At 39.6% G+C, this 50,294-nt stretch carries 52 protein-coding genes; 44 read left to right on the top strand and 8 right to left on the bottom strand.

Annotated elements, in window-relative coordinates; translation table 11 throughout:
- The first annotated feature begins 106 nt into the window (after positions 1 to 106).
- The 4 genes from AC1RNB_RS17995 to AC1RNB_RS17980 all read left to right on the top strand — a co-directional run bounded on the left by AC1RNB_RS17995 (position 107) and on the right by AC1RNB_RS17980 (position 2,644).
- Positions 107 to 526, top strand: coding sequence for a hypothetical protein (locus tag AC1RNB_RS17995; protein ID WP_305267324.1), 420 nt, complete (start codon positions 107 to 109; stop codon positions 524 to 526).
- Between the two features lie 29 nt (positions 527 to 555).
- Positions 556 to 792, top strand: a complete 237-nt coding sequence (locus AC1RNB_RS17990; protein ID WP_493085069.1) for a hypothetical protein — start codon at positions 556 to 558, stop codon at positions 790 to 792.
- 195 nt (positions 793 to 987) lie between these two features.
- Complete coding sequence (locus tag AC1RNB_RS17985; protein ID WP_305267329.1) at positions 988 to 2,445, top strand: hypothetical protein; 1,458 nt, start codon at positions 988 to 990, stop codon at positions 2,443 to 2,445.
- A gap of 1 nt (position 2,446) precedes the next feature.
- Positions 2,447 to 2,644 (top strand): hypothetical protein, encoded by a 198-nt coding sequence (locus tag AC1RNB_RS17980; RefSeq protein ID WP_305267331.1) that lies wholly within the window; start codon positions 2,447 to 2,449, stop codon positions 2,642 to 2,644.
- Here AC1RNB_RS17980 and AC1RNB_RS17975 read toward each other — a convergent pair.
- From AC1RNB_RS17975 to AC1RNB_RS17965, 3 genes are read right to left on the bottom strand one after another with little or no spacing between them, the layout of a single operon-like run.
- Positions 2,641 to 2,964: a ubiquitination-like system serine protease family protein gene (locus AC1RNB_RS17975; RefSeq protein WP_305267332.1), complete on the bottom strand. Its 324-nt coding sequence runs from the start codon at positions 2,962 to 2,964 to the stop codon at positions 2,641 to 2,643. The genes AC1RNB_RS17980 and AC1RNB_RS17975 overlap by 4 nt on opposite strands.
- Positions 2,951 to 4,336, bottom strand: a complete 1,386-nt coding sequence (locus AC1RNB_RS17970; protein WP_305267333.1) for a HesA/MoeB/ThiF family protein — start codon at positions 4,334 to 4,336, stop codon at positions 2,951 to 2,953. Before AC1RNB_RS17970 ends, AC1RNB_RS17975 begins: the two co-directional genes overlap by 14 nt.
- A 3-nt stretch (positions 4,337 to 4,339) precedes the next feature.
- Positions 4,340 to 5,527, bottom strand: coding sequence for a multiubiquitin domain-containing protein (locus AC1RNB_RS17965; protein WP_305267335.1), 1,188 nt, complete (start codon positions 5,525 to 5,527; stop codon positions 4,340 to 4,342).
- A gap of 124 nt (positions 5,528 to 5,651) precedes the next feature.
- Between AC1RNB_RS17965 and AC1RNB_RS17960 the strand changes: the two genes are divergently transcribed.
- Positions 5,652 to 5,993: a helix-turn-helix domain-containing protein gene (locus AC1RNB_RS17960; RefSeq protein ID WP_305267337.1), complete on the top strand. Its 342-nt coding sequence runs from the start codon at positions 5,652 to 5,654 to the stop codon at positions 5,991 to 5,993.
- Positions 5,993 to 6,880: an ImmA/IrrE family metallo-endopeptidase gene (locus AC1RNB_RS17955; protein WP_305267338.1), complete on the top strand. Its 888-nt coding sequence runs from the start codon at positions 5,993 to 5,995 to the stop codon at positions 6,878 to 6,880. Before AC1RNB_RS17960 ends, AC1RNB_RS17955 begins: the two co-directional genes overlap by 1 nt.
- 260 nt (positions 6,881 to 7,140) lie before the next feature.
- On the opposite strand, the gene AC1RNB_RS17950 is transcribed toward AC1RNB_RS17955, so the two are convergent.
- From AC1RNB_RS17950 to AC1RNB_RS17930, 5 genes are all read right to left on the bottom strand, one after another.
- On the bottom strand, positions 7,141 to 7,989 hold the full coding sequence (locus AC1RNB_RS17950) for a DUF8758 domain-containing protein (protein ID WP_493085066.1): 849 nt from the start codon (positions 7,987 to 7,989) through the stop codon (positions 7,141 to 7,143).
- The gene (locus tag AC1RNB_RS17945; protein WP_305267342.1) at positions 7,989 to 8,873 is read right to left on the bottom strand and encodes a DUF488 domain-containing protein; all 885 of its coding nucleotides are present in this window, start codon (positions 8,871 to 8,873) and stop codon (positions 7,989 to 7,991) included. Before AC1RNB_RS17945 ends, AC1RNB_RS17950 begins: the two co-directional genes overlap by 1 nt.
- Positions 8,874 to 9,203: 330 nt before the next feature.
- A complete protein-coding gene (locus tag AC1RNB_RS17940) occupies positions 9,204 to 9,419 on the bottom strand; it encodes a heavy-metal-associated domain-containing protein (protein ID WP_161817660.1) in 216 nt (71 codons plus the stop codon).
- A gap of 98 nt (positions 9,420 to 9,517) precedes the next feature.
- Positions 9,518 to 10,558 (bottom strand): flavin reductase family protein, encoded by a 1,041-nt coding sequence (locus tag AC1RNB_RS17935; protein ID WP_305267347.1) that lies wholly within the window; start codon positions 10,556 to 10,558, stop codon positions 9,518 to 9,520.
- Positions 10,559 to 10,574: 16 nt separating this feature from the next.
- Positions 10,575 to 12,431, bottom strand: coding sequence for a copper-translocating P-type ATPase (locus AC1RNB_RS17930; RefSeq protein ID WP_305267349.1), 1,857 nt, complete (start codon positions 12,429 to 12,431; stop codon positions 10,575 to 10,577).
- Between the two features lie 150 nt (positions 12,432 to 12,581).
- Between AC1RNB_RS17930 and AC1RNB_RS17925 the strand changes: the two genes are divergently transcribed.
- From AC1RNB_RS17925 to AC1RNB_RS17740, 38 genes are all read left to right on the top strand, one after another.
- Positions 12,582 to 12,974 (top strand): HYC_CC_PP family protein, encoded by a 393-nt coding sequence (locus tag AC1RNB_RS17925; RefSeq protein WP_305267351.1) that lies wholly within the window; start codon positions 12,582 to 12,584, stop codon positions 12,972 to 12,974.
- Positions 12,975 to 13,169: 195 nt separating this feature from the next.
- Positions 13,170 to 13,814, top strand: coding sequence for a heavy metal-binding domain-containing protein (locus AC1RNB_RS17920; RefSeq protein ID WP_305267353.1), 645 nt, complete (start codon positions 13,170 to 13,172; stop codon positions 13,812 to 13,814).
- A 34-nt stretch (positions 13,815 to 13,848) separates the two neighbouring features.
- Positions 13,849 to 14,436 (top strand): hypothetical protein, encoded by a 588-nt coding sequence (locus tag AC1RNB_RS17915; protein ID WP_305267355.1) that lies wholly within the window; start codon positions 13,849 to 13,851, stop codon positions 14,434 to 14,436.
- 3 nt (positions 14,437 to 14,439) lie between these two features.
- The gene (locus AC1RNB_RS17910; protein ID WP_305267357.1) at positions 14,440 to 15,063 is read left to right on the top strand and encodes a helix-turn-helix domain-containing protein; all 624 of its coding nucleotides are present in this window, start codon (positions 14,440 to 14,442) and stop codon (positions 15,061 to 15,063) included.
- Positions 15,064 to 15,310: 247 nt separating this feature from the next.
- Positions 15,311 to 15,769, top strand: a complete 459-nt coding sequence (locus tag AC1RNB_RS17905; RefSeq protein WP_305267359.1) for a hypothetical protein — start codon at positions 15,311 to 15,313, stop codon at positions 15,767 to 15,769.
- A 185-nt stretch (positions 15,770 to 15,954) separates the two neighbouring features.
- Positions 15,955 to 16,959, top strand: a complete 1,005-nt coding sequence (locus AC1RNB_RS17900; RefSeq protein ID WP_493085063.1) for a 4Fe-4S dicluster domain-containing protein — start codon at positions 15,955 to 15,957, stop codon at positions 16,957 to 16,959.
- A 10-nt stretch (positions 16,960 to 16,969) separates the two neighbouring features.
- Positions 16,970 to 18,349, top strand: coding sequence for an NrfD/PsrC family molybdoenzyme membrane anchor subunit (gene nrfD / locus AC1RNB_RS17895; RefSeq protein WP_493085061.1), 1,380 nt, complete (start codon positions 16,970 to 16,972; stop codon positions 18,347 to 18,349).
- Positions 18,339 to 18,893, top strand: coding sequence for a hypothetical protein (locus AC1RNB_RS17890; RefSeq protein WP_493085059.1), 555 nt, complete (start codon positions 18,339 to 18,341; stop codon positions 18,891 to 18,893). The genes nrfD and AC1RNB_RS17890 overlap by 11 nt, the downstream gene beginning before the upstream one ends.
- A gap of 18 nt (positions 18,894 to 18,911) precedes the next feature.
- The gene (locus AC1RNB_RS17885; protein WP_493085057.1) at positions 18,912 to 19,334 is read left to right on the top strand and encodes a c-type cytochrome; all 423 of its coding nucleotides are present in this window, start codon (positions 18,912 to 18,914) and stop codon (positions 19,332 to 19,334) included.
- Between the two features lie 4 nt (positions 19,335 to 19,338).
- On the top strand, positions 19,339 to 20,502 hold the full coding sequence (locus AC1RNB_RS17880) for a hypothetical protein (protein ID WP_493085055.1): 1,164 nt from the start codon (positions 19,339 to 19,341) through the stop codon (positions 20,500 to 20,502).
- A gap of 24 nt (positions 20,503 to 20,526) precedes the next feature.
- Entirely contained in the window at positions 20,527 to 20,790 is a 264-nt protein-coding gene (locus AC1RNB_RS17875) for a hypothetical protein (RefSeq protein ID WP_493085053.1), read from the top strand.
- Positions 20,791 to 20,870: 80 nt separating this feature from the next.
- Positions 20,871 to 21,296: a DUF6799 domain-containing protein gene (locus AC1RNB_RS17870; RefSeq protein WP_493085051.1), complete on the top strand. Its 426-nt coding sequence runs from the start codon at positions 20,871 to 20,873 to the stop codon at positions 21,294 to 21,296.
- A gap of 132 nt (positions 21,297 to 21,428) precedes the next feature.
- Positions 21,429 to 21,962 (top strand): hypothetical protein, encoded by a 534-nt coding sequence (locus tag AC1RNB_RS17865; protein WP_493085049.1) that lies wholly within the window; start codon positions 21,429 to 21,431, stop codon positions 21,960 to 21,962.
- 31 nt (positions 21,963 to 21,993) lie between these two features.
- A complete protein-coding gene (locus tag AC1RNB_RS17860; RefSeq protein WP_493085047.1) occupies positions 21,994 to 22,581 on the top strand; it encodes a hypothetical protein in 588 nt (195 codons plus the stop codon).
- Positions 22,582 to 22,681: 100 nt separating this feature from the next.
- Positions 22,682 to 23,329: a DUF4136 domain-containing protein gene (locus AC1RNB_RS17855; protein WP_493085046.1), complete on the top strand. Its 648-nt coding sequence runs from the start codon at positions 22,682 to 22,684 to the stop codon at positions 23,327 to 23,329.
- A 47-nt stretch (positions 23,330 to 23,376) separates the two neighbouring features.
- Positions 23,377 to 23,730, top strand: a complete 354-nt coding sequence (locus AC1RNB_RS17850) for a hypothetical protein (protein ID WP_493085044.1) — start codon at positions 23,377 to 23,379, stop codon at positions 23,728 to 23,730.
- Positions 23,731 to 23,866: 136 nt separating this feature from the next.
- On the top strand, positions 23,867 to 25,390 hold the full coding sequence (locus AC1RNB_RS17845) for a thymidine phosphorylase (protein ID WP_493085042.1): 1,524 nt from the start codon (positions 23,867 to 23,869) through the stop codon (positions 25,388 to 25,390).
- Positions 25,383 to 26,282, top strand: a complete 900-nt coding sequence (locus tag AC1RNB_RS17840) for a ribose-phosphate diphosphokinase (protein WP_493085041.1) — start codon at positions 25,383 to 25,385, stop codon at positions 26,280 to 26,282. The genes AC1RNB_RS17845 and AC1RNB_RS17840 overlap by 8 nt, the downstream gene beginning before the upstream one ends.
- Before the next feature lie 10 nt (positions 26,283 to 26,292).
- Positions 26,293 to 27,981, top strand: coding sequence for an alpha-amylase family glycosyl hydrolase (locus tag AC1RNB_RS17835; protein ID WP_493085040.1), 1,689 nt, complete (start codon positions 26,293 to 26,295; stop codon positions 27,979 to 27,981).
- Positions 27,982 to 28,032: 51 nt separating this feature from the next.
- Complete coding sequence (locus AC1RNB_RS17830) at positions 28,033 to 31,602, top strand: T9SS type B sorting domain-containing protein (protein WP_493085039.1); 3,570 nt, start codon at positions 28,033 to 28,035, stop codon at positions 31,600 to 31,602.
- Positions 31,603 to 31,618: 16 nt separating this feature from the next.
- The gene (locus tag AC1RNB_RS17825; RefSeq protein WP_493085037.1) at positions 31,619 to 32,722 is read left to right on the top strand and encodes a PorP/SprF family type IX secretion system membrane protein; all 1,104 of its coding nucleotides are present in this window, start codon (positions 31,619 to 31,621) and stop codon (positions 32,720 to 32,722) included.
- A gap of 127 nt (positions 32,723 to 32,849) precedes the next feature.
- Complete coding sequence (locus AC1RNB_RS17820) at positions 32,850 to 33,044, top strand: hypothetical protein (RefSeq protein WP_493085035.1); 195 nt, start codon at positions 32,850 to 32,852, stop codon at positions 33,042 to 33,044.
- A gap of 169 nt (positions 33,045 to 33,213) precedes the next feature.
- The gene (locus AC1RNB_RS17815) at positions 33,214 to 33,579 is read left to right on the top strand and encodes a heavy metal-binding domain-containing protein (RefSeq protein WP_493085033.1); all 366 of its coding nucleotides are present in this window, start codon (positions 33,214 to 33,216) and stop codon (positions 33,577 to 33,579) included.
- A 3-nt stretch (positions 33,580 to 33,582) separates the two neighbouring features.
- Positions 33,583 to 34,446, top strand: coding sequence for an AlbA family DNA-binding domain-containing protein (locus AC1RNB_RS17810; protein WP_493085031.1), 864 nt, complete (start codon positions 33,583 to 33,585; stop codon positions 34,444 to 34,446).
- Between the two features lie 156 nt (positions 34,447 to 34,602).
- Positions 34,603 to 35,055: a low affinity iron permease family protein gene (locus AC1RNB_RS17805; protein ID WP_305267397.1), complete on the top strand. Its 453-nt coding sequence runs from the start codon at positions 34,603 to 34,605 to the stop codon at positions 35,053 to 35,055.
- Between the two features lie 169 nt (positions 35,056 to 35,224).
- A complete protein-coding gene (locus AC1RNB_RS17800; RefSeq protein WP_493085029.1) occupies positions 35,225 to 35,563 on the top strand; it encodes an ArsR/SmtB family transcription factor in 339 nt (112 codons plus the stop codon).
- A 156-nt stretch (positions 35,564 to 35,719) separates the two neighbouring features.
- Entirely contained in the window at positions 35,720 to 36,229 is a 510-nt protein-coding gene (locus AC1RNB_RS17795) for a F0F1 ATP synthase subunit B family protein (protein WP_305267401.1), read from the top strand.
- A 224-nt stretch (positions 36,230 to 36,453) separates the two neighbouring features.
- Positions 36,454 to 37,737: an efflux RND transporter permease subunit gene (locus AC1RNB_RS17790; protein WP_295234857.1), complete on the top strand. Its 1,284-nt coding sequence runs from the start codon at positions 36,454 to 36,456 to the stop codon at positions 37,735 to 37,737.
- A 4-nt stretch (positions 37,738 to 37,741) separates the two neighbouring features.
- A complete protein-coding gene (locus AC1RNB_RS17785) occupies positions 37,742 to 39,697 on the top strand; it encodes an efflux RND transporter permease subunit (protein WP_305267405.1) in 1,956 nt (651 codons plus the stop codon).
- 9 nt (positions 39,698 to 39,706) lie between these two features.
- Positions 39,707 to 40,378 (top strand): DUF4136 domain-containing protein, encoded by a 672-nt coding sequence (locus tag AC1RNB_RS17780; RefSeq protein WP_305267408.1) that lies wholly within the window; start codon positions 39,707 to 39,709, stop codon positions 40,376 to 40,378.
- Between the two features lie 49 nt (positions 40,379 to 40,427).
- Entirely contained in the window at positions 40,428 to 40,859 is a 432-nt protein-coding gene (locus AC1RNB_RS17775) for a TRASH domain-containing protein (protein ID WP_305267409.1), read from the top strand.
- 94 nt (positions 40,860 to 40,953) lie between these two features.
- A complete protein-coding gene (locus AC1RNB_RS17770) occupies positions 40,954 to 42,210 on the top strand; it encodes a TolC family protein (RefSeq protein WP_305267412.1) in 1,257 nt (418 codons plus the stop codon).
- 25 nt (positions 42,211 to 42,235) lie between these two features.
- Positions 42,236 to 43,732, top strand: coding sequence for a multicopper oxidase family protein (locus AC1RNB_RS17765; RefSeq protein WP_305267414.1), 1,497 nt, complete (start codon positions 42,236 to 42,238; stop codon positions 43,730 to 43,732).
- A gap of 19 nt (positions 43,733 to 43,751) precedes the next feature.
- Positions 43,752 to 45,101: a heavy metal-binding domain-containing protein gene (locus AC1RNB_RS17760; RefSeq protein ID WP_305267416.1), complete on the top strand. Its 1,350-nt coding sequence runs from the start codon at positions 43,752 to 43,754 to the stop codon at positions 45,099 to 45,101.
- 107 nt (positions 45,102 to 45,208) lie between these two features.
- Positions 45,209 to 46,423 (top strand): efflux RND transporter periplasmic adaptor subunit, encoded by a 1,215-nt coding sequence (locus AC1RNB_RS17755; protein WP_305267418.1) that lies wholly within the window; start codon positions 45,209 to 45,211, stop codon positions 46,421 to 46,423.
- A gap of 67 nt (positions 46,424 to 46,490) precedes the next feature.
- Positions 46,491 to 47,858, top strand: coding sequence for a TolC family protein (locus tag AC1RNB_RS17750; RefSeq protein ID WP_305267420.1), 1,368 nt, complete (start codon positions 46,491 to 46,493; stop codon positions 47,856 to 47,858).
- A 25-nt stretch (positions 47,859 to 47,883) separates the two neighbouring features.
- Entirely contained in the window at positions 47,884 to 48,849 is a 966-nt protein-coding gene (locus AC1RNB_RS17745; RefSeq protein WP_493085024.1) for an HlyD family secretion protein, read from the top strand.
- 131 nt (positions 48,850 to 48,980) lie between these two features.
- On the top strand, positions 48,981 to 50,174 hold the full coding sequence (locus tag AC1RNB_RS17740) for an ABC transporter permease (protein ID WP_305267423.1): 1,194 nt from the start codon (positions 48,981 to 48,983) through the stop codon (positions 50,172 to 50,174).
- Positions 50,175 to 50,294 lie beyond the last annotated feature (120 nt).

Genomic DNA, 50,294 nt, shown 5'->3' with positions numbered 1-50,294 from the left:
TTTGGTCACTTACTTAGACAACTGCACAGCATTTTTTGCTTCATTGATTATCAACTATTTTTAATAGCACAACACGTTAAATTTGAGTAAACCAATATCTGTAGCTATGGAAACAGAAGAAATTGCCCAACATCCCTGCCGTTATTGCGAGAAGGAAATCCCGCACTGGCGAAGAAACAAGGTGTTCTGCGGTGAGACCTGTAAATACAATTTCCACAATGCGAAACGATCCATGGCAGAAGAAAGCTTCGGCGATTATCACCGCATGATTAAAAGAAACTATGAAATTCTCAATAATGCTTTGGGAGAAAACAGGTATGTAGAGATACCGGAACTACACCTTAAAAATTCCGGGTTCGGTTTTGATTTCTGTACGTTTGCCATGGGTTCGTACCGCTATTGTTATGATCTCTCTTACAGGCTTGCTGATCACCAGAAGAAAATATACGCGATCACTGTGGTAAGTAATGAGAGGCAGGAGGAAATGAATCAGGCGATCAAAAATGCTTTCAGGAGTTTTCGTTAGAAAGGAGGAATAAAGTATAAGCGATGGATGTGCAAAAAATAATTCAAGGACTTGAAGCGCCCAACGCTAACGAACATGAATTAACTGTTTTGCGTGGTTCCTGTGATCAATATGCGGATGATCCAGCCATCCATGAAATTTATGATCACTATCAAAAGAAGGTGGAAAGAATTGATGTGACTAAACAACTTCCGATGTTTGAACCTGCTTTGGCAGATGCGTGGAAGATTCTCAGTGATTGGAAGAAAAGGCAGGATGGATTATGATTTTAATGTGTCGAGTTCTATGAGCACATCTTCCAGGTCTTCCATGTTTTCAATGGCATCTCCTGCATACATCACCAGTTCCGGGTCGATTCGCAAAAAATTGAGATTGGAATTACAACTAATCCATATATTGCGGTTCCCCCAGGCGCCGGCTGTTAGATGGACGGTAGCATTTTGTTAATCAAGTAACAGCTTATGAGTTTTCAAATCAAGCCACTTGCTGCTTTATATACTACGCTGGAAAGAGAGGTGCTTACGGAATTTAAGTTTTCGGAAAGCCATGCACAGACAGCGATTAAAAAGCTACAGGATACATTTAAAAATTTCAAGAAGGATTTATGGGTAGGAATTGAAACTTCTTATATAGACAAACTTTACAGGGATACTTATTATCATTACTACAGTTCGAAACTCAAATACTATTCAAGGGAAACTATACGCTTGACTTTTTTCGCAAAAGAGATTTCCATAAATGAGTTTTATTCGAAAGAAGGACAGGCGGAATTGCAAAAACAGTTTCTCGGATTTGTTGTGCTGCGACCCACGACCCAAAATATTTTTGGCAGAAATGTGGTGAGCCCGGACATTTTTACGCGAACCGAAACTTATCATGCATGTACTGCATGTTACGAGATCTGCGTTTACGGAGCAAAAATGATCGTACAAGGCTTTCCGCATTCCTCACAGGACGGAGAGTTTATGGTATGCGCTGAAACAACCGTATGGTCACTGCTGGAATACTTTTCAACCAAGTATGCGGAATACCATCCTGTGTTGCCAAAGACCATTCACCAGATCCTATCTGTCACCAGTATGCAGAGGCAGGTGCCGTCATCAGGCCTGACCGCTCTGCAGATTTCCTATGCTTTGAAGGAGCTGGGCTTCGGAGTAAAAAACTACATCAGCAACACATTTGATTTTAAGACGATCATCAAAATATACATCGAATCGGGTATCCCTGTTGTTATTGCCATCAAAAATGACAAGGGGGTTGCCCATGTTTTTAATCTGTCGGGCCGCACGGCTTATCAGGCGAAAGGATTTGCCTATACCGCGCTGGATACGTTGGCAGATGGTGTAGATCTCCTTAATTACTATGAGCCACCGGCACGGTATCTTGCCATGGATGATAACCAGGCACCCTACGATAGTATTTTGCTTGACGACCCGGCCTGTAACTATACAAATGAGAACTGGAAGGACTGCACTATCGTAGCAGCGATTATTCCGCTGCATCGCCGGATCTATAAAGATGCCCAGAAAGCACAGAGTTCTGCGATCCAGCATTTAAAATGGCTGGCTAAACATACTACACTGCCTCCGGATGTCGTTTTAAGGCTGTTGCTGAGTTCAAGCCGTAGTTTTAAAAGTTCAATCGCTCAAAACCCGGATTTGCCGTCTGACATAAAAACCTTGATTTTGGGGATCGATATGCCCAAATTTGTATGGATAGCTGAAATAGGAACGCCAGACAGCTATAACGTGGGGCAGGCCACCGGTATGATACTCATGGATGCCACCGAACCCAATAAAAGCGAAAATCTGGCATGCTTTCTGGAAAATACCTATATTGGTATCCAAGATGGAAAAATCGGAATATACAGTATAACTTTGCCCCCTTTTCGGATGCACACCAATTTAAACTCGATCTGATATGCAAGAATCAACCAACACAGCAGAAATGGTCAAAAGAATCCTTCAAGGCAAAGAACTTGCAGGCACTTTTACCATTGAGTCTGTTCAGCAAATGCAGCGGGATGTTGAGGATAAGATGGAACAACTGGAAATGTTACAAAAAGAACAAATGGCTAAAGCGATTGACGAGCTCAGTAAACTCGTCATCACCGCTTAGACCCACAGCACGCGACTTTCTTTTATAAAGAAGTGGCTGCAGCATCCTTCTTTTCTATGTATGGAAGGTTGAATGGAAATCTCACCACTTTTATCAGTCGATAAACGCCAATTCGGTTTGTAATCCGGGAGTGCGTTCAGGTAAAGAAGTGTATTACAACCGCAGGGACATTCCATCAGCATTTGCCAACAAATATCTTTGTTGTAAATTTTGTAAATGGTCCCCTTCTGAATTTTATCAGGGATCTCACTGCAATCTTTAATTTTCCATTTCCCGGTCCGCTTGCGGAAAAGTGCGATGATCCATTTAATCCATTTCATGATCGGTCAATTCAGGGTTATTTAATAAAGGTTCCGCATCGCCTGCCCCTTTGTATTTGGAAAAAAACGGGCAGGGGCCAGGAAAGGATTGCGGAAAGGTTGTGGCCTCGTTGAACATTATTGCAACAGCGTCCACTTCGGCATTGTCCATCGTCCGGTAGGGATGAATTCGCGCCAGAAACTCGTTAACCGCCGTCGCCGCTACCTGCATGTTGATACTGATCACAGCTGGGCTCGATTCTCCTACAGCAGCCAGGTATTGGTTTCTTAAAGCCTCTTCTGGATCGAGCCTTCTGATAGATTCACTCCGGAGCGCTTCCATCGTATACTGCCCGCGGCTGAACAAACTAGAACCGCCCGGCTGGATATAGTGTACGATCCCGTTTATTGTTTCGATGCCGCCTTTGCCATCCGCTTTCAAATCAACCCCCATATCAAATAAGGGAACCAGGTAAAACGAGGAGATCATGTTGAGCACATGCCTGGCCTCCACGCTGTCTACGCAGCTGAAGAGAACATCACAGCCTGCGAGTGCTTTTACTATCGGGCGGCTGATCATTGACTGCTCATAACAGGTAGCAGTGGTGCCAAATCCTGTTTCGTCGATTGCCCGTTTCATCACAACCGTCTTGGGTACTTTATGTTCAGCATCCTGTAATGTGGAGTTGATAATTCGATTCAGGTTAAGGAAATCGATATAATCCGGATCAACCATGACTATTTCTCCCACACCCAATCTTTTCAATTGTTCGATGGTTGGACTCCCGGTACCGGAACAGCCCACCACACCCACCTTAAGCTGGCGGAGTACCGCAACGGTTCCTTTACCGAATGCCTGCAGATTACGTGTTTGCAGGTTCGTGCGGTAATCCTTTTCTTGCCGGTAATTCCAGAATGTAAGATCTGGGCCTGTTACCGCAATCAGGTCTATCTGTGATACGTGGTTGTTTTCATCGAAAAAGCGCCCGAACAGCCGGCCATCAGGGAGCATGATGCAGCTTGCGTGCGGAAGACCGTCATTGAGCCAGCTGTGAATGCTTGGAAAGAGCTGTGAATCGGAGTAATCGTCAACCTCGCTGAACTGTTCGTAATAACCCGGATGGCTGTGAAACTTGATGATTGCCCAACCCCTACCCGTTGCTTTTTCGAGTAATGGATTGACTACATCGGTCGGCCAGCTTACCCTGTCCGGCTTTCTTTCGAAACAGGCATCATGCGGCACACACAGGATTTCCTGCACACACAGCACGTGCTGGCTGCCATTAGACAAACGTCCGCACAAGGCGATAGCAACCGCTTCTTTTCCATCGCCGGGAAAGAGGTGGGCACGAAGGATATTGTATTCTTTCTGTGTAATTCTTATCTGGTTCATCGTTTATCTGTTTAGGTCTTCCTTGAGCCAATTGTCTACCAGGCTGATGTGTGTAATGACCGAATCGACGCCGGGTTGCCAGTCGCCTGCCTGGCGATGGCGTGACCAGCGTTGAAATGTTTTCCCGTCGATTGGCTGGCCCGCGGTCGCTGCTATAGGCCTGCCGGATGTTTTAGCGAGCGACGGATGAAAATAAGCCATGTCGATCTCAGCGGCGGGGTAGCTGGGAGGAATCAGGAGCGCCAATGTGGTGGTTGTTTGATTGTATCCCGAGGGTACAGGGTAATCATGTATCAGAAGCCAGATGCTTCCGCAGGAAATCGTTTCCCACGGATGCCCCAGCCCCTCCAGGAACTGCTCGTCTTCGGCGGGCAGGCGGTTTTGCCGCCTACCGCTGAAGCCATCAGTCTGGGTTTTAGGTTGTGTAACAAAACGTACGAGGCATTTTTCTAACAGATCGATGGTTTCCTGCGCACCCACCATCACCGGTTTAGGGTTGTTGCTATAAAATTTGAGCACGTTGAATTTAGAAGGCTCTTTTCCGACTAAACCGAGCAATTCTGCCGCGGTGATTTTCGGTTTGGGCCAGGGTTTGTCAACCTTGTCGATGTGAAGAACGTAAGAGTGTGCGGGCGGAACGGGCTGGCAAGTCTTCCCATACTCTTCGATCACTACGGTATCCAGCCATGGCCGGGTCATAAAATGCAAACCGGGGCACTTCATCTCAATCCGGCGATCGGGTTCGAAGGCCAGAATTTCCTCCTTTGTTCCGTCTACCAGAACGAGATAACACTCTCTGGGTTCGATTTTCTTCTCTTTGAGGATCTCGGCCGGTGTAAGGTGCTTGTACTCGGTCGTTTCAGGTTCCTTATCAACCGAATAGTGGAACACCACTGGGTCTTTTACTTCAAAAACGTCCAATTTCGGGTCCTCGATGTTGATTTTTTCACCCGGGCGGACAAGTTCAAATTCACAGCCTTTGAATCTGCGGAAGACCGAAAAGCAGGTTACAGGCAGTTTGCCCGCTTTTTCCAACAGCTCTTCGATTGTAATTTCCGGGCGCTCAAAAATGAGTTCCTGACCATCTACTAAGATTGGGTACCTTTTTTTGTGATTATTAGGTTGGGAAAGGTTGCCCCCACCTGCGTGCCCGGCTTCCTGAGCCAAGTCATGCTGTTTATTAACTAACATGACGCTAAGATAAGAATGCTTGCTGTAACAAGCAAGTGCTTTTCATAAAAAGTTTTCCACATTGCGCAAGTGCTTGCGGAAACAAGCGGTATTTCTTTACCTTTGAGTAAACAAAACCTTGCATATGTCTGAGCAGAAAACACTAGGTGCTGTATTGAAAGGATTGAGGGAAGCGAAGGGTTTTTCACTGCGATACGTAGAAGAGAAAACAGATATTTCCAATGCCTATTTAAGCCAATTGGAGAACGACAAGGCCAGAAAGCCCTCAGCCAATATCTTGTACAAATTAGCCGACCTGTACCAGGCGGAGTTCCAGGGTCTCATGTTATTAGCCGGGATTGTTCAGGATGCCACTGTAATGAATAAGTCAATGGGAGAATACGTTTTTTTAAAAGACAACTTAACACCTGAAGAAGAAACGGAGTTGATCCAATACCTAAAATTTATTAGAGCACGTAAAAGTTAATGGAGCAATCAGCAAGGAAAGATATCGATAAACAGGTTTTTGATTTACTTAAAGCAAGTAAAAGCCTTGATGTTTTTCCGACTCCAATTGACCGCATTACCGATTACGTTGAATTACGTCAAAGCAACTCGGATCAATCACTCCATTCTATCCCAACAAGTTATTTTACCCAAAAGCTTGATGTACTGCAGCGCGCGCTCAAGAAAGTCTATGGAGCGTTTGATCGAAGTGAAAGAATTATCTATATCAATCCTTTTATTCACAAGAATAAAAAGGCTTTCGTGCAACTGCATGAAACAGGCCATGCCGTGATACCCTGGCAGAAAGCAACTGGATATTTTGTTGACGACACCATTACACTGGACGCTGATACAAAAGTGCAGTTCGAAGAAGAGGCTAACTATTTTGCTTCCGGAGCGCTTTTTCAGCTGGACCGATTTAAAGATGAATTGCTTAAAATGCCGCTTGAGATTGGTAGTCCGCTTGCCCTTGCAGAATTGTTCGGTGGCTCAAAACACGCTGGTATGCGCCGATATGTGGAGGTCTGTCCCAAACGATGTGCATTGCTCGTACTTGAAAGAAAAGAAGAGTCTCCCAAAGGTGAACTGCTGTCTTTCAGGAACTGTTTTCATTCAGATAAATTTCTACGGTCCTTTGGTGATTTGAGCTGGCCTGCGATATTTGATAAGAGCTTTCCTTTCATACAGGATTATTTAAGGAAAAGACGTCTGCACAATGAGGGAAGTATCTGGCTACAAACACAAGCCGGAATGGAATGCTTCGAATATCACTATTTCAACAACTCACATAATGTCTTCGTGTTGCTTTTACCAGAAGGTGAAAGGATTTCGACTCGGACGAAAATATACATGAGTGACGAAATTTAGTCTAGTAAATTATATTATTGCGTAACACGTACAGGGTATCGATATTTACTTTGTCTGATCACCACCGACAGGTAATTTAGTTAATGCCGGATCCTGGTCTGATTGAAACAAAACAGGTTCTTTTATCGTTCTCCTTATCAATGGCTTCATCTATTTTGTTAACATGGATCCCGCCCCGATATGGCAACCTTTCAATTGGGAATTGCACGAAATAATGGGCGTAGTTTACTTTTCCGCGAACACCAAAAAAATGTCAAGGGTTAAAAAAGCGAAGTCTGGACCATCTTCGGTACAAAATGTTTGGCGTGGAATGTGCCGATGATCACAAACGGGTTCAGCGAAACAAAATGATGTGTTTTGGTCGTGCCAAGATAAAAATGAAGGTCCTTCGTTTTGGCAAAATCATCCAGGTATTTGGTGCGGACATCTGCACAAGCAAGGCGTTCTGCTTCCGGTAGTTCTATGCCTTTTAACTGATGTGTTTTTAAACAGTTCCAGAACAACTGGCCGATTTCCCAGTCTTCGATCATCAGCGTGGACTTTTTGCCAACGTCATCTATGTACTCATAAGAGAACTCATACGGCAACTTCCTAACTACTTCCGGTCGCTGGCTGGGCAGGGTTTCAAAGATGTTCAATTGTTTCAGGCTTTCGAGTTTTTCCTTGTCCCATTCCCGCTCGACTGCTTTTATTTTCAGGTCCCTTACCTCCGTGGGTTTAAAGACTGCGAGGGATGTCATTTTATTTTTGTCCTTGGCTTCTGCGATCACTTCGGCAAGGTTCGTGTACACTTTTTTCATCACCAGCTTCCTTCTTTCATCCCAACTGCCTCCGTCTGCTCCAATGGAACCCAGGATCGATATCTCAGTGTCGTGTGCAACGGGTCGAAAACTTTCAGGCCGGAAATCCTCTGTGTTTTTAACCAGGTCCATTTCGATCCACTGGTATTTGCTGTATTGCTGTGCGTAGTCCTTTTTACGGAACTGTACCGGGTAAATACGAATCCAGCTGCCATCCGGCAGGAAACCTGCTGTGCATACCAGTTCCTCGTACTTCGTGGAGATGGTTGGATAGGTTTTGACCGTGATCAGCACCCTGGTTATCGCCATTAAATGTGTTTTAGTTCATACTGCCAGCTGGGGAGCCTGGTGATTGCTTCGCTCAAGTGTTTTCGATGACACTGACAAATATCGGCTTCGAAACAAGTCAGTGCGATCCGTTGTTTTTGCTCCAGAAGGGTTAAGATCTTCTTTTGCGTATCTGTTGTCCGGGGGAGAGTGTTGTCGCGATATGAATCAAAAAGGGTGTCATAGTCCGCCTGCTCATTCAATTCTTTCCTGTCTTCGGATTGGATACCTACCTCTGCAAAATGAACGTATTCTATGCCCAAGTTATTGCAGCAGGATGAAAGAAGGCTCTTCGAAAACCCGTATTTCTGGCTGAGCGGGTTATTGCGTACGTCGACCAGTACCTTTATATCATTTTTTACAAGCTTATTCAGGTAGGCCTCCAGGGAGATGCCTTCGTAACCGATGGTATACAAAATGGTTTTGTTTGATCCTGGCCGCGCTTTCTCTACCTTCTCCATCTGAGCGCGATTGAGTAGCTGCTGCGCTTTTACAGAATTGATGGCATAATACGGATATTGCTTATAGGTATAGGTCATGAGCGCATCTGCGTCATGGTTGCGAAACAACGCATAAATCTGGTTCACCAGCCGGCGGTCAGTATCATTCAGGGTAGAGAGATAAGTTTGCTTGTCCTTTTTGGTAAAGGATTGCTCATCTTCGGTCAAAAAGCCGTATTTGACCATCGCGGTCAGGTCGGCATTGGCGGAAAAGGAAAAGCAGCCAAATTTAAAGGGGATAAAATCATATGCCGGCTTTGTCTGGCGCTGTGCAATGAGGAACAGAACCTTCTGCAGGTTGATTTTCATCAACTTACCACCAAAAACCTCCAAAAGCGCCAGTATTATTTTCCTTCTGTAGAACATAGTTGCAAAGCTAACTTTCCTTTAGCAGACTAAATGTATTCATTGGCGGTCATTCCTGAAAGCGGTGTTAACAATTCAGGTGGCATTTTACAGCTTGTTCCCATTTTCGCCCTGATTTAAGCCCATAAAGGTGGTTCGATCCTTCGATGCGATAGGAAATTTCCGGAAAAATATCAATCAATGATTTTTAGGAATTAAAGCTATTGTCATTGCCCGTATTGATAGTGTTATTGTCGCCTGAATGAATAATGTTCTTGTGTATGTCTTCTCAAGGCGAATTTCCTGTTCGGGTGCCACGTGGAAAAGTTCCTGTTACTTATATTTCATTCATTAATCGGCAAGTGCCGCAGTATAACCGGCATCTTTTACCGCTTTGATTACGGTTTCCGAAGAAATTTTTTCTTCAGTTACTACTGTTAAGATTTTATCAGGTGATTGCACATCGACTTCCCAATTGTCTTCGCCTACGGCCTCATTTAAAAATGGCGTGTTTTTAGCAATACAACCCGCACATTTAATGTTTGTTTTAAACTTGATCGTTTCCATATAAATTTTATTTTAATTGTTTATTTTATACAAAGCTACCAGCAGGTATATTATTTGTTGTTATAGAATAGAGAGCGTTTGTTATATAGTTATATGTTTCATCCAACTTCGATCTCAACCGACTCGTTTAAGGGAATACTTTGACAGAGAAGAATACACCCTTGATTTAATTGATCTTCGGTCAGCGCATAATTATGATGCATGTGAATTTTCCCTGCCAGCAATTTACCTACGCATTTGCCGCATGTACCTGATTTGCAGGAGTAGGCCACCTCAATTTTATCTTCAAGCGCCGAATCAAGAATAGAGGTGTTTGGCGGAACGCTTAAAAGATGAGTTTGTTCTCTGACATGTAATAGAACTTCCAATATTGATTCCGGTGTCTTAATAGTTGGTGCATCAATTACTGGCGGTTGAAAATATTCCCTGTGTAGCTGTATTGGGTCTACCTGTAAAATAGAAAGCACTTCTTCTGAAAGAGTGATTAATCCGGTAGGCCCGCAAACAAAAAACTGACATTCATTCATCTTTTCACCAAGATGCCCTTTCAATATTTTTTTCAACATAAGGCGGTTTAACCTGCCCAATACGTGTGAAGTTGAAGGCGTACTTTGGCCCTGCTCTGAGGTAAGTACATACTGTATCCGCAATCGTTCCATGTATTGCTGTTCCAGTTTTTGCAGCTTTGAATGAAAGATTTTGCTTTCGATATGCTTACTCATGTATAGTAAGAATATTTCAGCGGCACTATTTCGTAAAACGTCATTAACCATTGAATAAATAGGGGTAATACCGCTGCCACCCGCAATAAATACGTAATGGGCTGAATAGTCAGCGTTGATTTGAAACAGTCCTTGGGGCCCCTCTACCTCCCATTCCGTGATCGCATCAGCATATTCATGAATATAGTTGCTCACCAATCCACCCTCGATCCTTTTTACCGTAACCGCTGGAAACGTTTCGCCCGGACTCGAAGAGAGTGAATAGGAACGGCTTTGCGAAATCCCATTAATCTTCACGCTTAGGTTGATGAATTGCCCCGCCTTATAAGTGAATGCTTCGCGGCCAGGATTGAAAACAATTGATTTCGTATCAGAAGTTTCCTGTATCACCTTTTCTGTCTTCCAAATTTGAATCATACAACCAGTATCTTCTTTATTTAAGCGAAGAAAACTTTAACCGTAAACTATTACTTACCACACTTACCGAACTTAACGCCATTGCAGCACCTGCTATCATGGGATCGAGTAAAAATCCATTGATAGGATAAAGAACTACGGCAGCAATAGGAATGCCGATGAGGTTGTAAATAAACGCCCAGAACAGGTTTTGTTTGATGGTTGCAACCGTTTTACGCGATAACGTAATTGCTTTTGGAATAACATGGAGATCAGAGGTAATTAAAGTCATTTTTGCCACATCCATTGCAATGTCAGAGCCTTTTCCCATAGCAATACTTACGTTGGCCTGTGCAAGCGCTTGGCTATCATTTATTCCATCCCCCACCATGGCAACAATCTTTCCCTCGTTTTGCAACAGTTTAATAAATTCAGCTTTTTCAGAGGGCATCACTTCTGCTTTAAAATGGTTGATGCCAACCTCATCAGCGATCGCCTGGGCAGTTTCTTTATTGTCACCCGTTAACATATAAACATTGATCCCCAGTCCTTTTAAAGTATTGATCGCCTCAGCAGAAGTGTTTTTTATTTTGTCGCCGATTGCGATCACTCCGACCAGTTTTTGATTCTTTGCAAAAAAGATAACTGTTTTTGCTTCCTGTTGTAATCGATTTATATGAACAGACAATGGACCTGTGATCGATACATTATTATCTGCAAGTAATTTATGATTGCCTACTAAGAATGGTATACTGCCATACATAAACGCAACACATTTGCCCGTGATGCTTTTAAAAGAAATGATCGGAAGCGATTTAACATTATCGGTATTCAGGTAATTGGTAACAGCCTCCGCCAACGGATGCTCGGATAATACTTCTGCTCCGAGCAGTAGGGCCTTCAATTCAGTTTCGCTTTCTGATGAATCCCAAAAAACATCAGTCACCTTGGGTTTGCCTTCAGTGATCGTTTCTGTTTTGTCAAGTATAATATCGGTAACCTTGTGCGCCAGTTCAAGGCTTTCTGCATCTTTGATCAATATCTGGTTCTCTGCTCCTTTACCCACGCCCACCATAATAGCAGTGGGTGTTGCCAGCCCTAAAGCACAAGGACAGGCGATAACCAAAACAGTTACTGCTGCAAGTAGTGCGTGGGTACATGCATTGTCGCCACTGAATAGAATCCATACAATAAAAGTCAGAATGGAAATACCAATCACTACGGGAACAAAAATGCCCGCTATCTTGTCAACGAGTTTTTGAACCGGTGCTTTACTACCCTTCGCTTCCTGTACCATTTTGATGATCTGTGCCAAAACGGTATCACCGCCGACTTTCTCTGCTTTAAATTGCAGGCTGCCTTTCTGGTTAATCGTACCGGTGAAAAGCCGGTCGCCTTTTTTCTTTTCAACCGGGACCGGCTCTCCACTGATCATGCTTTCATCAATAAAAGAAAAACCGCTGACCACTATCCCGTCAACCGGTATTTTTTCTCCGAGCTTAACAAGGAGGATATCGCCTACAGAAACTTCATTGATCGGAACTACTTTGAATTGATCATTGTCTATAACAATAGTAACCGTCTTAGGCTGTAAACCCATCAACTTTTTTATGGAAGAAGAAGTATTTGATTTTGCTTTTTCTTCAAGCAGTTTTCCAAGGGAGATAAAAGCAATCACAACAGCGGCCGCTTCAAAATATACATGGGCATGTAATCCCCGGTTATGCCAAAAATCAGGGCACAAAGTAGTGAACGCACTAAACAAATAAGCAATACCGGTGCTTAATGCAACCAGCGTATCCATATTCGCTTTCCTATGCCTTGCCTGCTTCCATGCATTGATAAAAAATGGTTTACCAAAATAGAAAACCACTGGGGTAGCAAGCGCCATCATAATCCAGTTGCCCTATGGCAGGTCTACAAAAAACATGCCAATAATGTGTAAATGTCATGGCAGCGTGTGATAAACGTCATGGTAGAGTATGATAAATGTCATTTTTTAATTAATAAGGTTACCCGTAGTTTTACGTTGTAAATTTTTTTAGTGAAAAAAGCATCTGTCATATTTCTCCTGATTATTTACACCAGCACATCGCTGGGGGCTTCCATTAATTTTCACTACTGCGGGGGGCATCTGGCTCACGTTTCGGTTCTAAATTTTGGTGGTAAAACTGGTTGTTCCTGCAACCCCGGGGCCATGCCAAAAGACTGTTGTAAAGATAAACTCCTTATCAGCAAGGCTGATAGTCACAATTCAAGTCAGTCATCATATATTGTCAGCCACATTTCATTTGTAGCCGATTTACCTGCCATTGACAACATTCATAATTTACTTCTAAATAGCGGTGATTTTAATGCTGATAACTCTTACACTAAACATGTCAAACGAAGTTGTTGCGACCCTATTTATCTTCTTATCCGGGTGTTTCGCATTTAATACCCTTCTTTCCTGCATATTGTAAGTGAGTATTTCTTGCTTTACGTCTTTTTATTAAGAGTAGAAATTCACAATTGCACAATTTATTATAACTCTTTTCAAACGGTTTCTTGCCAGCATCCAGGCACTTAGAAGTGCACAGATGTATTAACTAAAAACAATATTCAATTCCATTAACACTTAAATTTTAAAACAATGAAATCGTTTAAAATGCTGATGATGGCGGCCTTAACCATCCTTACAGTTTCAGTTTTTGCTCAGGACACAACAATGAATAAAACAGCAATGCCGGAAACTGAAAAAACAACATATATATGTCCGATGCATCCTGATGTGATTATGGATAAGTCGGGAAAATGTCCAAAATGCGGTAGAAACCTTACCCCGAAGGAGAAAATGAAAATGGAAGTGGTAGGGCTTTATGAATGCCCTGCCCATCCGGGTGTTACTAGTGATAAACCAGGTAAATGTTCTTTATGTGGGGCTAAAATGAATCGTTCGCCCAAAGAGAAAATGAATATGGGGGTAATGAAAACCTACACCTGTCCTATGCATCCTGATGTGGCAAGTGATAAATCAGGCAAATGTCCCAAATGTGGAATGGATCTTAAGGAAGAGGATATGTCTGTGCAAACGTATTCCTGCCCCAATCATCCGGAGGTAACAAGTAATAAGCCGGGTAAGTGTTCAAAATGCGGAACCTCATTGGCACTTTCTCCCAAAGAGAAAATGAAGATGGAAGTAATGAAAATTTATACCTGCCCCATGCATTCAGACGTAACCAGTAATAAGCCTGGTAAATGTCCTAAATGTGGTATGGATATGAAAGAAAAAAATTAATCAACGATAAATAAATTCAATAAAAACAATAAAAATGAAAGCAAAATATTATTTAACAGGATTGATATTCGGTTTGATACTATTGTCTCCGAAATTATTTGCCCAAAAAGACAGCAGTGGTATTTATAAAACAGCCGAAGATTTCCAGCAACGAAAACTATCTTATGCAATTAATTGCAAAACAGAGAAGCATAGGATTAATCCCAATGTACTGTTTAAAGGCTCTGAAGTAAAAATCAAGCACATGGGAACTACTTACATATTTAAAAAAAGCGAAGTTTTTGGATACAGGGCATGCGATGGAAAAGAATACAAATTCGTTAATAATAATGAATACACTATATTAAATCCAGGAGAGCCATTGATTCTGTATTTCTTTCAACATACAGCTCATTCTCCCAAGACTGCAAGAGATTATCCTCCTATGTACTACTTTAGTAAAGATGCAACTTCTCCACTAAAGGAATTGACAAAAACAAATCTCAAGGCAGCATTTCCTGATAATCATAAGTTTCATGATGAGTTGGACTCAAATTTTAAAGATGACAAGGAGCTTTTTGCGTATGACAACTTTCATAAAATGTCTAAGTTGAACTGGCTACTGAAAAATTATAAAAATTAAAAAATGGAAACTACTCATTTGCATATCAAAAATATGTGCTGCGAAAGGTGTGTTGAAGTAATAATGAAGTTGTTAAAAGCAACAAAATATAAAGTTATTTCAATTACATTGGGTGAGTTAGTGCTGAAAGGCAAAATAAGCAGCCAGGACAGGTATAACATTGAACAAAGACTGAAAGATAAAGGTTTTTCACTTACAGACACTTACAACGAAAAATTGATATCAAAGACAAAAGCTCTTCTTCTTCAATACCGGGATAAGCTATCTCTAAATGAGAAGCCTGTTAAGATTTCCGCATTTATCTCTAATGGCATGCAAATGAGTTTTTCCCACGTCAGCCGGATATTCTCACAATTGGAAGAAATTACTGTTGAAAAATACTTATTGCTGCTGCGGATGGAAAAGGCAAAAGAGTTACTTATTCAAACAGAATTATCAGCTTCGGAAATTAGTGACAGATTGGGATACAACAGCCCTCAGTCTTTCATCACACAATTCAAAAAGGAAGTAGGAAAAACGCCGGGCGAATACAGGTTGAACCCGGCACCTGCCAGGATACATTTGGATAAACTGGCATATCAAGATATCAAACAAAAAAAGCGTTTTAGCAAACTATCTGCAAAGTAAAAGCTGTTTAAGTTTGAAATAAAAGAATTGTTGTTCAAAAACGAAATATTTTTAGATAAATGGTTGACTCAAAATATGATATATATCAGTTGTTGATGAAAGGCAAATCATCTCAACTTACATCTTGCAATAGTAGTTTTACATGAGCATAAGATAATAAAATAGTGGTAAAATTAATTTCCATCTAACAATGAAACCCCAAAGGGTCATACAACTCAAGTCGCTGTTCCTGCTGATTACCTTTTCCATGAATACGGTAATTGGCTTTGCCTGCTCTATGGGTGTTGACATGGGTTTTAATTCAAAACATCATTCACATGGCAATCATAAACATCATGAGGAATCAGGCTCAGATGCTGACCATCATGAGCATGATGGTAATAATAGCCACAGCCACCAGCATGAAATAATATCACATCATCATTCTGAAAGTGCTAACGATGTAAATACTCCATCCTTTACATCGCAAGATGACGAAAATTGCTGTAAGGATTATGTAGCTGGGTTTAATTCCCTGGATAAACAACTTGCAAAAGTAAGCAGTACACAGCTAAAAATAACATATCTCTCCCCATTTATATTATCTGCTTTCATTAGTGAAGCAAATAATATAAAAGGCTATGTACTGCACCTTAAAATCCCTCCAAGAGAAATTGATTACTCTCCCCCTGACATTCGTGTCTTTATACAATCTTTCCTTATTTGATACCGCTTTAATTGTGTAAGCTGGTCAGGTGAATTGCTATTGCCTGATGGGTTGCAACAAACCAAATTGGCATTGATATATTCGTACAGCCAGATTTAAAAATCAGGTGAATGAATTAAGGTGTCGCTAAACACTGCAATCTCATTGTAAAGCAATCCCTCTCTCGCCGGTACTTACTACAATTGATGATGCCCCTTATTGTTTTTTTGAACAACTATTTTTCAGAACAAAAAACAACTACTATGGCATGCGGTAACAACTGTACATGTAACAAGGATAACTCCAATAGCCAGGATAATTCCCGGAGAGATTTTCTTGTAAAAGGATTGATGGGTGGCATTGGCGCTGCCTTTCTTTCAGGCTGCTCTACTAATGATAAAGCCAAGCCGGCAAGCGGTGAAAAAATAAACGTATTAACACATGATGGCAAACTGGTAACAGTAGATAAAGCCCATGTGGCCGACTTTAAACCCCATATTTCTGAAGAGGATGTTCGTAAAGGGATACCCGGCAAAAAGTTTGTAATGGTCATTGACCTTGCCAAATGTGATGGCTGCGGCAAGTGTACCAAGGCCTGCAATAAAATGCACTATCTGCCTAAGAATAAAGAATGGATTGAAGTGGTTGAAATGCAGGATTCACCAGAAGTGGCACCATATTATTTCCCTAAGCCATGTTATCATTGCGATAATCCGCCCTGCACAAAAGTTTGTCCGGTAGATGCTACGTTCAAAAGGGAAGATGGTATAGTGGCAATTGATAATGAACGCTGCATTGGTTGCCGCTTTTGTATGGCCGCCTGCCCGTATTCCGTTCGCCTTTTCAACTGGACGGAACCTGCTAAACCTAACATCACTGAAACAACACCTGCTGCAGAAAATGTTTTTCAAAGTAAAAAAGGTTGTGTAGAAAAATGCGATTTCTGCCCACATATGGCAAGAGAAGGAAAGCTCCCGGCTTGTGTTACAGGCTGCCCTATGAATGCTATTTGGTTTGGTGATGCAAACGAGGATGCTGTTACACGGTATGATGGAACAACTACCAAGCTTTCGCAATTGCTGGAAGATGGTGGAGCTTATCGTTTCATGGAAGAATTAGGGACTGAACCGAGGGTTTATTACCTGCCACCAACTAACCGAACCTATAATGCCAAAGAAATTAAAATAGAAAACGAAGATTCAAAAAAATAAAATATGCATTATGGAAAAGTTGAAACCAGAAATAAGAAATCAAATTGAAGACGAACTACTTGGTACCGTAGGCAGACGGTACCGCCAGGAAACATTTTGGGTAATCTTTTTGGGACTAATATGTGTGGGAGGTACTGTAGCCTGGATTATTCAACTGCGGAACGGATTAGGGGTTACCGCCATGAGGGATTATGTTTCCTGGGGCCTGTATATTTCACTGCTATTCTTTTTTGTAGGGGTGAGTTTAATTGGCGCATTGGTTTCTTGTGTGCTGCGTATGTCCGGCGCTAAATGGCGTTATCCGTTAATACGCATTGCAGAAGCGGTTACATTATCCGCCATTTTCTTCGCCGGGTTTATGCCCGTATTGGATATGGGCCGCCCTGAACGTTTATACTTTCTCATAACATATGGTCGTATTCAATCACCCATCTTATGGGATGTTGTAGCCATCGCCACCTACTTTATAGGAAGTGTAATTTATTTCTACCTGCCCCTGATACCTGATTTAGCTATCATGCGGGACAAACTAACGGATGCACCAAAATGGAGAAAAAAAATGTGGCGGTGGATGGCTGTGGGCTGGGAGGATAATTTACTCCAACGGAGACTCTTGAAAAAAGCTATGCTCATTTTATGCATCGTTATTTTGCCGGTAGCCATATCTGTACACACCATCAGTGCATGGCTGATAGCATTTACGTTGCGGCCCGGATGGAATTCTACTATCATGGGGCCATATTTTGTGTTTGGCGCTTTGATGGCAGGTACGGCCATTATGATTCTAATAATAGCCAAGCTCCGTCATGGATACAGGCTGGAACATTACCTCACGCCAAAGCATTTCAATAATCTTGCTAAAATATTATTGGCATTAACTGCCTTTTATCTCTACCTCAATATTAATAAATATGGTGTGCCTGCTTTTAAAATGGCAAAGGAAGAGAAAGCAGTTTTGGAAGATTTATTTTATGGAAAAAATGCTTTTCTATTCTGGTTTACACAAGTTGTTGGCCTGATCATTCCGATTATCATGCTCTCATTTAAAAAAATCAGGCAATCTGTCAAGTGGGTTGTAGTAGCATCGGTAATGGTATTGCTCGGCGCTTTAATCAATCGTTATCTCATTGTTGTTCCCAATATGCTGCACCCATTTGTACCCATTCAGCATGCACAACCTGGCTTTGCATCATACTATCCCACATTAATTGAATGGACCATTACTGCTTCTTCATTAGCGGGATTTGTATTACTGATTATTCTTCTTTTCAAACCTTTTCCTGTGATTACTATGTGGGAAGTAATTGAAGAAGTAGAGAAACGTGGTGAAGAAGAAATTGGGGTTGAAAATATTGTAAACTTTCAAAATATTCCCGGTCATGCAAGTTAATAAACAATATATCATCATCTTATTGTCATTCCTGCTGACAATGACCGTAGCTGCGCAGGATGAAAAAATAAATGGAAACATTGCGCTGCAGATGGGCTTAAACGACAGTATGCATGTTATAACAGCTACGGTTACCAATATTACTACTCAATTGCCTGTTAAGGACGTTGAACTGACTTTTTACATTCAACGGACTTTTGGATTAATGAAAGTAGCTGAAGGGACAACGGATACCACCGGTATTATTTCTGCCGAATTCCCTTTAGATATTCAGGGGAGTGATTCATCAGGAAAAATGACCTTATTGGCCAAAGTGTACGATAGTGATGTAATGAATGATACTGCATTCCAGGTTGTTCTTAAATCCAAGCTTTCTTTCCCGGCCGATAAACCCATACCACCTTCCATTGCGGGGGCTCATGCTCCCTGGTGGCTCGTTATCACTTTTACGGCAGCAGTAGGTGCAGTATGGTTATTATTTGTGTACGTAGTGTATTTAGTGTACAGGATCAAAAAAGCTTCAATGATAAAAATCAATTCTTAATAATTAAAATAAAAAATCATGGAAACATTAATTAAAAACGCTTTTGGAAAAAAACTATTCGCCGTGTCCTTACTGCTGCTGATGGCAATAATGGGAAGCGCATTCCTGTATCAGCAAAAAGAATGGAAAGCTCCTGCAACTGCTGATGCAAAGAAAAATCCTCTTACTGCTGACGCAGCAACTTTAGCGGCTGGCAAAAAGATATATGTTAGTGAATGTCTATCCTGCCATGGAAAAAAAGGTAAGGGTGATGGCGCTTCAGCAAAAGACCTGGATATTCCCGCCGGTGACTTTACTAAAGCAACTACACAAGGCCAAAGCGATGGCGCCCTTTATTGGAAAGTGTCAGAAGGAAGAAAACCAATGCCCTCCTTTAAAAAGAAATTAAATGAAACACAGATATGGCAATCCATCGTGTTTATGAGAACCCTAAAACAATAATTATATGAAAAAGAAAATCATTATTCCGATAGTTGGTCTGCTATTATTATCAATAGCAGCCTTTAGCCAGCAATACAACCAGGAATCTATAGATAGTTTGATACAAAGTAAAGTACAGAGCCAGGTGGCACGCAACAGTAAGTTTTTGATTTCGGGGTACACAAACATCACCGCACAATTCTCAAAAGAACAATCATCTTTTTCTAATGTAAGTCTTGTGCCAATTTTATTGTGGAAGCCACAAAAAAATATACTGGTAGAGGCTGAATTAGAAACAGCACTTAAAGGCAGTGAAACCAGCATTGAACTGGGCTATGCCGACGTTTCATTTTTTGTAAACAAATACCTTACCATTCGTACCGGTAAATTCATTTCACCATTTGGTATTTTCCAGGACAGGTTACATCCGTCATGGATAAATAAGTTGCCAACATTTCCTGTTGGTACGGGTGAAGATGAACTGGGTGTAGGCCCTACATCTGAAGTAGGTGTTGACTTTCGTGGTGGTGTACCGCTTGGTTCCTCAAAAATGAATTACAGCGTGTTTTTGGCTAACGGTGCACAATTAATTACAGACCCTGCTGATCCTTCAAAGCAGGGAACGCTTATTTATGGCAATGCGGAAGCTATCAGCAAAAAGCTTACAGTGGGTGGCAGGTTGGGTTTATTACCGCTATCAAATTCGTCATTGGAACTGGGTGTTTCTTACCGGAACGGAAATGTAGGTAATGCAAATTCAGATTACAAAAACGTAAATGCTCAGATCTATGCACTTGATATGTCTTATGTAAAACAACTTGATTTCATAAAAGGCTTGTTTGATGTAAAAGCGCAATGGAACAAAGTAAATATCGATAAAGCAGAATACATTGATCCAACTGACCTAACCGGCAATACTAAATACACATTCGACAATAAAAGAAGTTCCTTTTTCACCCAGGGGGCTTACAGGCCAAGTATGTCACAAAGTAAATTTCTCAAGAAAACGGAACTCGTATTTCGTTATGCAGGATTCAATCCCCCTGATGGAGCAAAGGATCTGGAGAAAATAAAGCAATACACATACGGTATTAATTATTGGTTTAACTGGAGAACAGCACTCAAAGCGGCATACCAATCACAGAAAGATAATAACGTATTCTTTTTACAGGTAGCTGTTGGTTTCTAATTTATTATTCTAAAAACAAATTATATGAAACGGAATACAATTATAATATGCGTTGCTACTTTAATTGGGATAACTGCTATAGTAGAAAGTTGTGTATCCACCAAAGTAACAGATAAAAGTGGTACAACCTTGTGGAGTGAAAACTGTCAGCGTTGTCATAACACACCTCCCAGTTCAGCATTTACCAATACACAATGGGAAGTGATTAATACCCACATGCGACAACGGGCTATGCTTACTGAAGACGAGTACAAAAAAATAACCGAATTCATGCAGGCTGGTGAATAAAGTACTGTACATAAAAAGAAAACAGATTTTCGGATGAATAAGCCAAAACGGATGACAGTAAATAGAAAATAAGTAAAACTATGAAAAAGCCACTTTTAATATCAATGGTACTGACAATGTTAACAGGCACTATCATGGCACAAACCGGGCAGGTTGAACAGAAAATGCAGCAGAACGTGATTGAAGACAGGGGTTATTTATTGATGGAAAATGGTAAGGTGCTGCTTATTATGGATGAGACGGGAATGGGAATAAAGATGGAGAATGATATGACTTTGAAAAACGGAACTATTATTAAACCGGATGGTTCCTACCAATTACAGAATGGCATAAAGTTGCAACTGCAAAATGGACAGGTGATGGATGCCAATGGTGCTGCATTTAAGTCTGAGCGGAAGTTTTTGAAAAAAACGCATAGGAAGAAGGTTGAAAAAGCCAAATCTCAAAAGATGCATTCAAACGGACATCAGCAACATGATAATGGAAGCAGCAGTCATCATCATTAATGATTATTCTCAGGCAAATGCCGTGTGCAGTTAGCTTACCGTATTTGAAGCCTGAGGTAGTGGTAGTTCTACGATGGAATAAATAGGCAATAATATTATTTAGAACTCAGGATTTTAATTAAGTGAATAAGCATGCGTACAGGTTTAATGATGATATGGCTATTAAGTATGGGAATTACCTCAACCGCACAATTATATCAAACCCAATCCGGAATAGTGCAGGTAAATGGAAGGTATAAGGGTGCAAGTGTGACAGCAGTGAGCAATCACTTGTTCATGCACTTGAATTATGACAGAGCAGAGATGCACCTGCGGTTGATGGTTCCCACTCTTGTTACAGAGAACGATTCTTTAAATGAACTACTACAGAAACTGGCGGGGCAGGAATTAGCTTTTGATGGTAAAATGAATATTGCTTTCGTTCAAACCAAAAACCACCCCAAACAAAAGTTTACAACACAGGGCATGTTGTTCTTAAACGGAACCGGCAGGTCGTTTAGTTTTAGCTCTCTGTTGGAACATTTTCCAAGGGGAAATGCAAGCTGTATTTTATCAGGGGAATTTATTATTGACCTGAAACAATTCAACATTGAAAATCTTCTTCGGGAGGAAGAAAAAATAACAGTAAAGTTTAACCAGCTTGTTTTAAAGAGAACAGGAGAATAATAATTATTTAATACGCTTAAAAATTAAAATTATGAAAAAGAGCATTTCTTTCTTAACAGCAATTAGCCTGTTGGCAATTACTATGAATGCCACAGCACAAAAAGACAGCAGCGGCATCTATCAGACTGCCGATGATTTCAGAAACCACAAATTGTCTTACGCCATCAACTACAAAACGGAGAAACACAAAATCAAGGACTACCTTCTTTTTGATGAAGCGCAAGTAAAAGTAGAGCACCACGGCTCTACTTACACGCTTGATAAAAGTGCCATTTACGGTTACAAAAGCACCACGGGTGTCGTGTTCCGGTTTGTTGATAACACAGCGTATGAAATTTTAAATCCAGATGAAGATCTTTTGCTATATCTACACACAACCCCGGTTGACCCACGGGTTGACCCTACAAAAAAAGTTGAAGAACATTATTATTTCTCAAAGGAAGCAACCAGTTCACCTGTTGATTTAACAATTGGTAATTTAAAAAAGGTTTTCTCGGAAAATTCAAAATTTCTTGCTTCCATCGATAAATATTTTGAAAAAGATGAGCAACTGCCCAGCTATGATACAAAGCTTAAAACGTACACACTGAACCGGTTACTGCAATTTAGTAGGCAATAATGCGGAGCCGTAAGCTCCGAGTTGGTAAGTGACAGGCTTGTAGAAAGTATTTCGAACAAAGGAGACCATTTATCAGTTGACACACTTAAAAATTGAAAATATGAAAAAGGATATTTGGATTGCAGCTATGCTTTCTATCATTATACTGGCAGGTTGCAGTACCACTTATAATACTGTATCATCAGATTACGACAGGTCTGTTGATTTTACCCAATACAAAACATTTGCATGGCTGCCGGACAAGGCAGATACGGGCAATACCCGTTATAATAATGAAATTATAAGGAATAATATCCGCAATTATTTTGGGCAATGCATGAGTGACCGGGGGTATAATTCGGACCTCGAAAATCCAGATCTGCTGATGCAGGTGGTAATTACCAATGCTAAAAAGGAAAGGACAATTACTTCCTATCCATCATCTTATTACTACAGCCCTTATTATTATGGAAGTCATTATTATTCGCCTTATAGCTTTGGGTATTATTATAATTATTATCCTTCCTATAGCTATGGCTATTCCCGTTTCCCCGGCTATTCAACTACTCAAAAACAGGAATATGTTAATGGTTCCATCACTTTAAATCTCATTGACCGTAAAGCAAATAAATTGGTTTGGAGTGGTACTGCTGAAGGTGATATTTACGATCCATCACATATCAGCCATGATTTGCATCCTGCAATACATAGCATCTTAAATGAATATCCCGTGAAACCCTTACTGAATCGTAGTCACAAAATCAGTTAGAATAATGGAAGTAATTAAAAAATATTCACTCATAAAAAATAAGTAAAATGTCCGAAAAGCAATCTACACGAAAATACTTCCTGCAATTCCTTGGTTTGTCTGCCGGTGCCGCTATGATAAGTACAACTGCTTTGGCCAGTATGGTAGATGCCACAGAAATCAGAGAATTAAATCTTAGGCAGCAGGAATTTATGATTCGATATGGGAAATGGATGAATGAATTTATGAAAGTGGCCACCATTAAGAAAACTGATCCCGGCAATATAGAAAATAATAAGAAGATGGCTACACTGGCAGAAGCCGCAGAAACATTTAAGCCTGAGCTTTCTGAATTTATGCAGGACGAAACATTCCGGCTAATATATAATGCATCAATTGAACGGGTAACTAAAGAAATTTAGAAAAAGGGTAAAAATATTTCAACTGAAAAACCGTAAGAAAAGACCTGTATTAAAAGGTAGTGAGATAAAGTTTTAATGGCAGAATAATACAGGTTTTTCTTTCTTATCGATAGAAGATAATATTAAATAATAGAAAATGAAAGTTCTTACTGAACAGATAAATCATACACTCCTTTTTAAAGACCTCGGTATTGATACCAACCAGGAATTTGTGGTATTTATGCCCTCCAGTTGTCATATATGTAAATCAGAAGGTTTTCAGGCACTGACAAGACTTTCAGTATCATTGAATCGCTCTACGATTGTAGCCACGTTGAATATAATAAGCAGCGACTTATTGAAAGAAGGTGAAATAAGTCTTTCTAAAAGTGCTATAAAAAAATTAAAAGTGAAGGATACCGATTTGCTTCGGGTATCACCTGTAGATGCGTTGAATTCAATGGCACATGTAAAGGAAAAATTAAATGGTAATCCATTGAACGGGTGTCAGTATAACGAAATTATTATGGATATAGCGACTCGAAAATATTCCAATATTTTCCTTTCCTCCTTTGTAGCAGCCTGTTCTGGGGATAATGTAAACATGGAAGAAATATATTTTCTTACACAGGCTATGATAAAGGTTGGGAACAAACTTCAATGGGAAAACGAAATCATTGCAGATAACGAATGTATTAGCGGCTTACACGGTAACCGAATATCGATAATTGTTGTTTCCATTATCGCTTCTCTTGGAATAACCATACCCAAAATATCTTCGAGAGCTATCACATCCCCTGGCGGCACTGCTGATACAATGCAAGTGTTGACAAATGTAAACCTAAGTCTGGCCCAAATGAATAAAGTAGTGGAAAAGGAAAATGGTTGTTTTGTATGGGGTGGACCTATGAAACTATGTCCTGCGGGCGAAAATATTTCAAAAGTGAAAAGGGCATTGGGAATGGATAGTGAGGGCCTGATGATTGCATCCATTTTATCAAAAAAAGTAGCCGCGGGTGTTACTCATTGTGTGATTGATATACCAATTGTTAGCGCTGCAAAAGTGCAAACCATTAGGGATTCCATTTCGCTGGCACTTCGGCTAAAAGAGGTGGCTGATTATATAGGCCTGAGTGTTGAACCAATTTGTTTTAATGAAGTACAGCCTCTTGGTTTTGGTATTGGCCCTTCATTGGAAGCAAGAGACGTATTGTCTGTGTTACAGAACAATCCAGATGCCCCGAAAGACCTGCGTAAGAGGGCGATCAGTATTGCAACAGAAATTGTTCGGCTAACATGGAATATAGACAACCAACCGGCTGAAGATTTAGTGGTAAAAAAAATTGATAGTGGAGAAGCATTTAATAAGCTAATCAGTATTTGTGTAGCTCAGGGCGGCTTTCACGAACCCGTACAAGCTAAATATAACAAAACAATTTTATCCGCTGGCGCAGGAATCATCTCCGAAATCGATCATCGAATAATGGCAAGGATAGCGAGGCTTGCCGGAGCCCCTGAAGATGTTGAGGCTGGAATTGATTTAAAGATTCAATTGAGAGAGTGTATTGATAAATTCCAACCACTTTTTACCATTCACGCTAACTCTCCGGAGCAGTTGAATTATGCTTATGAATATTATAAACAAATAGAAAATAAAACAATAAAACTTAACTATGAGTAATTGTGTGCTATTTACAATTCCCGGTAATGAAGTGCTGGCTAACTCTTTAATAAAATTGTTGCATGCCGAACCAGGTGAAGCAATCATCCGTCATTTTCCTGATGGCGAGACTTATGTAAAAGTAAACTCGAATGTGCATGAGAAAGAAGCAATAATAGTTTGCTCACTTCATCAGCCCGATGATAAGATATTGCCTCTTTATTTCCTGGCTCAAACCTTAAAGGAATTCGGGGCCTTCCCTGTTACACTTGTAGTACCCTACTTAGCTTATATGCAGCAGGATAAAAGATTTAGCAATGGCGAATGCATCAGTTCTGAATTATTTGCCAGGCTCCTTTCTTCATTTGTTGACAAGCTCATCACCATTGATCCGCATTTACACCGGCGTACTTCCCTGGATGAAATTTATTCCATTCATACTTCGGTATTGCATGTTTCTCATATGGTTTCAAAATGGATTAATGCAAATATTGAACAACCGGTATTAATTGGGCCTGACAGTGAAAGTGAACAGTGGGTAAGTAAAGTGGCGGCGGATGCCAATGCGCCTTATACAATTTTAGAAAAAGACTTCAAAAGCAACAGTGTTGTAACACTCTCAGTGCCGCAGTTCGAAGAATATAAAAAGCATACCCCTGTATTGGTGGATGACATTATTGCCACTGGTAACACTATGATAGAAAGCATTGAAGCTTTAAAAGAAGTGGGGATGAAAGCTCCGGTTTGTATAGGTATTCATGCAGTATTTGCGGAGTTGGCATATGATAGATTAATAAAAGCTGGTGCCGAAAAAGTTGTTACCTGTAATACAATCGCTCATCCTTCTAATGCTGTTTACATCGATGAATTACTTGCACAACAAATATGCAAAAGCAGTTTTGTAATAGATTAAAACATAGCGTATGAAATCAATTAATGATATTGACCTGTCTCCAAAGCCAGGCAAAAAATACTGGAAAAACGGTCATAGAGAATGGCGGGAGGAATTTATTTACTTCCTATTGGTTGATCGTTTTCACGATAACAATAAAAGACATAGTGCGAAATTTGATTCAGTACATCCAGGGTTTGGTGATGAAGCACAATTAGGAAAGCTATGTGGCGGCACTTTGCGTGGCATTATTACTCATCTTACCTATATAAAAGACTTGGGTTGCACCGCTGTTTGGCTAAGCCCTGTATTTAAAAATAATCCTGAATCTTATCATGGCTACGCAATCGAAAATTACCTTGAGGTTGATGAGCGTTTCGGTACTAAAAATGATCTGGAAGAATTGGTAGAAATGGCGCACGAGCTTGACATGCGTGTTTACCTGGATATTGTTCTGCATCATGTTGGCGACAACTGGTGTTATCCAAATGGAAATGAATATTTTTATCATGAAGGTACAGAGTTTCCATTTGGCGAATGGAGATATCCCGACAGGCCTGTTCCGATAGAGTTAAGGAACCCGGCGTTATATGGACGTAAAGGGCAAATAAGAAATTTTGATGCGTATCCTGAAACAAGGGAAGGTGACTTCTTTAGTTTAAAAGCTTTTAAAAATGACGAGTCCAGAGAAGCCATATATGTTCAAAAATTATTGACAGCCATTCATTGCTACTGGATAAGAGAATTAGATATTGATGGCTTTCGGCTGGATGCGGTAAAGCACATGGGTGAATTGTCTATCAGCCGCTTCTGTTCCTATGTACGAGAATATGCCTATTCGCTGGGTAAGAAAAACTTCTTTTTGTTTGGCGAAATAGTTGGGGCTGATGAAATGGCAAGTAAATATGTTGGTTCCAGATCATTGGCAACCTATAACGATCAAAACATTTACTATGGATTAAATTCAGCGTTGGATTTTCAATTACATTTTTTATTGGAAGGTGTAATAAAAGGAAAAGATTCGCCGCATAAATTGATAGAACGTTATGAAGAACTGCAGACAAATGCTTTACAACGTGGCGAATATGGTGAATTCCTTGTAACGTTTCTTGATAATCACGATCAGATTGGAAATGATTTTAAACACCGCTTTGGCCACGATGCCGAACCGGCACAAATTATAGCTGGCATTGCATTCCTGCTTTGTGCGCTTGGAACCCCCTGCATTTATTATGGAACCGAACAAGGGTTTGAAGGCTGCGGAAAAGGGGATCGGTATATACGGGAATGTATGTTCAATCCCAATGATAAGAATACAAACGTACTCAACCAGCAATCAGAGATATATAAGGCCATTTCATCTATTGCCAAATTCAGAAATGAAAGCAATGTGTTGAAGTTTGGCAGAATGTTCATGCGGGAAACCTCAAAAGATGGTATTCGGTTTCATTTACCGGAATGCCATAAATGTCTCCTGGCTTTTTCAAGAATATTGTATGATCAGGAAGTTGTATTTGTATTTAATTCGTCAACCAGTGATGTGAAGGAAGAACATATTTTGGTGGATTGTCAGTTAAACCGAAAACACAAATGGATGAAACCTGTATACGGTCTTAAAACTAATGTGGAGATACTGCATTCAGAAAACCCAGCCAACCCGGTTTGTTATATCAAACTTTATTTGAAACCAATGCAGTTGGTTATACTGAAAAACTATTAATTGAAGTATTTAAAAGGTAAGTAAACCGAAATGTATAAGAACTTTTGCATAATGCTGATGTTGTTTTGGGCTGGTGGATATCATTCCTTAGCCCAATCAGGCCATAGCAATTTTGATATTGTTGAGAACAAAGGCCAATGGAACAGTAATGTAAAATTTGTTGCACAAATAAATTCCGGTGCTTTCTTTTTAGAATCGAATGGTTTTACTGTTTTATTGCATAACCCGCAGGAGTTACAAAATCTAATACGTGTGCATCATAACGGACAAGCCAGTGTTGGTGACGAAAATAAGATATTGCATTCGCATGCCTATGCTGTTCATTTTGTGGGAGGAAGTAGAAATATCGAAATTATTCCTGAAAAGATTCAAAATTCTTATAATAATTATTTCATTGGTAGCGACCCCTCCAAATGGGCTGTAAACTGCAAAATTTACCAGGTACTTACCTATAAAAATGTTTACCCCAATATTGACGTACGCTATTATGCTGACCGGGGTCAGTTAAAGTACGATTTGATTATTCATCCCGGTGGCGATATAAGTAATGTTGCCATGAAATATGAAGGTGCGGATAAACTGACCATTAAAAACAGGGAACTTCTTATTAAAACATCGGTGGGTGATGTAAAGGAATTGTATCCTTACTCATACCAGGTGAACGGGTACACTAATACAAGGGAAGAAATTGACTGTAAGTATAAAGTGTCGGCAGATAATGTGGTAACATTTAAAGTTAAAAACTCTTCACCTGCAACTACGCTCGTTATTGACCCCACTCTTATTTTCTCAACATTTACCGGCAGTGCTGCAGATAATTGGGGGTTTAGTGCTACACCCGGTCCTGATGGAAGCACTTTTGTTGCCGGTATTGTCTTTGGCAACGGGTTTCCCTCCTCGCTGGGAGCTTTTCAAACCGGCTTTCAGGGTGGCAGTACCCAGAAAATAGATATTGGGGTTATGAAACTGGATGCTACCGGTAGTAACCGCTTATATGCCACCTATCTTGGCGGCAGCGCCGATGAATATCCTCATAGTTTAATTGCCGATGCGCAAGGCAACCTGGTAGTTGCAGGTAAAACCTATTCTAACAATTATCCTGTTACACCCGGAGCAACAGTGGGGCCCGGCGGGGGAGCTGACATAATAGTTACAAAATTAAACGCTGCCGGCAACGGATTAATTGGTTCTTTACGCATTGGTGGAACCAGCAATGATGGTGTAAATATCGAAGCTCAGCACCAAACTAATATTCACAGAGCCATTTCCCTTCTCCGCAACTATGGCGATGATTCAAGAAGTGAGGTAATAATGGATGCGGCTGGAAATATTTACCTGGCATCTTCTACACAATCGCCAGATTTTCCTGTAACTGCCGGTGTTTTTCAGCCGGTATATGGCGGCGGGATCCAGGACGGAGTATTATTAAAAATCAATCCAGCATGTAATACCATTTTATTCTCCAGCTTCTTCGGCGGCACAAAAGAAGATGCGGCTTTTGTATTGGCTTTAAACCCACTAAACAATAATATATATGTTGCTGGCGCTACTGCCAGCAATGATTTCCCTGGCAATAAATCCGGCGTTATACAACCAGTTTATCAAGGCGGTATTGCAGATGGTTTTGTTTCCGTTGTTTCCAATGATGGCTCCGTCCTCATCAAAACTACTTATCTCGGAACCAACGAGGTTGATATTATTTACGGTATCCAGTTTGATAAAAAAGGGTTTCCCTATGTAATGGGTACCACCCGTGGAAACTGGCCCGTTGTAAATGCCGCATTTGTAAATCCCGGCGCTAAACAATATGTATCCAAATTACTTCCCGATCTATCCAACTATGTTTACTCGACAACCTTTGGGACTAACAATCCATTGCCTAATATTTCTCCGGTTGCTTTTTTGGTTGACCGCTGCGAGAATGTATATATATCCGGCTGGGGCGGTTATTTACTTTACAAGCCTGATCCTTTTGGGCAAGCCGGCACAACAGGTATGCCGGTAACCCCGGATGCTTTAAAAGGAACAACAGATGGATATGACTTTTATTTTATTGTGATAAAAAGGGATGCCACACAGTTGTTGTATGCCACGTTCTTTGGACAGGATGGCGGCAGGGTAAACGATCACGTAGATGGTGGTACCAGCCGTTATGATGCCAACGGAACCATTTACCAGGCTATTTGTGCAAATTGTGGCGGAGGAGCGGTATTTCCTACCACTGCCGGTACATGGGGAACCGTTAATGGTACGGGTGGAAAGGGCTGCAACTTAGCAGTTGTAAAAATAGCCTTTGATTACGCAGGAGTAACATCTGGTGTTCGTTCTTTTATTAATAACAGGCCTGATAGTTTTGGTTGCTCACCGCTTACAATAGTCCTTCGTGACACGGTTCGTAATGCACGGAGCTATGATTGGAGTTTTGGTGATGGTACTGCCGATATACAAACAACTGCTTACGAAGTTTCACATACCTATAACCAAACAGGTGCTTACCAGGTGCGGCTTATTGCCATTGATTCGTCCAGTTGCAATATTCGTGATACTTCATTTATAACAATACGGGCGGGTAACATTAAGGCCAACCTTTCTTTTTCATTTACCAAATTACCTCCTTGTCAATCTTTATCGTACCGGTTTGATAATTTATCAACCGTTCCATTTACAACACCATTATCAGGTAAAAATTTTATATGGGATTTTGGAGATGGCTCCCGAACCAATACAACAGGGCTCGCAAATATTACGCATGCATTCCCCTACGCAGGCGCATACAAAATAAGATTAATTTTATTGGATACTTCTTATTGCAATACACCTGATTCGGTGGAACAGGAAATCCGTATTGCTCCATTAGTAAAAGCCAGGTTTGAAACATCTCCATCAGGTTGTGTGCCTTACAGGGCTGTATTTAACAATACTTCGCAGGCAGGTAAGCAATTCATCTGGGATTTTGGAGATAATATAAGTTCATCAGAAACGAATCCAGTTCATAATTACCCGGTAGGTTCGTATAAAGTACGGCTAATCGCTATTGATTCTTCTACATGCAACATTACAGATACAAGCGCAATAACAATCATAACAGTGAGTCCTAAACCTGTTGCCGCTATGGATCATAGCCTTCTGATTCCGGAAGCAAACAAGCCGGTGATTTTTTTTAATTATTCAACCGGCGCAAATAAGTTTAAATGGGAATTTGGCGATGGAGAATCGGCTTTTAAGTTTTCTATTGATACAATAGCGCATCAATACAATGAAACCAATACTTATAATGCCAGCTTAATTGCTTTTAATGCTGCAGGCTGCACAGATACAGCTTATCACGAAGTAAGCGTATTGATTAACCCTTTGCTGGATGTACCCAATGCCTTTACGCCGGGCCGTTTTGGAAAAAACAGTATGTTAAAAGTAGAAGGTTTTGGTATTAAAACAATGACATTCCGTATTTACAACCGCTGGGGACAAAAAGTTTTTGAAACACATAACCGCAGTGAAGGCTGGGATGGAACATTTAATGGGGCGGCGCAGCCTATGGATGTATATGTGTACACATTAATTGTTGATTTTACTGATGGAAAAAAAATAACAAAACAGGGAGACATTACTCTGATAAGATAATGAGAAAACATTAAAAATGATTGAGGCAAACCATACAAATACAAATTTAGAACAATGCAATAATTGCATCCGGCGATACTTTGCCCTGTATGCCAAATTATTTTTAATGACTTTTTATTGTGTAGCTCTTCTCTTTCATATTACAGAAGCACAAAGCCTGCATTTTTCACAGTGGTTTAATTCGCCTTTAACTACCAACCCGGCAAATACAGGGTTTATTCCAGATGCAGATTATCGCATTGGGGCCAACTACCGTACACAATGGTCAAACGTAATGTCGGTACCTTATAAAACTATGAGCATTTTCGGCGATGCACAGGTACTGCGTAACAAGATTGAAAACGGCTGGATAGGATTGGGAGGTATGATACTAAGCGATGTTGCAGGTGCCGGTAAATTAACAACTAACAAAATATATGCTTCATTAGCTTATCACCAGATGATGGGCAATTCCAGTTTACTTACAGCAGGGTTTAATGTCGGACGGATAAGCAAACGCATCAATACATCCGATTTAAGATTCCCTGACCAGTTTGATGGAAAATTTTTCAGCAATCAATTACCAACCAGCGTGGTGCTGGATGTTCGCTCTATTAGTTATTTTGATTTACAGACTGGAATTAATTATGCTTATTTTCCTACTGATAAAATTTATTTGAATGGTGGCATAGCAATATGGCATATTAACCGGCCACGTGAATCCTTTTTTTTAACTGAACAAACCGGGTTTGATAGCCGTTTATCTCCCCGCTATAGTGGCTTTTTAAATGGCAGCTTCAAGGTCAGTGAAGAGGTAATTATAAATCCGATGGCATATTATACAACACAGGCAAGGGCTTCTGAACTAACCGCCGGCATCAATGCTCAGTATAACCTGAAAGACCCAGGAGAGATGCAATTGTTAGCAGGATTATATTACCGGATAGATGACGCCATAATTCCTATGGTAGGGCTTACCTGGAATAATATCCGCCTGCTTTTTTCGTATGACGTAACAATATCGTCCTTAAACAAATACAATCAAAGCCGTGGTGCCTGGGAATTTTCTTTGATTAATTATGGAGTTTATAATGAACATAATGGTGATAAAAGACAAAGTTTGTGTCCGAAATTTAAATAGTAACGGCAGGATCAATGCAGTAAACAAAAGCTCTACTGCTAGAAATACAGGTATGGATTATGTCTGAAACAATACAGCTAATAAACCATGAACTTTAAAATTATTAAACAACTAAAATATATAAAAAATGAAAAAAGAACGTCTCTTAGTGGCAATAGCTATAGTAATTGCTACTTCCTGCAACAATCAATCATCAGACAATAATCAGTCAAAAGAAATGAATCACAATGGAATGGGCATGGGCAATATGAAAATAGATTCAATGAAAATGGATAGCACAATGCATAGTAACCATCAAATGATGGATTCTTCAAAGAAGTAATGCAATGTGTGTTTTTGTAAACAAATTGGAAAAGCTTAAAGGCAGGTTTCAAGATTCAATAGTTGTATTCTAATTTAAAGATACATATGCAACAATCGTTTGAAATTATCAATCATCTATTCAAAACAACAATTAACAATAGGGTACTCATTATTTTAAAACTTTCAGTATGAACAAAATTATCATTTTAGTATTTGTACTTTCTTCCGGTATTAGCAGTTATGCTCAAAAAACTCACGGCAGCCAACCATCTAATAAGGTTGATACAAACCGGGTTGTTTACACTTGCCCAATGCATCACGAGGTAATAAATGATATACCAGGTAAATGTCCCAAGTGTGGTATGGAGTTAGTAAAAAAGCATCAAGTAACCACTCCAAAGATAATCTATACCTGTTCGATGCATCCGGAAATACAAAGCGACAAACCAGGTAATTGCCCTAAGTGCGGCATGAAGCTGGTGGAAAAGAAAATAATTGAAAAAGAGAAAGAGAAAAAAAACGGGATGGGGGAAATGAAGATGGGTGATATGTAATACATGACGCAAACTGAAATGGCACAGATAGTGGACCAAAAACTTAATATGACAACCATTAAAAACAAAATGTATTCTTACTGTACAGCTAACAAAGTTGTGATGCTGCATACATTGACGGGGGTGTTCATTTTCTATTTTCTCATTCATCCTCTTACCATGATAATGTATTGGTTTGAATTTAATAAAGGCAATACAACAAACTTTAATCTGGTTGATATAGTTATTCAAAGGTCATTACATGCCTTCTCGTTTCACATGACAGGCATGTCATCAATCTTTCTTTTCATCGGAGTACTTACAGGAGCAGGTTCCGGAATTTATTATAAGAGTATTCAGAATAAAAATAAACTGCTATTAAAACAAAAACAATTTATCAGCCGGGATATTGAACAAACAATTCAGGAGGGTGAAAATGAATATACAGAATTCAAATCTTCCATCCGTTACGACTATTCAAAAAAAACAACTAATAAAGAATTGGAAATAGTAATCGCAAAATCAATTGCCGGATTTATGAATAGCAATGGCGGAAAACTAATCATTGGTATTGCTGATAATGGCGAGGCGCTCGGATTGGAACTTGATTTTGCTACTCTTAAACACAAGAACCGTGACGGATTCGAACGTAGAGTTTACGAAATAGTAAGTTGCTTTCTTGGATCTGAATTTTGTTCGCTTGTACACATTTATTTCCACAACAGGCAGGAAAAAGATTTTTGTGTTATAGACATAGCAAAATCATCTTCCCCTGCATACGTTAATTTAGAAAAAAACACAATTTTCTATTTGAGAACCGGCAATGCCACAATCCCACTGTCTGTTAAAGAAACAGTTAACTATATTCAATTAAACAAAGTCAAATAAAATGAAAATGAATTTTTAGTCGCTCCTGTTTTCGGTCTCCTGACTTTTGTGACTTTGGTATAGATTGCGAAAGTCGGCACAAAAGACGATGTTCTGTATTTTCAATCAAAAAACAATGCGAAAAAACATATTCAAATGCAAGAATAAAAACAAATTATGAAACATAGAAAAACAAACATCTTCGAAAAGCTTTCACATTATGCAACAATGTTTACAGGCACTACAAAGGCCTTTATTATTGCGTGCCTGATTATTGTAGTCTGGCTGCTCACAGGACCCCTTTTTCATTTTTCAGATACCTGGCAACTGGTGATAAATACAGGCACCACCATCATTACTTTTTTAATGGTGTTTCTTATTCAGCGAATGCAGAATAAGGATTCTCATGCCGTCCATCTTAAATTAAACGAATTGATTGCTTCATTAAAGGGGCCGAGCAACAGATTAATTGATATTGAAGATTTAACTGAAAAGGAACTGGAAATATTGAGTAGTTATTTCCGTAGCTTAAGTACATTGGCAAAAAAGGAAAAGGATTTGTCGCAATCACATTCCATCGAAGAAGCGGAGGAATTGCATGTAGAAAAATATGCTAAAGACATATATTAAAATACAGTTGTTAAAGGTTACAATAAAATATAGACAGATTTAAGTGGTGTTGGTAAAATATTTGACTATGAAAATAACAGGTCTGATTTTTATTCATTATATAACTATTTGTATACCTGTATGACTAAAATCTGCTATTGAGGTAAGCAATATCATAGTTTCTATCCTTATGACCATAGACCTTTATCGAAATGAAAAAGCTATGGTGAAGCAGAAAAATAAAAGTTTTAAAAAAGAAGATATGATAAAAATGGCTGAAATATTAAAGGCTGCAGCACACCCTGATAGATTAGCTATGTTAAGCCTGCTATATAAGAGTAGTGAAAAATGCCTTTCAGTAAAAACAATTTATGAGAAACTGGGTATGCAGCAGCCGATTGTGTCAAGGCATCTGAAAATACTGAAAAGCGCAGGAATAGTCAGCAAGTTACAGGAAGGGCGGAAAATGTTTTATTGTTTGTGTACGGATAAAGAAAGTATAACAACACTGTTGTGTTTTTTTAAATGATTTTCATTCTTTTAAGTTTATGTACCGGGAATTTTTGTTTTGATATTACATGCTGGTAGTGCTGATAAAGCATAAATGAAGTATCAAAAAAACGAAGGTATGTCGGGTTTAAGTGTAGGATTTTATTTAAAAATATTTGAACAATAAAAAAAATGTATGAATTTATTGAATCATGACGAGGGTTATTTTATATGGGAGATTATAATATTTTTCATTTTTATTATTCTCTTAAAAAAGGCTGTCTGGAAACCTGTGACTACGTATTTAAACGAAAGAAGAAATGTTATTTCAGATTCACTGGCTTCAATAGAAAAGGCACGGGTAGCGGTAGATCAGTTAAAAAAGGAAGCTGAATTGTTGAATAAAAAAACATTGGACGAAATATCGGCCTTGCAAAAAGATACAAAAGAGTTTAATGAAAAAGTACTTTCTGAAGCCAAGATTAAAGCCAAACTGAATTATGATCTTATTATTGAAGATGCGCTGTTATACATTCAGAAATTAAAGGTTGATGCAATAGTTGAAATAAAGAATAAAACTGGCATACTGGTAATAGAAATAGCAGACAAGGTATTACGTAAGGAATTAGCTGAACCTGGCAAACAAGAAGAACTAAGTAAAAGATTGATAGATAAAATAGAGTTTAAAAGTAAAAAAGTGAAATGAAATTCAACAACTCTGGTTATCCGGTCATAAAAAAATAATTTAAAAACAAAAGTAACACCATGCCCCAAAACATAAATACAAACTATGATAAAAACAGCACTCCCTAATTTAAAAATTCCATTCTTGCAATGGCACTGGCATTTGTTAACAGTAATAAGTAAACGGCTGGATTTTTTTAGGCCCATAGAAATCATTTTAAATAATCGTAAAACCCAACCCAATTCATGGTACAGAACCTTATAACATTTGCTTTAAAAAACAGGATGATGGTTCTGCTGGCAGCAGTACTTTTATTCGTTTGGGGTTTTAATTCTATAAAAGATAATCCCATTGATGCTATTCCCGACTTGTCCGAAAACCAGGTGATTGTATTTACAGAATGGATGGGACGAAGCCCTCAGTTGATGGAAGATCAGATTACTTATCCACTCGTATCTAACCTACAGGGTATTCCCCGCATCAAAAACATAAGAGGTACTTCCATGTTCGGGATGAGTTTTGTGTATGTAATTTTTGAAGACGATGTTGACATCTACTGGGCCCGTACCCGGGTGCTGGAAAGATTAAACTATGCACAACGTTTATTGCCGCCTGGTATAACACCATCGTTGGGGCCAGATGGCACCGGTGTAGGCCATATTTTCTGGTATCACCTGGACGCTCCAAAATTAGATTTAGGAGAACAACGAGCCCTGCAGGATTGGTATGTAAAATTTGCCCTCCAAACGGTTAAAGGTGTTGCAGAGGTAGCTTCTTATGGCGGTTTTGAAAAACAATACCAGATTGTGCTGGACCCCGTGAAACTGCAATTCTATAAAGTATCCCTGATGGATGTAATGAATAAAGTAAAAGCGAACAATAATGATGTGGGCGGCCGGAAATTTGAAATGAGCGACATGGCCTACGTTATTCGGGGATTGGGCTACATCAAAAGTAAAGAAGATGTAGAAAGCATTGCCTTGGCACAATATAATGGCATACCGGTAAGAGTTAAAGATGTTGGCTCAGTACAGATGGGTGGCGACTTACGATTAGGCACTCTTGACGCAAACGGAGAAGGTGAAGTAGTGGGAGGTATAGTAGTAATGCGCTATGGGCAAAATGCAGACGAAGTAATAAAGGCAGTTAAAGCAAAAATAAAAGATGTAGAAAAAGGTTTGCCTGAAGGGGTTACAATCAAAGCTTCTTACGACAGAAGTGGATTGATAGAAGCCGCTATTGAAACTGTAAAAGGAAAACTAATAGAAGAAATAATCGTGGTTTGTTTAGTGGTGTTGGTTTTCCTTTTCCATTGGCGAAGTGCTTTGAGCATTATTATTCAAATTCCAATAACAATTGCTATTAGTTTTATCCTGCTGAATGCGTTTGGCATGTCATCAAATTTAATGTCTTTAACGGGCATTGCATTAGCCATTGGCGTTATTGTAGATAATGGAATTATCATGTCTGAAAATAGTTATCGCCAGCTTTCTGAATGGCAAAATAATAATCACCCTGAAAAAAATTAATACGATGAATTTCTTTAAAAAATTAAAAGCACGTTTCAGCAAAAAAGATACCCCTTCTTACCGGAAAATTCCTGATGATATAAGAATGTCAATTATAGAACGTGCCTGCAAACAGGTATCAAGGGGCGTATTCTTTTCTACCATTATTATTATTGCTTCTTTTCTGCCGGTATTTCTATTAACCGGGCAGGAAGGGAAATTGTTTCATCCCCTGGCTTATACAAAGACTTTCATACTGGCGGTAGATGCCTTATTGGTGTTAACACTGGCCCCGGTACTGATTTCCTTTTTTATGAAAGGGAAATTTCTACCGGACAATGCAAACCCGGTGAACAGGATGCTTGAAAGAATTTATGAGCCTGTTATCAGGGCCTGTATAAAAAGAAGGTGGGTCACTATTGGGGTTAATGTAATAGCGTTGGCAATCAGCATCCCTTTGGTAATGGGCCTTGGGCGTGAGTTCATGCCTCCGCTGGATGAAGGCTCACTTTTATTTATGCCCGTTATGATGCCGGATGTTTCTAATTCTGAAGCCAAACGCATATTACAGGTTCAGGATAAAATCATAAAAAGTGTACCCGAAGTAACCCATGTATTGGGCAAAGCAGGCCGGGCAAGTTCAGCAACAGATAATTCCCCTATCAGTATGGTAGAAACTATTATTATGCTGAAACCAAGGAGCGAATGGAGAAAGGGATTTACAAAAGACAGTATCATTAATGAATTAAATGCAAAGCTTCAGATACCGGGAGTTACAAACGGATGGACTCAGCCTATCATCAACCGTATTAATATGCTTTCCACAGGCATACGCACAGATGTAGGCGTAAAAGTATTTGGTCAGAACCTGGATACTATTTATGCATTTGCACAACAAATTAAAAAAGCCTTGGAAGGCACTCCGGGTGTAAAAGATTTATATGTAGAACCTATAACGGGTGGAAAATACATTGATATAGTAGTTAAACGGGATGAGATTGGCCGCTATGGTCTAAGTACTGATGATGTGAATACCGTTGTAGAAGCAGCGCTGGGGGGTATGCGGCTTACCACCACTATTGAAGACCGCCGTCGCTTTTCAGTTAATGCCAGGTTTGCACAGGATTTCAGAAATAATATTGAATCTCTAAAAAGATTGCAGGTGCAAACAATGAGCTTTGGGCCCATACCGCTGGAAGCAGTGGCGGATATCCAAATACACGAAGGCCCCCCAATGATAAATTCTGAAAATGCAATGTTGCGTGGCACTGTATTATTCAATGTAAGAGAACGTGACTTAGCCAGTACTGTTACGGAAGCGCAGAAAAAGCTGGATAAAATGATCAATAAAATGCCTAAAGGATATTTCCTGGACTGGAGTGGGCAATATGAAAATTTAATCCGTGGTGAAAGAACATTAAAAATGATTTTGCCCATTGTTTTGCTTATCATTTTTATGTGCATGTATTTTGCCTTTAATTCTGCACGGGAAGCTTTCTTCAGTCTTATTTCCATTCCTTTTGCGCTGATTGGCGGAGCGTATTTTGTTTATTTCTGGGGCGTTAATCTTTCGGTAGCTGTATCTGTTGGCTTTATCGCATTATTTGGTTTGGCGGTGGAAACGGGGATCGTAATGGTTATTTATCTTAATGATGCCATGGAGCAGTTAGTAGCAAAAAAAGGCAATTCAAGAGAAACAATCACCAAAGAAGATTTACGGGAATACGTGATTCATGGCGCTGCAAAAAGATTGAGGCCAAAATTGATGACGGTGAGTGTATCCTTATTTGGATTGGTTCCCATTCTTTGGAGTACGGGTGTGGGAAGTGATGTGATGATACCCATTGTACTGCCAATGATTGGCGGGGTACTTACTTCATCAACACATATTCTTTTGGTAACACCCTTAATATTTTTAATGCAGAAGGAATATGAGTTAAGAAAGCATGGGAAAATAGATGTATTGGAAACAAAGCATTAAAAAATAGTTATGAAAATAAATGCAAAATATATTTTGACAGTATTAATCGTTTCAGGTGCATTTGTGGTAATGCTGAATAGTTGTAGCCGGAAAATATATAAGGATATATCAAGCAATTACGACAAGTCAGTGGACTTTAAGCACTATAGAACTTTCGCATGGTTGCCTGGTAAAGATTCTGCTGCTGCTAAAAGTACTTTTGAAATGAAACGTACCAATACGGAGAATTATTTTACGCATTGCATGGGCGAAAGAGGATACAAAGTAAATCTCGACAGCCCTGATATTTTATTGGAACTGATTGTAAAAAGTAAAACACTGGAGAAGGCAGACCCTACTGCCCCTTCGCCCTACAGCACAACAACAGTAACGCAATATGGCAATCCATTTTTGCACCCGCTAAGTAATCCACTTAAATACAATAAGTCATTTACCTATAAATATTTTAATTACTCCAAAGAAGATGCGGCACCAAAGGAAACCTATTTAAAAAATTCAATTATACTTAATGTGATTGACAGGGCACAGCAGAAAATCGTATGGAGTGGAACTGCTAATGCTGATTTATATGATACAGCATATTTACAAATGAACCTGCACCCGGTGGTATATGATCTACTGGAGCAATACCCTGTAAAATCGTTTCATAAGCATCGCAACAAAACAAGAGACAACTGGTAAATAAAATTATTTACAAAAAAATAAAGAGTAATATCAAAAACAATTCAAGATGAAAACAAAAAAATATTTCGGAGTAGTCCTGGTCATTTCCCTGGTTACAGTTATGTCATGTAATTCAGGTGGATCTTCTGCGACAGATAATAAAAAAGCGATGGTTGGGGCTACTGTTATTTTCTCTGATACAGGAATTACAAGGCTTGTCAATAGCCAGGTATGTATGATCAACAACAGATTTATGAACTCGGAGCAGATCGCTGTTCCATTAAATGATAAAACATACTACGGCTGTTGTGAAGGTTGTGTAAAGGCCTTGAAAGAAGATTCAACAACACATTATATACCTGACCCTCTATCGGGGGAACAGGTTGATAAAGCAGTCGCTTTTATTATTGGCAAACCCGGCTCTAAAGAAGATGTTCTTTACTTTAAAACAGAAACAAATGCAAAAGAGTATTTCAGCAAAAACCTTCAACGAAAATAGTAGTTTAAAAAGCAAATAGCCAGAGCCGTTAAAAGACAATAAATGTGAAAAGGAGTGCTGGAAATAAAACGATAATCAATATAAAACAGATCTAATGAAGAAAACTTTTTATTTAATATGGGGACTTATTCTTTTGTCAGGCTTCACGGCCAATGCGCAAAAGCCAATGGGCATTAGTGAAATTCTCGATTCTATTCAAGCGAGTAATCCAACTCTTAAAATGTACGATGCAGAGGTGCGTTCTTTAGACGAAACTGCCAAAGGCGCTAAAAGCTGGATGGCTCCTGAACTGTCATCAGGCTTTTTTATGGTGCCCTATGCCCCCCGCTACTGGAAGTCAATGGCTGGGCAACCGGGTATGGGGCAATATACCATTGCAGCGCAACAAACCATACCTAACCCTAAACGGTTAAATGCAGATTCCAAATACATGTCGGCTATGTCATCTGTGGAAAAAGAGAAGAAAGGTTATACATTAAATCAACTATATGCTGATGCAAAGAAGAATTATTACGAATGGATAGTAATCAAAAAGCAATTGTTCATTTTAGATGATAACGAAAAGCTTCTAAACTATATGATACAAAGCGCTGAAATACGGTATAAGAACGGGCTTGAAAAAATAAGTGCCTACTATAAAGCAAAAGCTGCAATTGCTAATGTTCAAAGCATGAGGGTTATGCTGGAGAATGAAATCAAGCAAAGAAAATACAACATCAATACATTAATGTACCGTGATAAAACGATTGAATTTGATATTGACACTTCTTACACATTCAATAGCTATCAAAATCTGGCTTTTGATACTGCATTGTTTGTAACGAACAGGAGTGATATAAAAGCGATTGAAAAAGAAATGTACGTAAATATATTAAAACAGGAAACTGAAAGAACAAGACTGCTGCCCGAATATGCTGTACGGTTTGAAAATGCCTATGGATGGGCGAAACAACCTTTGCAGTTTTCTGCAATGGTATCAGTTCGTTTGCCAATGGCCCGTTGGTCGGCTAAAATGAATAAGGCAAATATTGAAGGGCTGAAATGGAAAAATGAATCATTGAAACAACAAAAGCAAATGATCCTAAATGAATCTACCGGTTCTGCTTATGGTTTGCGAACAGACATCCTCAACAAAAGAAAACAAATCAAACTGTACGAAGAAAATATCCTGCCCGCACTTCGCAGAAACTATCAAACCTATCAATTAGCCTATGAACAAAATACAGAGGAATTATTTCAATTATTTGATGCATGGGAAACACTCAATATGACTCAGCTTGAATATTTAAAACAATTACAGGAATTACTGACGATGCAGGTTGAACTTGAAAGAACCTTGCAAATAAAATAATTATTCATCTTAAAATATTTCAACCATGAAACGCAGGGTGTTTATAAAAAATACAGGTTTGGGAGCAGGTGGTATATTAACTGCCGGTTCCATTGTAACTATTATAGCAGCATGTAATAAGAACAATATGATGAATGGCGGCGGCATGAATATGGGGGGACAGCCTGTTCCTGTAACAGAAGGAAGCTTCACCAGGTTACTCCCTATTCCCAACACAGTATCAGGTAATGCAACATTAACTGCTCAGGCAACAACTGCAAATATTAATGGCAGCAATATTTCTGTATTGGGTTACCAGGCTAATGGTATTTTGGGCCCTACTATCCGTGCTAACAGTGGTATAAATACCAACTTCAATTTTCAGAATAATCTTTCTGAAAAAAGCAATGTCCATTGGCATGGTTTAAAAATTTCTGCCAATATGGATGGGCATCCGCAAGCTCTTGTAAATCCCGGCAGTAGTTTTAATTACCAGTTCCCTATTAATCAAAGAGCAGGACTATGCTGGTATCATCCGCATCCCGATGGAGCAACTGCAAGACAAGCCTTTCAGGGGCTAGCCGGTTTGTTTATAATTAACGATGCCGAAGAAGCAGCTTTAAGTCTGCCGTCCGGTATTTATGAAATCCCTTTAGTAATACAGGATAAGCGATTTACTTCATCCGGTATCACATATAATCCTTCTATGGGAGAAGTAATGTCGGGCTATATGGGCGAAACAATTATTGTAAATGGAGAAGCATCTCCTTACACTGACGTAGCAACACGTTACTATCGCTTGCGGATACTAAACGGCTCCAATGCCCGGATCTATAATCTGGCTTTGAGTAATAATGCCGATTTAATAATAATTGGTAACGATGGTGGTTTATTAAGAAATCCAGCGACTGTTAAAACCGTTTTACTGGCACCTGGCGAAAGATTAGATGTGCTGGTAAACTTTGCAGGATTAACAGCAGGTACTCAAGTATTTCTTGAAAGCAGGATGTTTGATAACGGTGGCAGTGCACAGGGGAAGCAGGGGTTTAAGATTATGAAGTTTAAGGTAACACAAACCGTAAGCGATAGCTTTATTGTACCAGCTTCACTTTCTGCTGTTAATACTATTCCGGCTTCTTCATCTTCAAAGACAAGAAATTTTGTTATTAATGCCATGCAAATGACTAGTGGGATGAATATGACTGGTATTCACCGAATCAATGATAAGACCTATGATAAGAACAGGATTGATGAAACAGTTGCTGCAAATGCAACAGAGATATGGGTATTAGATAATTCACAGGGTGATGAACCCCATCCTATGCATTTGCATGGTGTGCATTTCCAGGTATTGGAAAGAAATGGTGGCCGGGGACAGTTGACAGCTTCCGAAAGCGGTTGGAAGGATACTGTTTTAGTAATGCCCCGTGAAACGGTAAAGATTATCATCCCATTTTCAACATTAACAGGTGTATTTGTTTTTCATTGCCACAACCTTGAACATGAAGATGATGGCATGATGTTACAATATCAATTAACTTAAAAGATTTATTACTTCAGTTATGAAAAAAAAGAAAATAGCAATTATTATATCATCAGTGCTGGTATTGCTGGTAGCCGTCGCATGGATATATTTTAAAGTACTGCTTCCGAAAAACGATACGCATAAACAGCACGAAGGAATGGCTGGAATGGAAAACATGAAGATGGACACTAAGGATGAGAGTATGAAAACGACTGCAGCGGAAGAAAAGGTTTTATACACCTGTTCTATGCACCCTGAAATCATTCGTGATAAGCCAGGTGACTGTCCTATTTGCGGCATGCATTTAGTCAAAAAAGAAAATGATAGTAAAAAAATACACGGCATTTCTTTGCATACTTTAATTCAGCCTACCAACAGTTATGCCGTTTCCCGTATACCCTCTACTACTTTACAGCAGCAGGAAGAGGCAATAGAAATTAACGCACTTGGATATACTGCCTATAACACTACTGAAGTGGGGGCTATATCTGCCCGTATAAGTGGCAGGATTGAAAAGTTATATGTACGGTTTCGTTATCAATTAGTTAAAAAGGGCCAAAAGATTATGGACATATACAGCCCGGAGTTACTTACGGCACAGCAAAATCTTTTATTCCTGCTGAAGAATGATCCATCCAATAATTCATTAATCAGCGCCGCTAAAGAAAAATTATTACTTCTTGGCTTTCCTTCTGAACAATTACAGCAGTTAGTATCCACCCAAAAAACACTGTTTACCGTTTCTGTTTATAGCAGGTACGGCGGGCACATACATGAATCACTTGGCAAGGAAATGAATGGTGCCGGAGCTGAGGTGCCTGTCATGAATGAAGCTACATCATTAACCACCCAGGAACTTAGCCTTAAAGAAGGGATGTATTTACAAAAGGGGCAAACGATTTTTAAAGTATATAGTCCTAACAAGGTATGGGCCTTACTGAATATTTATCCCTCAGACCAGCCTTTTATTAAAGTTGGCAATAAAGTAAGGATTGTGCCGGAAGCGAAGCCCGGTAATGATTTTAGTAGTTCTATTTACTTTATTGAACCTTTTTTCAGGCCGGGAAGTAAAACGCTTACAGCAAGAGTAAATGTTGATAATAGTGTTTTGCAATTACCTATTGGCAGCCAGGTACGTGCAACTATTTTCACCAACTCAATAAATGCGGATTGGTTGCCAAAGGATGCCGTTCTATCATTAGGGCTTGAAAAAGTTGTTTTTGTAAAAAGTGGTATCGGATTCAAAGCCCAAAAGGTTGAAACAGGACTTGCCTATAAAAATTTAATACAGATTACCGGAGGGATTACTATGCAGGATTCTGTAGCAGCTAATGCACAGTTTTTAATGGATAGTGAAAGTTTTATAAAGATTCAACGTAAAGATTAACGGAAGGCTATTTAAATACGATTATGTCAATTAATGAACAGCATGAAAAAATGTTTTAATGGACACGGATCAAGATCATACAATTGTTAGTTCTTAAAAAATTAAAGATGAAAAAAATATTTATTGTATTGGGGCTTATGTTTCTGTTTGCTGCCTGTAAAAATAACAAAGAGAAAGATACAGGTGATGCGAAACATGCCGCACATGGAGATGTTTATTATACCTGTTCTATGCATACACAGGTGATGCAGGATAAACCAGGGAATTGCCCAATTTGCGGAATGAAACTGATCGAGGTTTCAAAGACGTCAACACCTGATAACGATGGCGTACAATTGAATGAACAACAAATGCAACTTGGTAATATTTTGACGGATACTATTCGTAACGGAATGATTGGCGACCAGATGGTACTTACTGCTACTCTAAATGCCGACCAGCGTTTGATTAATGCAGTAAGTGCGAGGGTGATGGGCAGAATTGAAAAGCTATATTTTAAAAACCTGGGTGACTATGTCAGAAAAGGGGATAAATTATTTGATATATACAGTGAAGAACTGAATAATGCCAAACAGGAATATTTATTAGCACTGGAACGCCAGAAGACGCTTGATAATTCAATTGTTGATTTTACGGCCATTATTCAAAGTGCTAAAAACAAGCTTCTTTTGTGGGGCTTATCAGAAGTACAAATAAAGGATATATCCGTTAAAAAAATCGCTTCTCCTCTCACAACTTTTTATAGTCCCGTAGCAGGTTATATAACCACTTTAGATATAAGTGAAGGCGAATATGCAACTGAAGGCGGTACAATTGTACGGATTGCGGATTTATCCTCACTTTGGGCGGAGGCTCAGGTATATAACTCTCAGTTGTCGCAGATTGATAACAATGCGGTAGCCTCCGTTCAATTTCCCGATTTGCCTGGTAGACAAACAACTGGAAAGATTGAATTCATGAATCCTGAAATTAATCCACAAACACGTATAACCCTGCTGCGTGTAAATATTGCCAACTCAGGTAACGTACTCAAACCAGGTATGCCTGCTTATGTTACAATAAAAGGAAAACAGGTAAATACATTAACCTTACCTTCTAATGCCGTACTCCGTACAGGCACCGGCACATCTGTTTGGGTGCAAACTGGTAGCCGTTCTTTTAAAAGCAGGATGGTTGAAATTGGAAAGGAAGATGGAGACAGGGTTCAAATAAAATCGGGCCTTCAAGAGGGTGATATTGTTGTAATAAGCGGAGCGTATTTATTAAACAGTGAATTTATTTTCAAGAAAGGCGCCAATCCAATGGAGGGAATGAAAATGTAATGAGTTCATTATTTTTTCTTACCTGTTTGTTACCAAATAAAAAAATCAAAAAACGCTGTTTCATCTGATGAAAGTAAAATATATTTCCATCGCATTTATAAGCCTTGTGTGGTCACAGTCAGTGATTGGCCAGAGAATGGACAATGATTTAAAGTTGCTCATTAATGAAGCCTTTAACAACAGCCATCAATTAAAAATCAATATCTATAAAACAGCACAGGTGCAGATTAACCGCACAATGGCAAAGCAAACTTTTTTGCCGAAGATCAGCAATTCTGCTACCTATACCCGCCTCAATGATGACATCGCTTTTCCTCAAGACACAAAAACCTTGCTATTGGGTACGCAGGGTTTATTAATAAAAGAGGCGCTTAGCCTTCCCTTTAATGCAACACTGCCATCGCAGGTCAAGTTAAAACCTGTGCCCATTATTCAAAGTAAGGATATTTTTAAAATAACATCCGGTGCGCAATGGATTTTATTCAGCGGCTTTAAAGCCAGCCTGTCGGCGAAAGCAACACAGCACCAGGAAAAAGGTTTGAGCTTTCTTAGTCAGATAGAAAAAATAAATATCGCTAAAGATGTATGGGAAACATACGATAAACTGGCGCTGGTAAACGCTTCCGAACAGGTTATTAAAGCAACAGATAATTATTTGGACGAACAACTGCGATTTGTTGAAGAAGCCATTAAAAACGGATTGGCAACACCTTTGGAGCGGGAAAAAGTAAACCTGGCCCGTCAGAAATTAACGCTTAAAAAAATAGAGGTACAGGGCAATAAGGAATTGCTGATTGATAAACTATCCATGGTTACCTTACAGGAAAAAACAAGCCTGGCATTATTAAACCCAACTATTGCCCCATTATTTTTTACCGATACTATAACTGTTGAAAGGCCCGAGCTAAAAGCCCTCAACGAAAACATCCAGGCCATTGAACTCAAAAGAAAAATAGAACTAACTGAATACATTCCTAAAATCGCGGCTTTCGGCCAGTACGAATGGCGCAAACAAAACCTCTCCTTATTTGAGCCGCGGTGGTTTGCAGGGGCAAGATTGCAATGGACAATGTTTGATGGGTTGACGGCAAAAAAAGAAGCAAGGAAAACCGCCATTGAAAAAAATATTTTGCTGGAGCAGAAAAAAGATGCAGAAGAAAAAATATCGCTGGCGGTATCAAAAGCTGAAGTGGATGAAAGGACCGCCGGACAAAAAATGATAATGGCCAAACAAAGCGCTGCGCTGGCAGAAAGAATAAAACTGTGGACTGAAAAACAATTTAAAAATGGATTAACCAGCATACGGGAGCTGTTAGATGCAGTGGCGGAGCAGGAAAAAGCGCAACAGGATAGTTTAACAGCCATTTTTGAACAACGCAGGGCAGTAGCCAGTTTGTTGGAAGCGAAGGGCCGGCTTTTATTTTTTTTACAATAATAATGTGTTTAACTTATACAAGGTTATGAAACATACAATCGTTCTAATCGTTTTTGCCATACTGCTTATTACTTCATGCCGCAACAGGCAAAAAAAAATTGAAGGCATCCAGGGCAGGGTAAAATTTGAAAGCGTATCGGTTGCCCCGAAACTTGCGGGCCGTATCGAAAAAATAAATGTAAGCGAAGGGCAGGCAGTACAAAAAGGGGACACTTTAGCCGTATTGGATATTCCTGAAATAACACCAAAGTTGCAACAGGCCGAAGGCGCCATCGTTTCGGCACAGGGGCAAATGGACCTGGCCAATAACGGAGCTACCGGTGAACAAATTGACCAGGTTGAAAGTCAGCTTATGGCTGCCCGGGAACAACTTTCATTTGCAGAAAAAAGTTTTCAGCGGGTAACGAATATGTATGCCGATTCACTTATACCGGCGCAACAATATGATGAAACAAAAATGAAAGCGGAAGCGGCGAGGGCACAGGTAAAAACTATTGAGGCCAAACTTGCCGAAGTGCGGAAAGGTACAAGGGCGGAAAATAAAAAAACGGCTATGGGGCAGGTGGCAAGGGCTATAGGGGCTAAAAACGAAGCATTGGTTGCCCTGAATGAAAAATATATTATTGCCCCGGCCGATATGACCATAGAAACAATTGCTTTGAAAGAAGGCGAACTGGCTTTGCCTGGCTATACCTTTTTCAGCGGATTAAAAAAGGCATCCGTATACTTTCGTTTTACGGTGAGTGAGGATAAAGTGAACGCCTATAAAACCGAACAGCAGGTGATAGTAACTGTACCAAATACCACCCTTGAAATTCCAGGAAAGATTATAGCGGTAAAGCAATTGGCAAGATATGCTGATAATACTTCCACTTCACCCAATTATGAATTGGGGCAGGCTACTTATGAGTTAAAAGTGGTTGCAGGCGATAATAGTAAAGCCAAAGCCCTGTTTCAAAATTCTACGGTATTGTTGAAAGAACTAAAATAGCATCCTTTGTTTTTTATATTACAAACTTTTACTGAAATATATTTTATGAAGGCGGATACAATTTACAAAATCGGGTTATTGCTGCGGAAGAGTGTCCTGTTCTGGGCATAAAGATTAAAAAGCAGAAGCTGATGAAAAAATTCATACAATTATCAGGCGTCGAATTCAAACGTATATTTTCCAACGGTGTAGTAATGGTCATTTTTTTTGGCGCTCCGTTATTATATGGATTATTGTTTGGCGTAACCTATAAAAAAGGAAAGATTGATAAACTGTCCATTGCCGTTGTGGATTACGATGGTACAACCACGTCATATAAAATCATAGATGCTTTTAACGACAATGAATATTTGAAAGTGGCGAAAGTATATACAGAGAACCAGCAGGTAAAGGCGGGTATTATCCAGCAGAATTACCAAGCAATAATAACAATTCCTCAACGGTTTGAAGCAGACATTAACCAGCGCCGTTATCCCGAAATTACGGTGGACTTAAACATGTCAAACATTCTAACGGCCAATTTTGTCAGCCGTGGTTTACAAACTGTATTGGCAAGCCTCAATGCCGGTGTGGAAATAGAAACTTTAAAGAAGCAGGGATTATCGCCTGCGTTGGCTGATGCCCGGTATGAAGCTTTTAAAGTTACCTACAACCGGCTGTTCAATACATCGGGCAATTACCTCAATTTTATGTGGCCGGGATTAATGGGTGCCATCATGCAGCAAATATTCTTGCTGGCGCTTGCACTGGTATTTGCAAGGGATTTTGAAGATGGCTATTTCGCAAAGCTTATCCAATACAGCCGTATCAGCCTGGTTCATATATTGCTGAAGGCTTTGCCTTTTTATTTGATGGGAATAATAGTTTGGGGCATGGCTATTTTTTTACATCACGGTTTTTATATGAGCGGAACCATTTTAAATAGCGGTATGTTGGCAGTTACATTGGTGTTTACAACGGCCTGCATTTTATTGGGAATGCTATTTTCTATACTAATTCCAAACCAGCTAAGAGCCACAGAATTGCTAATGGTGATTGCCACGCCTGGTTTTGTATTGAGCGGGTACACCTGGCCAGCATCGGGGATGCCAGCTATATTGCAAAGCATCAGCAATGCTTTGCCATTAACACATTTTTTAAACGCCTTCAGAAAAATAGCCATCTATGGCGGCACTTACAGCGATATCAAAAATGAGATGTGTGCCTTAACCTGGATGAGTGTAATATTTTTTGTGCTGATTGTAATTTCTCTTCAGGTAAAAATATGGAAGTGGACGAAAAAAGAAACAAAGGTAAATGACCTTGTTGATTATATAGAAGAGTAGAATAAATGGTTGCCTGCTTAATAAGTTATAGAAATCTAAAATAGAACGTGTTGTGCTATTGAAAACTCAGAGCATGTTTGATCTGAGCCAGTTTTCTTCCATTTAAATAATTTATCCAGT

The organism is Sediminibacterium sp. GW821-FHT12F12 (assembly GCF_058806635.1).
Note: the sequence above shows the minus strand (reverse complement) of the source record. Positions and strands in the feature narration are given on the sequence as shown.

Coding starts and splice junctions, on each gene's coding strand:
- AC1RNB_RS17825 (WP_493085037.1), top strand. CDS start 31,619: ATGATTGAGGCAAACCATACAAATACAAATTTAGAACAATGCAATAAT.
- AC1RNB_RS17940 (WP_161817660.1), bottom strand. CDS start 9,419: ATGGAAACGATCAAGTTTAAAACAAACATTAAATGTGCGGGTTGTATT.
- AC1RNB_RS17795 (WP_305267401.1), top strand. CDS start 35,720: ATGAATTTATTGAATCATGACGAGGGTTATTTTATATGGGAGATTATA.
- AC1RNB_RS17805 (WP_305267397.1), top strand. CDS start 34,603: ATGAAACATAGAAAAACAAACATCTTCGAAAAGCTTTCACATTATGCA.
- AC1RNB_RS17850 (WP_493085044.1), top strand. CDS start 23,377: ATGTCCGAAAAGCAATCTACACGAAAATACTTCCTGCAATTCCTTGGT.
- AC1RNB_RS17905 (WP_305267359.1), top strand. CDS start 15,311: ATGAATACGGTAATTGGCTTTGCCTGCTCTATGGGTGTTGACATGGGT.
- AC1RNB_RS17930 (WP_305267349.1), bottom strand. CDS start 12,431: ATGATGGCGCTTGCTACCCCAGTGGTTTTCTATTTTGGTAAACCATTT.
- AC1RNB_RS17955 (WP_305267338.1), top strand. CDS start 5,993: ATGGAGCAATCAGCAAGGAAAGATATCGATAAACAGGTTTTTGATTTA.
- AC1RNB_RS17750 (WP_305267420.1), top strand. CDS start 46,491: ATGAAAGTAAAATATATTTCCATCGCATTTATAAGCCTTGTGTGGTCA.
- AC1RNB_RS17800 (WP_493085029.1), top strand. CDS start 35,225: ATGACCATAGACCTTTATCGAAATGAAAAAGCTATGGTGAAGCAGAAA.
- AC1RNB_RS17815 (WP_493085033.1), top strand. CDS start 33,214: ATGAACAAAATTATCATTTTAGTATTTGTACTTTCTTCCGGTATTAGC.
- AC1RNB_RS17865 (WP_493085049.1), top strand. CDS start 21,429: ATGCGTACAGGTTTAATGATGATATGGCTATTAAGTATGGGAATTACC.
- AC1RNB_RS17875 (WP_493085053.1), top strand. CDS start 20,527: ATGAAACGGAATACAATTATAATATGCGTTGCTACTTTAATTGGGATA.
- AC1RNB_RS17975 (WP_305267332.1), bottom strand. CDS start 2,964: ATGAAATGGATTAAATGGATCATCGCACTTTTCCGCAAGCGGACCGGG.
- AC1RNB_RS17960 (WP_305267337.1), top strand. CDS start 5,652: ATGTCTGAGCAGAAAACACTAGGTGCTGTATTGAAAGGATTGAGGGAA.
- AC1RNB_RS17920 (WP_305267353.1), top strand. CDS start 13,170: ATGAAATCGTTTAAAATGCTGATGATGGCGGCCTTAACCATCCTTACA.
- AC1RNB_RS17885 (WP_493085057.1), top strand. CDS start 18,912: ATGGAAACATTAATTAAAAACGCTTTTGGAAAAAAACTATTCGCCGTG.
- AC1RNB_RS17855 (WP_493085046.1), top strand. CDS start 22,682: ATGAAAAAGGATATTTGGATTGCAGCTATGCTTTCTATCATTATACTG.
- AC1RNB_RS17860 (WP_493085047.1), top strand. CDS start 21,994: ATGAAAAAGAGCATTTCTTTCTTAACAGCAATTAGCCTGTTGGCAATT.
- AC1RNB_RS17970 (WP_305267333.1), bottom strand. CDS start 4,336: ATGAACCAGATAAGAATTACACAGAAAGAATACAATATCCTTCGTGCC.
- AC1RNB_RS17880 (WP_493085055.1), top strand. CDS start 19,339: ATGAAAAAGAAAATCATTATTCCGATAGTTGGTCTGCTATTATTATCA.
- AC1RNB_RS17995 (WP_305267324.1), top strand. CDS start 107: ATGGAAACAGAAGAAATTGCCCAACATCCCTGCCGTTATTGCGAGAAG.
- AC1RNB_RS17915 (WP_305267355.1), top strand. CDS start 13,849: ATGAAAGCAAAATATTATTTAACAGGATTGATATTCGGTTTGATACTA.
- AC1RNB_RS17830 (WP_493085039.1), top strand. CDS start 28,033: ATGCTGATGTTGTTTTGGGCTGGTGGATATCATTCCTTAGCCCAATCA.
- AC1RNB_RS17950 (WP_493085066.1), bottom strand. CDS start 7,989: ATGGCGATAACCAGGGTGCTGATCACGGTCAAAACCTATCCAACCATC.
- AC1RNB_RS17740 (WP_305267423.1), top strand. CDS start 48,981: ATGAAAAAATTCATACAATTATCAGGCGTCGAATTCAAACGTATATTT.
- AC1RNB_RS17845 (WP_493085042.1), top strand. CDS start 23,867: ATGAAAGTTCTTACTGAACAGATAAATCATACACTCCTTTTTAAAGAC.
- AC1RNB_RS17835 (WP_493085040.1), top strand. CDS start 26,293: ATGAAATCAATTAATGATATTGACCTGTCTCCAAAGCCAGGCAAAAAA.
- AC1RNB_RS17890 (WP_493085059.1), top strand. CDS start 18,339: ATGCAAGTTAATAAACAATATATCATCATCTTATTGTCATTCCTGCTG.
- AC1RNB_RS17775 (WP_305267409.1), top strand. CDS start 40,428: ATGAAAACAAAAAAATATTTCGGAGTAGTCCTGGTCATTTCCCTGGTT.
- AC1RNB_RS17935 (WP_305267347.1), bottom strand. CDS start 10,558: ATGATTCAAATTTGGAAGACAGAAAAGGTGATACAGGAAACTTCTGAT.
- AC1RNB_RS17870 (WP_493085051.1), top strand. CDS start 20,871: ATGAAAAAGCCACTTTTAATATCAATGGTACTGACAATGTTAACAGGC.
- AC1RNB_RS17900 (WP_493085063.1), top strand. CDS start 15,955: ATGATGCCCCTTATTGTTTTTTTGAACAACTATTTTTCAGAACAAAAA.
- AC1RNB_RS17820 (WP_493085035.1), top strand. CDS start 32,850: ATGAAAAAAGAACGTCTCTTAGTGGCAATAGCTATAGTAATTGCTACT.
- AC1RNB_RS17760 (WP_305267416.1), top strand. CDS start 43,752: ATGAAAAAAAAGAAAATAGCAATTATTATATCATCAGTGCTGGTATTG.
- AC1RNB_RS17945 (WP_305267342.1), bottom strand. CDS start 8,873: ATGTTCTACAGAAGGAAAATAATACTGGCGCTTTTGGAGGTTTTTGGT.
- AC1RNB_RS17985 (WP_305267329.1), top strand. CDS start 988: ATGAGTTTTCAAATCAAGCCACTTGCTGCTTTATATACTACGCTGGAA.
- AC1RNB_RS17780 (WP_305267408.1), top strand. CDS start 39,707: ATGAAAATAAATGCAAAATATATTTTGACAGTATTAATCGTTTCAGGT.
- AC1RNB_RS17965 (WP_305267335.1), bottom strand. CDS start 5,527: ATGTTAGTTAATAAACAGCATGACTTGGCTCAGGAAGCCGGGCACGCA.
- AC1RNB_RS17980 (WP_305267331.1), top strand. CDS start 2,447: ATGCAAGAATCAACCAACACAGCAGAAATGGTCAAAAGAATCCTTCAA.
- AC1RNB_RS17910 (WP_305267357.1), top strand. CDS start 14,440: ATGGAAACTACTCATTTGCATATCAAAAATATGTGCTGCGAAAGGTGT.
- AC1RNB_RS17810 (WP_493085031.1), top strand. CDS start 33,583: ATGACGCAAACTGAAATGGCACAGATAGTGGACCAAAAACTTAATATG.
- nrfD (WP_493085061.1), top strand. CDS start 16,970: ATGGAAAAGTTGAAACCAGAAATAAGAAATCAAATTGAAGACGAACTA.
- AC1RNB_RS17745 (WP_493085024.1), top strand. CDS start 47,884: ATGAAACATACAATCGTTCTAATCGTTTTTGCCATACTGCTTATTACT.
- AC1RNB_RS17765 (WP_305267414.1), top strand. CDS start 42,236: ATGAAACGCAGGGTGTTTATAAAAAATACAGGTTTGGGAGCAGGTGGT.
- AC1RNB_RS17785 (WP_305267405.1), top strand. CDS start 37,742: ATGAATTTCTTTAAAAAATTAAAAGCACGTTTCAGCAAAAAAGATACC.
- AC1RNB_RS17770 (WP_305267412.1), top strand. CDS start 40,954: ATGAAGAAAACTTTTTATTTAATATGGGGACTTATTCTTTTGTCAGGC.
- AC1RNB_RS17790 (WP_295234857.1), top strand. CDS start 36,454: ATGGTACAGAACCTTATAACATTTGCTTTAAAAAACAGGATGATGGTT.
- AC1RNB_RS17840 (WP_493085041.1), top strand. CDS start 25,383: ATGAGTAATTGTGTGCTATTTACAATTCCCGGTAATGAAGTGCTGGCT.
- AC1RNB_RS17755 (WP_305267418.1), top strand. CDS start 45,209: ATGAAAAAAATATTTATTGTATTGGGGCTTATGTTTCTGTTTGCTGCC.